The sequence below is a fragment of the Saccharothrix sp. 6-C genome (assembly GCF_016695385.1).
Classification (GTDB): domain Bacteria; phylum Actinomycetota; class Actinomycetes; order Mycobacteriales; family Pseudonocardiaceae; genus Actinosynnema; species Actinosynnema texasense.
The window spans coordinates 4124939-4182609 of sequence record NZ_CP064192.1; the positions used below are offsets into that span (position 1 = coordinate 4124939).

At 74.6% G+C, this 57671-nt stretch carries 27 protein-coding genes and 1 pseudogene (2 of these 28 running past the window's edge); 14 read left to right on the top strand and 14 right to left on the bottom strand.

Annotated elements, in window-relative coordinates:
* On the bottom strand, positions 1-8478 hold the beginning of the coding sequence (locus tag IOD16_RS41015; RefSeq protein ID WP_268957723.1) for a type I polyketide synthase. The gene continues 13821 nt to the left of window position 1, outside the view; the window shows 8478 of its 22299 coding nt (coding positions 1-8478); it begins with the start codon at positions 8476-8478; the stop codon falls past the left edge of the window.
* Positions 8479-8971: 493 nt separating this feature from the next.
* On the opposite strand from IOD16_RS41015, the gene IOD16_RS17630 reads away from it, so the two are divergent.
* The 3 genes from IOD16_RS17630 to IOD16_RS17640 all read left to right on the top strand — a co-directional run bounded on the left by IOD16_RS17630 (position 8972) and on the right by IOD16_RS17640 (position 11033).
* Positions 8972-9883 carry a hypothetical protein gene (locus IOD16_RS17630; protein ID WP_123741727.1) on the top strand — a complete coding sequence of 304 codons (912 nt, stop codon included), beginning with the start codon at positions 8972-8974 and terminating at the stop codon, positions 9881-9883.
* A 13-nt stretch (positions 9884-9896) separates the two neighbouring features.
* Positions 9897-10361, top strand: a complete 465-nt coding sequence (locus tag IOD16_RS17635) for a hypothetical protein (RefSeq protein WP_236595059.1) — start codon at positions 9897-9899, stop codon at positions 10359-10361.
* A gap of 123 nt (positions 10362-10484) precedes the next feature.
* A complete protein-coding gene (locus IOD16_RS17640) occupies positions 10485-11033 on the top strand; it encodes a carboxymuconolactone decarboxylase family protein (RefSeq protein ID WP_201440913.1) in 549 nt (182 codons plus the stop codon).
* Here IOD16_RS17640 and IOD16_RS17645 read toward each other — a convergent pair.
* Positions 11015-12418, bottom strand: a complete 1404-nt coding sequence (locus IOD16_RS17645; RefSeq protein WP_236595060.1) for an amino acid permease — start codon at positions 12416-12418, stop codon at positions 11015-11017. The genes IOD16_RS17640 and IOD16_RS17645 overlap by 19 nt on opposite strands.
* 112 nt (positions 12419-12530) lie before the next feature.
* Positions 12531-13652 (bottom strand): NAD(P)/FAD-dependent oxidoreductase, encoded by a 1122-nt coding sequence (locus IOD16_RS17650; protein WP_201440914.1) that lies wholly within the window; start codon positions 13650-13652, stop codon positions 12531-12533.
* A gap of 526 nt (positions 13653-14178) precedes the next feature.
* Between IOD16_RS17650 and IOD16_RS17655 the strand changes: the two genes are divergently transcribed.
* The 3 genes from IOD16_RS17655 to IOD16_RS17665 all read left to right on the top strand — a co-directional run bounded on the left by IOD16_RS17655 (position 14179) and on the right by IOD16_RS17665 (position 17717).
* Positions 14179-15381 carry a glycoside hydrolase family 3 N-terminal domain-containing protein gene (locus IOD16_RS17655; protein ID WP_236595061.1) on the top strand — a complete coding sequence of 401 codons (1203 nt, stop codon included), beginning with the start codon at positions 14179-14181 and terminating at the stop codon, positions 15379-15381.
* A gap of 68 nt (positions 15382-15449) precedes the next feature.
* Positions 15450-16211 carry an SGNH/GDSL hydrolase family protein gene (locus tag IOD16_RS17660; protein WP_201440915.1) on the top strand — a complete coding sequence of 254 codons (762 nt, stop codon included), beginning with the start codon at positions 15450-15452 and terminating at the stop codon, positions 16209-16211.
* Between the two features lie 345 nt (positions 16212-16556).
* Positions 16557-17717 carry a hypothetical protein gene (locus IOD16_RS17665; RefSeq protein ID WP_236595062.1) on the top strand — a complete coding sequence of 387 codons (1161 nt, stop codon included), beginning with the start codon at positions 16557-16559 and terminating at the stop codon, positions 17715-17717.
* Here the strand turns inward: IOD16_RS17665 and IOD16_RS17670 are convergent.
* From IOD16_RS17670 to IOD16_RS17705, 8 genes are all read right to left on the bottom strand, one after another.
* Entirely contained in the window at positions 17714-18652 is a 939-nt protein-coding gene (locus IOD16_RS17670; RefSeq protein WP_201440916.1) for a S1 family peptidase, read from the bottom strand. The two genes, IOD16_RS17665 and IOD16_RS17670, sit on opposite strands and share 4 nt — an antisense overlap.
* A gap of 16 nt (positions 18653-18668) precedes the next feature.
* Complete coding sequence (locus IOD16_RS17675; protein ID WP_201440917.1) at positions 18669-19988, bottom strand: hypothetical protein; 1320 nt, start codon at positions 19986-19988, stop codon at positions 18669-18671.
* Positions 19985-25153: a peptidoglycan-binding protein gene (locus IOD16_RS17680; RefSeq protein WP_201440918.1), complete on the bottom strand. Its 5169-nt coding sequence runs from the start codon at positions 25151-25153 to the stop codon at positions 19985-19987. Before IOD16_RS17680 ends, IOD16_RS17675 begins: the two co-directional genes overlap by 4 nt.
* Positions 25150-27117: a CHAT domain-containing protein gene (locus tag IOD16_RS17685; RefSeq protein WP_201440919.1), complete on the bottom strand. Its 1968-nt coding sequence runs from the start codon at positions 27115-27117 to the stop codon at positions 25150-25152. Before IOD16_RS17685 ends, IOD16_RS17680 begins: the two co-directional genes overlap by 4 nt.
* Before the next feature lie 159 nt (positions 27118-27276).
* On the bottom strand, positions 27277-27639 hold the full coding sequence (locus IOD16_RS17690; protein WP_201440920.1) for a hypothetical protein: 363 nt from the start codon (positions 27637-27639) through the stop codon (positions 27277-27279).
* 135 nt (positions 27640-27774) lie between these two features.
* On the bottom strand, positions 27775-29040 hold the full coding sequence (locus IOD16_RS17695; RefSeq protein ID WP_201440921.1) for an SLC13 family permease: 1266 nt from the start codon (positions 29038-29040) through the stop codon (positions 27775-27777).
* A 44-nt stretch (positions 29041-29084) separates the two neighbouring features.
* The gene (locus tag IOD16_RS17700) at positions 29085-29705 is read right to left on the bottom strand and encodes a GyrI-like domain-containing protein (RefSeq protein ID WP_201440922.1); all 621 of its coding nucleotides are present in this window, start codon (positions 29703-29705) and stop codon (positions 29085-29087) included.
* Entirely contained in the window at positions 29702-30265 is a 564-nt protein-coding gene (locus tag IOD16_RS17705; protein WP_236595063.1) for a PadR family transcriptional regulator, read from the bottom strand. Before IOD16_RS17705 ends, IOD16_RS17700 begins: the two co-directional genes overlap by 4 nt.
* 110 nt (positions 30266-30375) lie before the next feature.
* Between IOD16_RS17705 and IOD16_RS17710 the strand changes: the two genes are divergently transcribed.
* The 8 genes from IOD16_RS17710 to IOD16_RS17745 all read left to right on the top strand — a co-directional run bounded on the left by IOD16_RS17710 (position 30376) and on the right by IOD16_RS17745 (position 38745).
* Positions 30376-31173: a hypothetical protein gene (locus IOD16_RS17710; RefSeq protein WP_201440923.1), complete on the top strand. Its 798-nt coding sequence runs from the start codon at positions 30376-30378 to the stop codon at positions 31171-31173.
* Between the two features lie 96 nt (positions 31174-31269).
* Positions 31270-31731: an SRPBCC family protein gene (locus IOD16_RS17715; protein ID WP_201440924.1), complete on the top strand. Its 462-nt coding sequence runs from the start codon at positions 31270-31272 to the stop codon at positions 31729-31731.
* Between the two features lie 267 nt (positions 31732-31998).
* Positions 31999-32832 (top strand): vWA domain-containing protein, encoded by an 834-nt coding sequence (locus tag IOD16_RS17720; RefSeq protein ID WP_123741742.1) that lies wholly within the window; start codon positions 31999-32001, stop codon positions 32830-32832.
* 8 nt (positions 32833-32840) lie between these two features.
* Positions 32841-33626: a protein phosphatase 2C domain-containing protein gene (locus tag IOD16_RS17725; protein ID WP_123741743.1), complete on the top strand. Its 786-nt coding sequence runs from the start codon at positions 32841-32843 to the stop codon at positions 33624-33626.
* Positions 33589-35733 (top strand): hypothetical protein, encoded by a 2145-nt coding sequence (locus tag IOD16_RS17730; protein ID WP_201440925.1) that lies wholly within the window; start codon positions 33589-33591, stop codon positions 35731-35733. The genes IOD16_RS17725 and IOD16_RS17730 overlap by 38 nt, the downstream gene beginning before the upstream one ends.
* Positions 35734-35915: 182 nt before the next feature.
* A complete protein-coding gene (locus tag IOD16_RS17735; RefSeq protein WP_236595064.1) occupies positions 35916-37577 on the top strand; it encodes a glucuronyl esterase domain-containing protein in 1662 nt (553 codons plus the stop codon).
* 161 nt (positions 37578-37738) lie between these two features.
* Complete coding sequence (msrA, locus tag IOD16_RS17740; protein ID WP_123741744.1) at positions 37739-38242, top strand: peptide-methionine (S)-S-oxide reductase MsrA; 504 nt, start codon at positions 37739-37741, stop codon at positions 38240-38242.
* The gene (locus tag IOD16_RS17745; RefSeq protein WP_236595066.1) at positions 38239-38745 is read left to right on the top strand and encodes an MOSC domain-containing protein; all 507 of its coding nucleotides are present in this window, start codon (positions 38239-38241) and stop codon (positions 38743-38745) included. The genes msrA and IOD16_RS17745 overlap by 4 nt, the downstream gene beginning before the upstream one ends.
* Before the next feature lie 38 nt (positions 38746-38783).
* Here the strand turns inward: IOD16_RS17745 and IOD16_RS17750 are convergent.
* From IOD16_RS17750 to IOD16_RS17775, 3 genes and pseudogenes are all read right to left on the bottom strand, one after another.
* Positions 38784-44705: pseudogene (locus IOD16_RS17750) on the bottom strand (thioester reductase domain-containing protein); the annotation flags it as partial.
* 33 nt (positions 44706-44738) lie between these two features.
* Positions 44739-53693, bottom strand: coding sequence for a type I polyketide synthase (locus IOD16_RS40385; protein WP_236595067.1), 8955 nt, complete (start codon positions 53691-53693; stop codon positions 44739-44741).
* Between the two features lie 8 nt (positions 53694-53701).
* Positions 53702-57671, bottom strand: the 3' end of a protein-coding gene (locus IOD16_RS17775; RefSeq protein ID WP_201440927.1) for an SDR family NAD(P)-dependent oxidoreductase. Its footprint extends 8477 nt past the window's final position; 3970 of the gene's 12447 nt are visible here — the last part of the coding sequence; its start codon lies beyond the right edge, outside the window; its stop codon occupies positions 53702-53704.

A 57671-nucleotide genomic window follows, 5' to 3' on the forward strand; every position in this document is an offset into this window, starting at 1 on the left:
ACGACCCTCCGCCAACGCACCCAAAGCCGCCGGGTCCAACACCACCGCGCGGTGGTCGAAACGCGCCCGACCGGCCAGGGCCCGACCGATCTCGGCGTGCTCGCCGGGACGTTCGGCCACGAAGTCGCGCAGCCGCCGGGCCTGGTCGCGCAACGCCTCCGGGGTCTTGGCCGACACCAGCCAGAGCGGGTCGCCCTCCTCCGGTCGCGCCACCTCGGGCGCCTGCTCGATGATCGTGTGCGCGTTCGTGCCGCTGATGCCGAACGCCGACACGGCCGCCCGCCGGGGGCGGTCGGTGTCCGGCCACGCGACCGGTTCGGTGAGCAGCCGGACGTTCCCGGCGGCCCAGTCGACGTGCGGTGTCGGCTCGTCCACGTGCAGCGTCTTGGGCAGCACGCCGTGCCGCAACGCCATCACCATCTTGATCAGCCCGGCGGCGCCGGCGGCGGCCTGCGTGTGACCGATGTTCGACTTCACCGACCCCAACCACAACGGCTCCGAACGCCCGACGCCGTACGTGGCCAGCAACGCCTGCGCCTCGATCGGGTCACCCAACGTGGTGCCGGTCCCGTGCGCCTCCACGGCGTCCACATCGGACGGCTCCAGCCCGGCGTTCGCCAGGGCTTGGCGGATCACCCGCTCCTGCGACGGACCGTTCGGCGCGGTCAGGCCGTTCGACGCGCCGTCCTGGTTGACGGCGGTGCCCCGCACGACGGCCAGCACGTGGTGGCCGTTGCGGCGGGCGTCGGACAGGCGCTCCAGCAGCAGCAGGCCCGAGCCCTCGGCCCACCCGGCGCCGTCGGCCGCCGCGGCGAAGGACTTGCTGCGGCCGTCCGGCGCGCTCGCGCCCTGCCGGGACATCTCGGTGAACAGCGACGGCGAGGCGTTGACCGTGACCCCGCCGGCCAGCGCGAGGTCGCACTCGCCGGACCGCAGCGCCTGCGCCGCCAGGTGCAGCGCGACCAGGGACGACGAACACCCGGTGTCCAGCGACAGCGCCGGCCCGACCAGGCCGAGCAGGTAGGACAGCCGGCCGGAGCCGATGCTGGTCGCCGTGCCGGTGACCTGGTAGCCCTCCAGGTCGTCCGGGATGGGCCCGGTGGCGTACCCGGTGGACCAGATGCCGGTGAACACGCCCGTCTGGCTGCCCTGCAACGACGTCGGGTCGATCCCCGCGTGCTCGAACGCCTCCCACGCCGTCTCCAACAACACCCGCTGCTGCGGGTCCATCGCCAACGCCTCACGCGGCGAGATCCCGAAGAACGCCGCGTCGAACCCGGCCGCGTCGGCCAGGAACCCCCCGTGCCGGGTGGACGACGTCCGCGGCCGGGCGGACGTGGGGTCGAACAGCCCGTCCAGGTCCCAGCCCCGGTCGTCGGGGAACCCGCCGATGGCGTCCACTCCCCCGGACACCAGTCGCCACAGGTCGTCCGGCGACTCGACGCCACCGGGGAACCGGCAGCCCATGCCGACGATGGCGATCGGTTCGTCGGTCGCCACCGCGGACGTGGCGGCGGTGGCCGCGCGCTCACCGCGCAGGTGTGCGGCGAGCCGCTCGGGCGTGGGGTGGTCGAAGACCAGCGTGGACGGCAGCCGGCGGCCCAGGGCGGTGCTGAGGCGGTTGCGCAGCTCCACGGCGGTCAGCGAGTCGAAGCCGAGCTCCTTGAACGCCCGGCCGGTGTCGACGGCCTCCGGCGAGGCGTGGCCCAGCACGGCCGCCGTGTGGGTGGCGACCACGGCGAGCACGTCCACGTCGGACGGCGCCGCGGCGGGCTCGGCCCGTTCCTCCCGGACCTGCGCCTCGGGCAGGTCGGCGAGCAGCCTGCTCGGCCGCAGGCGGGTGTAGGCGGGGGCGAACTCCGCCCAGTCGACGGGGGTGACGACGGCGTGCGGCACGTCCTGGTCGAGCACGTCGCGCAACGCGGCCAGCGCCCGCCCGGACGGCATCTCGCCGAGGCCGAGCAGCCGCCGCTGCCGGCGCACCGACTCCAGCGCGGCCATGCCGCCCTCGGCCCAGATGCCCCACGCCACCGACGTGGTCGCCCGGCCCTCGGCGCGGTGCCGGGCGGCGAGCGCGTCGAGGAACGTGTTGCCCGCCGCGTAGGCCGCGCCGTGCCCGTCGCCCCAGACGCCGGCCGTCGACGAGAACAGCACGAGCGCGTCGAGGTCGGGCAGCAGGTCGGCGAGGTGGGTCGCGCCCGCGACCTTGGCGGTGACCACGTCGGCGAACCCGGCCACGTCGTCGTCGGCCAGCCGGCCGGACCTGATCACGCCCGCCGTGTGGAACACGGACCTGACGTCGCCGACCTCGGCCAGCAGCGCCGCCAGCGCGTCCCGGTCCGCCACGTCGCACGCGGCCACGGTGACCCGCGTGCCGGAGGAGGCCAGCTCCTCCCGCAGCTCGGCCGCGCCGGGCGCGTCCGGTCCGCCGCGGCTGACCAGCACCAGGTGCTCGGCGCCCTGCCCGACGAGCCAGCGGGCCACCTGGGCGCCGAGCGCACCCGTGCCACCCGTGATCAGGGTCGTCCCCTCGGGCCGCCACGTCCGGACCGGCGGGGTGGGCCTGGCCCGGCGCAGCCTGCGGGCGAAGACGCCACCGGCGCGGATCGACACCTGGTCCTCCGGGCCGCCGACCGCGGCGAGGAGACGTCGCACGCCCGCCGCGTCCGGCGTGGCCGGCACGTCGACGAGCCCGCCCCACCGGTCGGGGAACTCCAACGCGGCCGACGTGCCCAGTCCCCACACCAGCGCCTGTCGCGGGCGGTCGCCGAACGCGCCGCTGGTCACGCACCACAGCGGGGCTTCGAGGTCCCGCACGGCGGCCAACGTCCGCGCCAGGCCGACGGGCACGGCCGGGTGGTCCGGGTGCGGCGAGTCGTCCAGCGCCAGGAACGACAGCACGCCGTCGACCCGTTCCGCCGTGTCGACCACCTCGACACCGCTGTCCCGCAACGCCTCGACCGCCGCGTCGGCCCACGGGTGCCCGCCGTCGGGCCGCAGCACCAGCCACCGCCCGGCCGGCGCGGACGTGGGCGTCACGGGTGTCCACGTGACCTCGTACCGCCACGGGTCCGCGGTCGGCGCGGTGGACGTGAGCCAGTACGGCTCGTGCTGGAAGGCGTAGGTCGGCAGGTCCGCGGCCCCGGCCGGCGGCAGCGCGGGCGTCCAGTCGACGTCCACGCCGGCGACGAACAGCCGTCCGGCGGCCGTGAGGAACTCCCCGGTGCCGCCCTGGTCACGGCGCAGGGTGCCGGCGGCGACCTCGACGTCCAGTGCGGGCACCAGCACCGGGTGGGGGCTGACCTCGATGAACACGTCGTGCCCGGCGTCGGTCAACGCCTCGACCGCTCGGTCGAACCGCACGGTCTCACGCAGGTTCCGATACCAGTAAGCGGCGTCCACGGCGTCCACCAAGCCGTCGGTCACCGTGGAGTGGAAGGGGATCCGCGCCGGCCGCGGGCTGAGGTCCGCCAGGTCGGCCAGCAGCCGCTCCCGGACCGCCTCCACCTGCGCCGAGTGCGCCGCGTAGTCCACCGGGATCCGCCGCGCGTTGACGCCCTCACGCTCGCACAGCGCCAACAGCTCGTCCAACGCACCCGGTTCACCGGACACCACCACGGTGGACGCCGAGTTGACCGCGGCGACCGTCAACCGATCACCCCACCGGGACAACAGCTCCGAGTCCGGCGGCAACGACACCGACACCATGCCGCCCAAGCCGGAGATCGCCACCAAAGCCTTGCTGCGCAACGCGACCACCCGCGCCGCGTCTTCCAAGGAGAGTGCCCCGGCCACGTAGGCCGCCGCGATCTCACCCTGCGAATGCCCGACCACGGCGTCCGGCTCCACGCCGAACGACCGCCACAGCGCCGCCAACGACACCATCATCGCGAACAGCGCCGGCTGCACCACGTCCACCCGGTCCAGCGCACCGCCGTTCAGAACCTCGACCAACGACCAGTCGACGTGCGGGGCCAACGCCCGCTCACACGCGTCGACCGCATCCCGGAAGACCGGCTCCGACGCGTACAGCTCACGACCCATCCCGACCCACTGCGCACCCTGACCCGGGAACACGAACACCAGACCGCCGGTGGTGGTCGGCGGGCCGGCCGGTGGCGGGGTGGCGAGCAGTCCGGCCCGGTCCGCGCCGACGAGCACCGCGCGGTGGCGGAACCGGGCCCGGGTGGCCAGCTCACCGGCGATCGCGGCGACCGGCACGTCCGGGTGGGTGAGCGCGTACTCGCGCAGCCGTGCGACCTGGGCGTGCAGCGCCGCCTCGGTCTTCGCGCTCACCAGCCACGGCACCGTCCGGCCGTCGTCGACCGGCGGCGCGCCGGCGTCCGGGGACTGCTGGAGCACCAGGTGGGCGTTCGTGCCGCTGATGCCGAACGCGGAGACGGCCGCGCGCCGGGGACGATCGGTGGCGGGCCAGGCGGCGGCCTCGGTCAGCAGCCGGATGTCCCCGGCCGTCCAGTCCACGTGCGGCGTGGGCTCGTCCACGTGCAGCGTCTTGGGCAGCACGCCGTGCCGCAACGCCATGACCATCTTGATCACGCCCGCGATACCCGCGGCGGCCTGCGTGTGGCCGATGTTCGACTTCACCGAGCCCAACCACAACGGCTCCGCGCGATCCTGACCGTAGGTGGCCAACAACGCCTGAGCCTCGATCGGATCACCCAGGGTGGTGCCGGTGCCGTGCGCCTCCACGGCGTCCACATCGGACGGCTCCAGCCCGGCGTTCGCCAACGCCTGCCGGATCACCCGCTCCTGCGACGGACCGTTCGGCGCGGTCAACCCGTTCGACGCGCCGTCCTGGTTCACCGCCGAACCCTTGACCACCGCCAGCACCCGGTGCCCGAGCCGACGCGCGTCCGACAGCCGCTCCAGCAGCACCAGACCCGCGCCCTCGCCCCAGCTCGTGCCGTCGGCGGCGGAGGAGAACGGCTTGCTGCGGCCGTCGGGCGCGAGCCCGCGCTGCCGGGAGAACTCGGTGAAGATGACCGGTGTCGCCATCACCGTGACGCCACCGGCGAGAGCCAGGTCGCACTCACCGGACCGCAGCGCCTGGGCCGCCAGGTGGATCGCCACCAGCGACGACGAGCACGCCGTGTCCACCGACAGCGCCGGGCCGCGCAGACCCAGGTGGTAGGCGACCCGGCCGGACGTCACGCTCGTCGCCGTGCCGGTGACCAGGTAGCCCTCGACGTCCTCGGGCACCGGCGTGCCGACCGCGTACCCCGAGGACCAGATGCCGGTGAACACCCCGGTCCGGCTCCCGTGCAGCGAGGTCGGGTCGATCCCCGCGTGCTCGAACGTCTCCCAGGCCGTCTCCAGCACCAACCGCTGCTGCGGGTCCATCGCCACCGCCTCACGCGGCGAGATCCCGAAGAACGACGCGTCGAACCCACCCACGTCCGCCAGGAACCCGCCCTTGGCCACGGCGCTCGTGCCGCCGCTGCGCAGCTCCGGGTCGTGCAGCCGGCCCAGGTCCCAGCCGCGGTCATCCGGGAAGTCGCCGATCGCGTCCGCCTCGGCGGTCACCAGGCGCCACAGGTCCTCCGGCGACGCCACGCCGCCGGGGAACCGGCACCCCATGCCGACGATGACGACCGGGTCGTCCTCGTCCTCCACCGCCGCCGCCACGACCTCCGGCACGTCCACGACGCCGTCACGCAGGTGCGCCACCAGCTCGGCGGGCGTCGGGTGGTCGTAGATCAGCCCGGAGGCCAGCCGCAGGCCGAGCGCGTGGTTGATGCGGTCGCGCAGGGCGACACCCATGACCGAGTCGAAACCCAGGTCCTTGAACGTCAGCGTCGGGTCGATCTCGTCGGCGTCGGCGTGCCCGAGCACGGCCGCGATGGCGGCCCTCACCTGGTCGGCGGGATCGGCGGTCGGCTCGGCGGGCGCGTCAGGCGCGTCGGGCGTGACGTCGCCCAGCCAGTGCGACCGGCGCTGGAACGCGTACGCGGGCAGGTCGACCGGCCGGACGCGCGCCGGGAACGCGGGCGTGAAGTCGACGTGCCCGCCGGCGACGAACACCCGGCCCAGCGCGGCCAGGAACTCGTCCCGGCCGCCCTGGTCGCGGCGCAGGGTGCCGGTCGCCAGTGCGACCTCCAGCGTCGGCGCCAGCACCGGGTGCGGGCTGACCTCGACGAACGCGCCGTGGCCGTCGGCGGCGAGCGCGGCGGTGGCCAGGTCGAACCGGACCGGCTCGCGCAGGTTGCGGTACCAGTAGTCGGCGTCGAGGCCGGCGGTGTCGAGCAGGCCGCCGGTCACCGCCGAGTAGAACGGCACGTCGCCCGGCCGGGGGCGCACGTCGGCCAGGTCGGCGAGCAGCCGTCGCCGAATGGCGGACACCTGCGCCGAATGGGCGGCGTAATCCACCGGAATGGCGCGCGCCCGGATGCCGGCCGCCTCGCACGCCGCCGACAACTCGGCCAGCGCGGCGGGTTCACCGGACACGACGACCGCGCCGGGAGCATTTACCACGGCTACTGTCAATCGCCCGTTCCAGCGCGCGACGAATTGCTCGGCCTCGTCGACCGGCAGTGTGACGGAAATCATTCCGCCCTGTCCAGCCAATGAGACGAGGGCTCGGCTGCGCAATGCCACCACGCGCGCCGCGTCGGCCAACGACAATGCGCCCGCCACGTGTGCGGCGGCGATTTCGCCTTGGGAATGGCCGACCACCGCGTCCGGTTCGACGCCGTGGGACCGCCACAACGCGGCCAACGAGACCATCACCGCGAACAGCGCCGGCTGGACCACGTCCACGCGGTCCAGCGCGTCGCCGTGCAGCACGTCGACCAGCGACCAGTCGGTGTGGGGCGCGAGCGCGGCGGCGCAGGCGTCGACGCTGTCGCGGAACACCGGCTCGCTCGCGTAGAGGTCGCGCCCCATGCCGACCCACTGCGCGCCCTGGCCGGGGAAGACGAACGCGGTCCGCCCCGGGTCGGCGGCCCGGCCGGTGACCAGGTCCGGCGCCGGCCGGCCCTCGGCGAGCGCGGTCAGCGACGCTCCGCCGAGGAGCACGGCCCGGTGGGTGAAGTGCGTGCGCGTGGTCGCCAACGCGTGGCCGACCTCGGCGCTTGTCAGCCCGGGGTGGGCGGTCAGGTGCTCGTGCAGCCGCTCGGCCTGCGCCCGCAGGGCCTGCTCGGTCTTGCCCGACAGCACCCACGGCACCACGCCGGACCTCGGCTCGGACCCCGGCTCGGGCCTCGGATCGGACCCGACCGGCTCCCGGTCCGGCGGCTCGGCGACGACCACGTGCGCGTTCGTGCCGCCCATGCCGAACGCCGACACGCCCGCGATCAACGGCCGGTCGGCGCGCGGCCAGGGGGTGAGCTCGGTCTGCACCCGCAGCTTCAGCTCGTCGAACGGGATGGCCGGGTTGGGCGTGACGTGGTTGAGGCTGGCCGGCAGGGCGCGGTGGCGGATGCTCAGCACCGTCTTGAGCAGGCCGACGATGCCCGCCGCGCCCTCCAGGTGGCCGACGTTGGTCTTCGCCGAGCCGACCAGCAGCTCGGTGGCGCGCCCGGCGTGCGCGGCGCCGAGGCCGGCGGCTTCGACCGGGTCGCCGACCGGGGTGCCGGTGCCGTGCAGCTCGACGTACTGCACGTCGTCCGGCCGGACGTCGGCGCTGGTCAGGGCGTCGCTGATGACCTGGGCCTGAGCGTCGGCGCTGGGCACGGTGAGGCTGCGGGTGGGGCCGTCGTTGTTCACCGCGCTGCCGAGGATCACCGCGTGCACCGGGTCGCCGTCCGCGAGCGCCCGGGCCAGCGGCTTGAGCACGACCACGCCGCCGCCCTCGCCGCGGGCGAACCCGTTGGCGCGGGCGTCGAAGGTGTGGCTGCGGCCGTCGGGTGACAGCCCGCCGAACTCGACGCCGCTGGTCTCGCGGCCGGCGGCGAGGTTGAGGTTCACCCCTCCGGCCAGGGCGAGCGCCGTCTCGCCGCGCCGCAGGCTCTCGACCGCCAGGTGCACCGCGACCAGCGCCGACGACTGCGCCGCGTCCACGGTCAGGCTCGGCCCGCGCACGCCGAGGAAGTGCGACACGCGGTTGGCGATGACGCCCCGGTTCGTGCCGGTCATCGTGTGCGGGGTGACGTGCGCCGGGTAGCTCAGGGTGGTGTAGTCGTCCCAGGTCGCGCCGATGAACACGCCCGTGCGGCCGCCGGTGAGCGTGCCGGGGACGATCCGCGCGTCCTCCAGCGCCTCCCACGCCAGCTCCAGCGCCAGCCGCTGCTGCGGGTCCATCGCCGCGGCCTCGCGGGGCGAGACGCCGAAGAACGCCGCGTCGAAGGCGTCGACCTCGTCCAGGAAGCCCGCGGGCAGGTCACCGGCCCGGCCGGGCGGCGGCGCGGTGATCGCGTCCAGGCCGTCGCGCAGCAACCGCCAGAACGCGGCCGCGTCGGGCGCGCCCGGCAACCGGCAGGACATTCCGACGATCGCGATCCGGTCGTCCGCACGAGACATTTCCCCACCCATCGGGTCACCCTGTTCCGCTCGCGAGAAATCGGGACGGTTCCCGGACGAAAGCAATGCGGCCCGCGCCACCGCAGTGTCGAGCAGTTGTTCCCCCGGCGGTGGAGAAAGGACGACCCGAACGTACCTCGGTTCCGCACGGCCCGGCTACCGGCGTATCGCGTTTCCGTCGAGCAGGCATCGGGATTCCGATCGTGCCACTGGCACCGGCGACGTGATTCGGCTTCAATGCCGCCGCGCTTGGCGACAAGGTGCGCGGCGCGTCCATCCGGCTATCCGCGGTACGGGCATTCGCGATGACCCAATGGTGCCGCCGGGTGTTTCCCGCGTGCCGAACGGCCCTGTCCTCCCGCCGGGGGTGGCGCCGGTCACGTGGTGCGGGATCCCGGCGCAGGACAGCAGCATGGAAGTTGTCGGACCCGCGGGCGGCCAAGGACATTGAGTCGACCGAAGCGCGCTTCGACCCTCAGTGAGGTGAACGCCCATGACCCAGGTCCGGCCCGTCATCGGGACCGAACGCACCACGCGACCAGGACGGCTCATCGTCGGCAGCGTCATCGCCGGCGTGCTGCTGTCCGTGCTGTGGTCCTACGAGTTCGTCGACCACGTGATCGGCGCGAACGTGGCCAACACCCTGCTCGGCGAGGACGCCGCGACCGCGTCGATCGCGGGCACCGCCGCCGGACTGGTGTTCGCGTTCGTCTCCGGTCTCGCCGGCACGTTCACCGCGTGCAACATCGCCATGGCGGCGTCGATCGGACCGATGAGCGAAGCCGGTGGGTCAGCCCAGGGCACGCTGCGATCACTGCTGCGCCCGTTGGGCTTCTTCACCGCCGGCATGGTCGGCGTGTCGGCGGTCTACGGCGCGGTGGGCGTGCTGATCGGGCCGAGCCTGCCGCAGCTGTCGAGCGCGATGGTCGGCGACATGCCGGTGCGGCTCGTGCAGTCGGCGGTCGTGTTCGGGGTCGTCGGCCTGGCGATGGCCTACCTCGGGCTCGCCGCCCTCGGCGTGCTGCCCGACGTGTTCCGCGGCCGGCCGGTCGCCCGCGTGGTGGTGCTCGGCGCGCTGGTCGGCGCGTTCCTCATCGGCCGGCCTTACCCGATGTTCATCAAGCTGTTCCGCTCCGCCGTCGACTCCGGCAACCCGCTCTTCGGCGCGGGCACGTTCGTGCTCCAGTCCATCGGCAACGTCCTGCTCGTCACCGTCGTGTTCGCGGCGCTGGCCCTGGGCACCAAGGGCCGGTTCCTGCGGTGGTTCGGCTCCAACAGCCGCCGTTCGGCCGTGGTCAGCGCGGCACTGCTCATCTCCCTCGGTGTGTTCCTGCTCGTGTACTGGGACGTCCGCGTCCCGTCGATCTTCGGGATCGGCTGGTTCCCGACCATGCCCTACAACTGACAAGGAGCTGATCGTGTCCGCGACAATCGCTGTCCCGACGACCACGAGGTCGCAGTCCCCCATCCGGAACGGGGCGTTGGCCGGACTCGCCGGCGGCCTCGTGTTCGGGCTGTTGATGGCCGGGGTGGGCTCCCTGTCCATGGTCGGCATGCTGATCGGCGTCGAGAACGCCGTCGTCGGCTTCATCGTCCACATGGTGATCTCCGCGATCGCCGGCGCCGGCTTCGGCCTCCTGACCCGCAACATGACCCTGGTGCCGCCCGTCTACGCCCTGAGCATGATCTACGGCGCGGTCTGGTGGGTCCTCGGCGCGCTGATCATCATGCCGCTGTGGTTGAGCGTGACCGCCGACCCGATGATGAGCGACATGGTGTTCGTGGTCGGCGGCGCCCAGTGGGTCAGCCTGTTCGGCCACGTGGTCGGCTTCGGCATGACCACCGGCGCCGTGCTGCTCGTGCTGCGCGGCCAAGCCAAGTAAGGCCACCGCGCCCGGTCCCGTCGCACCCACGGCGGCGGGCCGGGCCGACCTACTGCGGGAACACGCAGTGCGGCCGTTCACCGACCACCCCCCGAGCGGTCGGTGAACGGCTAGCGTGCTCCCATGGCGCACATCGACCTCGGCATGGACGAGTCACTGTTCCCCGGCATCCGGGGCCTCATGCGGTTCCGGCCCGAGACGGCCGCACCCCTCAACGCGTTGGCCGAGGCCTTGTTGCGGGCGCCGAACTCGCTGCCCGCCGGCGAGCGCGAGCTGATCGCGGCCCACGTGTCGAGGTTGAACGCGTGCCGGTTCTGCGGCGACTCGCACTCGGCGTTCGCCGCCGAGCAGCTCGACGGGGGCATGGCCCTGGTGGATCAGGTGCGGGACGACCTCGACACCGCGCCGGTGTCGGAGAAGCTGCGGGCGCTGCTGCGGATCGCGGGCGCGGTGCGGGAGTCGGGCCTGAAGGTCACCATCGACCTGGTCGACGCGGCCCGGGCGCACGGCGCCACCGACGTCGAGATCCACGACACCGTGCTGATCGCGGCCGCGTTCTGCATGTTCAACCGGTACGTCGACGGCCTGGGCACGCTCGCGCTGGACGACCCGGAGGGGTACCGCGAGTCCGCCCGGCGGATCGTCGAGCACGGCTACATCGACTCGGTGTAGTCCTCCGCCGACCGGTCGCGGGCCGCCCGGCGCAGCCGCACCAGCGGGTAGGACAGCAGCACGAGCGCCACGAACGGCACGCCGACCTGCCACGCCGGGCCGAACGCCTCGGTGAACGCCGTGGCCACCACCACCAGCACCACGTACAGCAGGCTCAGCACCGACGTCACCGGCGCGCCCGGCAACCGGACCGGCGCCGGTGGCAGTCCCCGGCGGGCGCGCCGGAACGCCAAGTGGCTCACGAAGATCAGCATCCACGCCACCATGCCGCTGATCAGGGCGATGCCGAGCAGCACCGGGAACGCGGCGTCGGGCGACCAGGCGGCGGCCACCGCGGCGGCGGCCAGGCCGACCGCCGACGCCAGGACCGCGTTCACCGGGCTGCCCCGGTCGGTCACGGTGGCGAGGGCCTTCGGCGCGTACCGGTCCAGCGCCAGGGAGTGCACGGTCCTCGAAGCCAGGTAGAGCGTGGCGTTCGCGGCCGACAGCGCGGCCGTGAGGATGACCAGGTTCATCAGGCCGGCCGCGGCCGGGATGCCGACGGAGGTGAACAGCGCCACGAACGGGCTCTCCGCCACCCCCTCGACCGCGGCCGCCTCGGTCCACGGCACGATCGCCACGATGATCCCGGTGGCCAGCACGTAGAACAACGCCAGCCGCAGCACCACCCGCCGGGCGGCGCGCGGGATGTCCCGGCCGGGGCTGCGCGACTCGGCGGCCGTCATCGCCACCGACTCCACACCGCCGTAGCTGAACGTCGCCACGCTGACCGCCAGCAGCACGCCCACCAGGCCGTTGGGCATGAACCCGCCGTGGTCGGTCCACGCCGCCAGCCCGACCGCGTCCTGCCCCGGCAGCCCGAACACGACGCACAGCAGGCCGACCACCAGGAAGACGACCAGCGCCGTCACCTTGACCATCGCGAACCAGTACTCGACCTCGCCGAACAGGCGCACGGCCGCGAAGTTGACCGCCAGGATCGCCAGGGAGAACAGGCACACCGCGGCCCACAGCGGCACCTGCGGCCACCAGTACCGGACGTAGAGCCCGGCCGCGACCACCTCGCCGCCGACCGCGATCACCTGGGTCGCCCAGTAGCACCACCGCTGGACGTACCCGACCAGCGGTCCGGCGTACCGCGCGCCGACCGCGCCGAACCCGCCCGCCTCCGGGTGCACCACGACCATCTCGGCGACCGCGTAGGCCACCGCGACCGCCGCCAGCGCCCCGACCAGGTAGACCACCACGACGGCCGGCCCGGCCAGGGAGATGGCGAGGCCGGAGCCGAGGAACAGCCCGGTCCCGATGGCGCCGCCGAGCGAGATCATGCCGATCTGGCGGCTCGTCAACTGCCGGAGCAGCCCGCCGTTCGCGTGGTCCGCCAAGAGGTCCTCCGCCGGTCGCACGGTCCGCGGGCAGCGCGACAGTGCCACTCCCCCGGCGCGGGCGCCATCACCCGGCGCGTCGCCGATACGGCTGGCCGAAGCCGGCCGGTCCTCAGTGGACGGCGGCGGACCGTTCGAACCGGAACGGGGCCAGGGCGTCGTCCCGGTCCTCGCCCAGCGCCTCGGCGGCCACCAGGTCGCCGGCGTGCAGGCTCAGGGTCGCGCCGCTGTGCGAGACGGCGAAGTGGAAGTTCGGCAGCCCGAGGACCCGGCCCAGCACCGGCAGCCCGTCCTCGGGGATGGGTCGCTCGCCCACCCGCACGCTCTCCGCGGACGCCGCGCCGATGCCCGGGTACAGCGCGCGGCCCGCCTCGACCACCTCCCGCACGGCCGACCGGTCCACGCTGACCTCGCCGGTCTCGGACACGCGGGCCGCGCCGTCGACCTCCGGGGTGTGCAGCAGCAGCCGGCCGCCGCCGTCGGGGCGCAGGTGGACGTGCGGCGCGTGGATCACCCGCGCGACCGCCGCGGCGACCGGCGAGGTGCGGACGAGCACGCCGCGGGTGTTGCGCATCGGCAACGCCAAGCCGGCCAGTTCCGCGATCCGCGCCGCTTGCGGCCCGGCGCAGTTCACCACCGCGTCGGCGGGCAGCCGCCGGCCAGAGGCGAGCCGGACCGCGCGCACCGCGCCCGCCGACACCTCCAGGCCCGTCACCGCGTCGCCGGGCACGACCTCCGCGCCGGCCGAGGCCGCCGTCGACAGCAGGTGGCCGATCAGGCGGACCGGCTCGACCCAGCCCTCGCGCGGGAAGTAGGCGATCCCCTCTTCGGGCAGGGCGGCCGGGTCCAGGTCCGGTTCGAGGTCCGACGCCTCGGCCCGGCCGAGCCACCGCGCCTCGTAGCCGTAGTCGAGGACCGCCGCGACCTTCCGGGCCAGCGCCTCCCGGTCCGCGTCGGTGGCGGCCCACTCCAGGTTGCCGGTCTCGTGGTACCAGCCGCCGTGCGGCACGTCGGCCGCCAGCCGCCGGTGCGCTGCCATGCCCTCGACGCTGAAGTCGTGGTAGGAGCGCGGCTGCTTGCCGCAGGAGTTCGTCCACGAGAACGTCGCGCCGGACGTGCCGCCGCCGGGCGAGCCCGCGTCCACCACGGTGACCCGGGCGCCTCGGCGCGTCAGCGAGGCGGCCACCGCCGCGCCGTAGAGACCCGCGCCGATGACGACCGCGTTCGCGACCATGCCGACCTCCTCCTCCCGCGATCAGCGCGGAGCGTTCTCCTTGGGGCACTTCAGGTATAGCACGCGGTCAGGACGCTTTCGGGTGGTCGCGCGGGCGACCCGGAAACTTCCGGCCGGGCCGTTTCCCGATTCGGCCGCGACCATTCTCCCGCGCGGAATCGGGAAACGGTCCCGGCTGGTCGCCGGTGAATGCCGCGCGCACCGGCGACCGGCCGGGGCCGTCGACCCTCGACCCGCGTCAGGCAGTGACCTGATCAGCGCAAAGGCCGCTCACGAGGGCTCGGGCGACCGCGCCGTGCGACCGGGTGGTCACCGGGCGCGCGGGCCGATTCGCATTTCAACATCAACGCGAAAAGCGCAGGCACGACCACCTGCCGGAACGCGTCGGTTCACGCGCGATCGGCGCAACCGATATCATGGCCGTGATGCCTCGTGACGCGGAATGTGGATGTGACCTCGGCGAGGACTTGGGAGTGAGAGCTGTGCACGCGGGAAATCGCCGGTCGGACGACGGGGGTGACCGCCGGTGAGGCGCACCGGCGGCCGTGGGGCGGGGACGTCGGCGCTGCTGGCGTTCGTGGCGCTCGGCGCGCTGGTCGCCGGGTCGTTCGCCGTGGTGACCTCCGTGCGCGGCGACCGGACGGCCCAGCCCGCGGCTCTGTCGACGGCGTCCTCGACCGTGCCCTCGACCACGCCGCCACCGTCCTCCACGACGGTCGAGCCGCCTCCGCCGGTGGTGGACCCGTGCGCGGAGAAGATCGCCGCGCTGCCGCTGCGGGCCCGGCTCGCGCAGCTGCTCGTCATCGGGGTCGACCCCCGCGGGCCCGCCGACGCCCTCTCGGTGGTGCGGAACGAGCAGGTGGGCGGGATCTTCATCGGCGGTGACGACGTCGGCCTGCTCAGCGCCGGCGCGCTGGCCCCGGTGCACGCCGCGGCGGCCCTGCCGCTGACCGTCGCCGTGGACGACGAGGGCGGGCGGGTCCAGCGGCTCGACGCGCTGGACGGCTCCATGCCCAGCGCCCGGCGGATGGCGGCCGACCTGTCGCCGGACCAGGTTCGCGCGGTGGCCGAGGAGCGGGGGCGCGCGCTGCGTGAACGCGGCGTCACCACCGACCTGGCGCCCGTGCTGGACACCAGCGGCCAACCCGACCGCACCGTCATCGGCGACCGCTCGTTCAGCCCCGACCCGGACACCGCGCTCGGCTACGCCCTGGCGTTCGCGGAGGGACTGCACAACGCCGGCGTCACGCCGGTCGTCAAGCACTTCCCGGGGCACGGCAACACGACCGGCGACTCGCACCTCGGCGCGGTCACCTCACCCCCGCTGGACGCGCTGCGCGACACCGACCTCGTCCCCTACCGGCACCTGCCGCGGTTCGGCGACGTGGTCGTGATGCTGGGCCACATCGACGTGCCCGGCCTGACCGGCGGCGTGCCCGCCACCCTCAGCCCCGAGGCCTACGCGCTGCTGCGCGGCGAGTTCGGCTTCACCGGCCCCGCGATGACCGACGACCTGGGCGCGATGCGCGCGGTGACGGACCGGGTCGGCCTCCCCGACGCGGTCACGCAGGCGCTCGCGGCCGGCGCGGACATCGCCCTGTGGTCGTCGGGCGGCCGGGTGGGCGAGGTGCTCGACCACCTGGAAGGCGCGGTCGCCTCGGGCGTCCTGCCGCCGGCGCGGGTGGACGAGGCGGTCCACCGGGTGCTGTCGGCCAAGCAGGTGTGCTGAGTCACGCGAGGGACGGCGCCGGCGCCTCCTATGCTGGTCGTGACGTTTCCAGCAGGGAGGCACCGGCAGTGCGATACGTGGCCATCGGCGACAGCTTCACCGAAGGGGTCGGCGACGAGCGCCCCGACGGCACGCCGAGGGGGTGGGCAGACCTGGTGGCGGAGGGGCTGGCCGTCGGGCTGGGCGAGACCGTCCACTACGCCAACCTGGCCGTGCGGGGCCGCCTGCTGGAGCCGATCGCCACCACCCAGCTCGACGTGGCGCTGGCCCTGTCGCCCGCGCCGACGCTGCTCACCCTCAACGGCGGCGGCAACGACATGATGCGGCCCGGGGTCGACCTGGCGCGGCTGGTCCGGCTGACCGAGCAGGCGGTGCGCCGGTGCGTGGCGGCCGGCGTGCGGCTGGTGCTGCTCAGCGGGGCCGACCCGTCGCAGCGGCTGCCGTTCGGCCGCACCGTCCACCGCCGGGGCGAGCTGCTGACGGCCGCGATCGCCAAGGTCGCCGAGCGGCACGACGTGCTGCTCGTGGACGCGTTCAACGACGTCGAGGTCCGCCGCGCCGAGTACTGGTCGCCGGACCGGCTGCACCTCAACGCCGCCGGCCACCGGCGGGTGGCGTCGCTGGTGCTCAAGGCGCTCGGGCACACCACGGAGGCGCACGCGGTCGACCCGGGCCCGGTCGCGCGCCGCAGCCTCGTCGCCGAGACCCGCTACTACCGTGAGCACGTCCTGCCGTGGGTGAACCGCCGGATCCGGGGCATCTCGTCCGGTGACGACGCGACGGGCAAGCACCCCGACTGGGTGCCCGTCGAAGCCAGGCCGCGGGTCTGACACCCGCGGTGCGGCACCTCGATCCGGCGATCATCCACCAGGGCACGCCGTGGCTCGCGACACCGGACGCGGTGGTGCGGGTGCCGGCCTGCTGACCGACGAACGGGTGCCGGCCGGCTGCGCGTCGAGCTGGTCGCGTTCCTGACCGACGTGGTGGCCGAGGTCGCCGCCCTGCTCGCCGAGGACCTGGTGATCCGCGACGCCGCGGCACGCCTGTCGGAGGGCCGCGAGCCGGCCGACCTGTGCCGGCGGGTGCTCGCCGCGGGCTGAGGCCGTTGCGCCGGGGTGTCGACTGCCGCCATGATGACGGTTCGTCAGTACTCGACCAACAATGGTGGTGGTCTGGTGAACAAGTACCGAACGGTGATCGCCGGGGTCGCGGCGGCGCTGGTCGCGAGCATCCTCCCGGCCGTGCCCGCGCAGGCGGCGACGACGTTGCCCGCGGCGAACTTCCGCCTGAAGGCCACCTCCTACTCGGGGCTGATCGACGACTTGGACGCCGCGCTGCCCAACGTCAGCGTGCCGACCGTCGTCGGCGACGGCAACCGCGCCGCGACGTCCTGCTCCCCCGCCGCGGCCAACCGCGTGGCCGCGTTCTGCTGGAACACCGGTGACGACGACGTCGCCTACTGGGTGCCGCAGGGCATCACGACGACCGCGGACGCCTACGGCGAGGCGACCTACGAGGGTTCGACCGCGGTCCTGGTCAGCTGGTACGACAACGGCGCGGACGGGATCGACCGGGGCATCCGGGTCTCGTTCGTCGACTACGCCACGCCGTCCGCCCCGACCTACCGCCACGTGCTGCTGGTCGAGCCGTACACCACCAGCGCGGGCCAGGCGTCGTTCCGGCCGGTCAACCTGCACGCCGGCGGCATGTTCTGGTACGGCCACCACCTCTACGTCGCCGCCACGAGCAGCGGTTTCCGCGTGTTCGACCTGAGGCACCTCTGGCAGACCAGCACCACCGACGGCTCGGCGATCGGCCGCCAAAGCGACGGCAGCTACCAGGCCTACGGCTACAAGTACGTGCTGCCGCAGGCCTTCGCCTACAACCAGTCGACCACCAACGGGCACGAGGCCATCCGGTTCTCGTTCGCCTCGCTGGACCGCACGAGCACGCCGGACAGCGTGGTCGTCGGCGAGTACGCCAACCCGGGCGCGGGCAGCCGGCTGTTCCGCTTCCCCATCGACTACACCACCCGGATGCTCACCACCGCGTCCGACGGCTACGCCCGCGCCGCCGAGGCCTACGACGTGTCGGTGCAGAGCATGCAGGGCGCGACCGCGGTCGACGGCAAGTTCTACCTCTCCACCAGCGACGGCAGCGGCAACGCGGGCGACCTGGCCACGTTCACGCCGGGCGGCTCGGTCGTGATGCACTACGACGTGCTACCGATCGGGCCGGAGGACTTCTCGTACTGGCCCGCCAAGGGACAGCTCTGGTCGCTGACCGAGTACGCCGGCAACCGCTCGGTCTTCGCCGTCCGCGCCTCCGCGTACTAGGGCCGGGAGGCTCCCGGCACGGTCCACAGCCACTGCTCGTAGGACGCCACGCGGGTGTAGATGCCGCCGTCGCCGCACGGGCGCAGCGACGAGGCGGTGGCCCGGGAGGTGGCGCCGGCGAGGAACCACCGATCGCCCGACTGGACGTAGGCGGGGCCGCCGCTGTCGCCGTTGCAGCTGTCCCGGTCGAGGAACGGGGCGCCGGCCACGAACTCGGTGGCCGCGTCCGCGCCGTGCCGGGGGTCGTCGCCCGCGATCGGCACGTCGACCACCCGCCTGCGCCCGTAGCCGCCGCTGCTGTGCACGTCGGTGTTGCCGTAGCCGGCGAGCCGCACGAACCGGGCGGCGGCGACCTGCTCGGGCGTCGCGATCGGGCGGGGTGTGACCGAGGCCGGGCGCGCGAGCACCAGGACCGCGATGTCGCCGGTGGGCCTCGGCGGGCGGTAGGACGGGTGCGCGAGCGCGGTCTCGACCTCGATCACCTCGCCGTCCTCGGGGAACTCCACGTCCTTGCCGACGAACACGCGGGCCGCGCACCCGCCCTCCACGCAGTGCCCGGCGGTGACGACGACGTTCGGCGAGACGAGCGTGCCCGAGCAGCACCACGCGTCGGCCCGGCCGATGGCGACGCACTCCGGGAAGTCGGCCGTGGGCACGCCGCCGATGATGCGGGCGTGGTCGCCGACCACGGCGCGCATGTTGGCCAGGTACACCGGGTCGGTGTAGAGGCTGTCGGACGGCGCTTGCACCGCGACGGCCGACCTGGTCAGGGGCGACACGCCCCGGCGCAGCAGCGAGCGGGCCATCCGGTAGCCCTCGGCGGCGTCGCCGGTGAGGAAGCCGTCGACCTGGTTGGCGAAGGCGTGGTAGACGAGCACGAACCGCTGCTCGTCGTCGCCCGCGATCATCCGGGCGAGCTGTGCCACGGCGGCCATGGGGTCCTGTGGTCGGTCAGTCGTGGTGGTCATGGTGGGCCTCTCGGATCATCGAGTCGATCAGGTCGTAGAGCTCCGCGCCGGCGGCCCGGTCGTCCACCGCCGGACCCGCCTCGCCGTCGTCGGCGCGTGAGCCGTCCCCGACGGCCTTCGCGACCTTGTCGAGGATCAGGTCCTGCGCGTTGACGCGGCCGGGCGGCGGCGGGGCGAACAGGGCGGGTTCGCGGTCGAACGCCAGCCGTGCCGCCGCGATCAGGCACCGGACGTCGCTGGTCTCCGGCCGCTGGTGGTCGGCCAGGCCGTCGGCGGCGGTGCCGGCGTTGCGCTGCTGCGCCGCGGTGAACGCGATCACCTCGCGCAGCGGGCGGTCCCCGAGGCCGGGGTACGGCCCGTCCAGCAGCGCCTCGACCATCGGGGCGATGTCGTCCTCGAACGGCCCGCACGCCGGCCGTGCCGCCGGGAAACCGGTCTCCGCCAAGGCTTGTGCGGTCACCGCGAGCCGCACGGCCGCGGGCGGGTGGACCAGCACCGGCCCGTCGAGCTCGGCCGCCGCCCGGGTGTCGTCCACGACGAGCAGGTCGGCCAGCGCGGACGCGAACGCCGGTCCGCCGGCGAGCACCCCGTACAGGTCGGCGAAGACCTCCGGCAGCCACGTGTCCCAGGCGTCGCGCCGGGCTTCGGGCATGGTCCGCGACACCGGCCGGGTCAGCGCGCGGACCGTGCCGAGCAGCCCGAAGTCGCGGTCCACCGCGTGCCCGACCTCGTGCCCGACCACCACCGCGTCCGGCAGGTGCACGAGCTGGTACCAGGGCAGGCCGATGACCGGGATCGGCAGCCGCGTGACCACGCCGAGGAAGTCGGCGGTGTCCAGGGCGTCCGGCACGTCCTCGACCGCGAACGGCGTCTCCCGCAGGTGCGTGAACGGGCTGAACTCGCCGCTGAGGTGCACCAGCGGCGCCTCGCGGTCGCGACCGGCCGCCGCGGGCTCGTAGCACCGCCAGGCGAACTCGTCCACGGCGGTCAGGAACGGCCGGTACCACTCGACGTAGCGCAGGTTCAGCTTCGAGCGGTAGAAGTCCCACAGCCGGTGCACCTCGAGCATCCGCAGCTGGAGCCGGCGGCACTCCCGCAGGACGTCGTCGCCGGCGGCGGCGTCCAGCTCCGCGCCGATCCTCTCGACCACGCCGCCGAGCCGGTCGGTGAGCCGGACGACCTGCGTGCGGTGCTTGCGCAGCACCCGGCCGGGATCGGTCTCGGCGCGCCAGCGGGCGAAGTCGGCGTCGATGCCCGCGAGCTTGTGCCGCAGCTCGGCGATCTTGCGCTCGACGGTGGTCACGGCCGCCCTCCCGGTCCGGGCACGAGCCGCAGCCACGGCAGGTGCGTGTGCAGGGCGACGCCCGCCGACGACAGCACCCGGTCCAGGCCGGTGGCCTGCCGCGCCGGCGAGCGCAACCCGCCCGCCACGTCCGCCAGCGACCGGCCGGCCGCGATCGAGCCGATCAGGGCGTCGCACAGCTCGTGCCCGCCGTCGCCGGCCAGGCCGGCGCCCAGCACGCCCGCGCAGCGGCCGAGGGCGAACAGGTCGCCCGCGAACGCGTTGCGCATCAGCAGGTACGAGATCGCGTCCTCCGAGCCCCACGGCCGGTTCACGTCGAGCACCACGAGCGGTCGGAACCCGTCGCGCGGCACGGCGGCGAGCACCCGGTTGAGCGCCGTCACCGGGATCTCCTCGGCGGCAGGCGTGGCGCTGAACGCCTCCGCCGCCCAGCCGCCGGCCAGGAACGTGAGCGCCGCGCCGCCACCGGATTCGCGCAGACCGCCGGCCAGGTGCACCACGGCGGGCGTCCGGCCACCCCGGACCGCGCGGGTCACGGCGGCGGCGAGCCGGTCCAGCGTGGGGTTGTCGACCTGGTCCACGTCGAACCCGTGCCCGCCGTACAGGCGGGCCAGGTCGACGCCCGCGTCCAGGTGCCCGCGGGCGGAGGTGATCTGCGCCGACCCGCTCGGCTGGGCCAGCACCGCCAGCGGCCTGACCGGCTGGGCGAGGTCGCGCTGCAACCGGTCCAGCAGGTCGGGTCCGAGGTCGGCGTCCCGGGTGAGCCGGCGTGCCACCTGGTAGCGCAGCAACGCCTCCCTGGTATGCGGGCCGAGGTCGCCGTCGGCCGCCAGGTCCGCGCCGACCAGCCGGTTGAGGCCGACCTGGACGAACCTGATCTCGTCGCGGTACGCGGCCTCCCGCGAGACCGCCCGGTGGAACGTGGCGACGGAGCGGTCGAGCACGAGCAGCCGCCGCACGTCCGGCCGCAGCGCCAGTTCCCACGGCACCGGGCTCAGCCCGCGGTCCTCGACGTCGCACCGGAGGTCGAACGGGTCGGCCAGCGCCCGCAGCGCGGGACCGGGCAGGAGCAGCGACCCGAGCCCGGCGCACGTCGCCTGCCAGTCGTCCCGCAGCCGTTCGGCGAGCGCCCCCGAGCCGGCCCGGCCGCGGCCGGTGTCGAGGATCGCGTCCACCAGGGCGTTGTCGTGGCGGACGGTCGCCTCCACGTCCGGCGGGACGGACGTCCGCACGACCAGCGCGCCGTCCTCGACGGTGAGGCGCACCCGCCCGCGCGTGCTCCTCAACGTCGTGCCGATCCGCCCGCGCGTGAAGCGGGACGCCACCTCCGCGCGGCGGGTGTCGCCGAGCGCGGCGAACGCCGCGCCGGCCCGGACCAGCTCCGGTTCCGACTCCCGGCCGGCCCGCTCCGCGAGGACGCTGCGGGCGTAGTGCGACCGCGCGTGCCACTGGGTCTCCCGCTCGTCGGCGGTGGCGAGCAGCGACGCCGCCCGGCGCAACGACGCGTCCGCCCGTTCCGGCTCGTCCAGCGCGATCAGGGCCTCCGCGCGCTCCACCAGGAAAGCCGCGCACAGCATCGGGTGGCCGCCGAACTCGTGGAGGAACGCCTCGGTGTCGCCCGGCGGCGGGAGCCCGAGCCGGTCCGCGGCACGCGACCACTCCCGGAGCGCGAACCAGGAGCCCCCGGTGGGCCGCGCCCCGGCCAGCTTCCGCTCCGCTGCCGCGCGGTCGCCGGTCAGCCGGTCCACCTCGGCCGACCTCAGGTCGAGCAGGGACCGGTCCACGGCACGCATCCGGTCCGCCTCCGGCCGCACCAGCGACGCGACCTCGCGCCACGCCTCACGGGCGAGGTCGTCGTGCGGATCGGGCACGCGGCGCAGTTCGCCCAGCACGACCAGGCGCGCGGACGCGGGCGTGATCTCGCGCAGCCGTGCCACCAGTTCGGTGATCAACCACCGGCGCGTGTCCGGCAGGTCGACCGCCAGCCCTGCCACGGCGGCGCGTGCCACCAGGGGCGGTGGGCCCGCCCGCCGCCGGAGCTCGTCGAGCACGGTGGTGACGACGTCGAGCGCCTCGTGCGGCTGGGCGGCCAGCCCCAGCAGCTCCACCCGGGCCAGTTCCGCCTCGCACCAGGCAGCGCTGCCCCGCGCGGCCAGTTCGGCGGCCTCGGCCAGGTGGTGCTCGGCCAGCGTGAGGTTGCCGACCTCCCGCAGCAGCAGCACCGCGGAGTGCGCGTGGCAGCGGGCGACGGCGGCGCGGTCACCCTCGCGGCGCCACCGCGACCGTGCGGCTTCCAGCGCGTGCAGGGCTTTCCCGTAGTGCGCCAGCACGCCCTCGGCGATCCCGACCAGCTCCCGGGCGAGCGCGGAGCCGGGTGAGCCCCGGGCGACGTCCTCGGCCCGGCGCGCGAGGTCGAGCGCGAGCAGCGGCCGGCGAGCGGCCAACGCCACCCGCGCGCCGGCGGCCGGTCCCTCCCAGTCCCCGTCGTGCGCGGTGACCCGCCGGGCGTGGAAGGCCGCCCACTCCAGGCGGTGCGCGCCGAGGCCGAGGTCGACCGCGAGCAGGCCGGCCCGCCGCCGCTGTCCGGTGGTCAACGGCTCGCCGCGCCGGGCCAGGACCACCTCGCTGATCGCTTCCGCCCAGCGCCCGAAGTGCCGGTGCGCCTTGACGATCCGCAGCCGGATCGGCGGTTCCCAGCGGTGGGCGCCGACGCGGACGGCCGCCTCCGCCGCGCGCCGGTACTCGTCGGGGGCCCGGCGGTCGCCGACGACCATCAGCACGTCGCCGAGCAGCACGCGCAGCCTCACCTCGTCCTTCGTGCCCCGGGCCTGCGGCAACGCCCGCGTCAGCTCCGCCTTCGCGCCCGCCGGGTCACCGGACTTCACCGCGAGCGCGGCGCGCACGTAGGCGAGCCGCCAGTCGGGCACGACGGTCGCGCCGGGGCCGTCCGCGTCCCGCACGACGGCGGCGAAGTTCTCCTCCGCCCGGCTCCACAGCTGGTCCGCCGCTTCGACGCCGCCCACCCTGGCCAGCTGCGTGAGCGCTGCGGCCAGCTCGTACCGGGCTTCCACCAGCGTCTCCCGGGTGACGATCGGCGTGTCACCGTCCCAGACGCGCGGGTCGCCGTCGGCGTCGACGTAGTCGGGGCCCAGCACCTCCTCGGCCAGCGCCGCCCGCCGGTGCGCCTCGCCGAGCTCGACCCTGTCCAGGGCGTCGCGCCAGTAGGGCGCGGCGGCGGGCCCCACGAGCTGGAACCGGTGGTAGACCGCTTCCCGGGTCCACCGGTCCCACCGGTCGGGGTCGGCTTCCGCCTTGCGCTCGAAGAAGGTCACCGCCTCCGCGTGCAGCCGGTCGTGCACGCCGTGCCGCCGGAGCAGGCGGCGCATCGGCCCGGCCACCGCGACCGCGAACCGCAGCGAGTCCGGTTCGCCGGGCACCGGCACGACCCACGACGTGGTGCCCGCGAACCCGGCCAGCCGCGCCCACGCCGCGTCGACGTCCGGCTCCACCGCGGTCGGGAACAACGACGCCGACCCACCGCCGGGCAGCACGTCCGCGCCCGGGTCGTCCAGGTCCGGCGCGCCGCGCACGACCGCGCGCAGCAACGGTTCCACCACCGCGCGCACGAAGTCCAGGCTCAACGCGCGCGGCACCATCCCGTACCGCAGCAGCCACCGCAGCCCCGGGTCGGTGATCGGCGCCAGCACCTGGAGCACCAGGGCGGTCAGGTCCGCCTGGTACTCGCGGATCTCCGCCGGGGTGATGTCCGGCCGCTGCTGCACGAGGTCGGCCAGGCGCGCCAGCACGACCGGCTCACCACCCGCCTTCGCCACGATCGCGTGCCGCAGGTCGGCGCGTTCGACGTGGCGCAACCCGGTCAGGTAGCGGGCGGCGTCGTGCGGCGTGAACGGGACCAGGTGCCGGGTCACCCCGGCGGGCAGCACCGGAGCGCCTCCGCCCCCGACCGGGTGGCGGCCGGCCAGCACGAACCGCACCGCCGGGCAGTGGTGGTGCAGCCGGAACAGCTGGCGGAGCAGTCCGTCGAGCTCCTCGCCCGGCCGGTGCGGGTGCACCCGGTCCAGCGCGTCGAGCACCATCACCGCGGGACGGCCCGCCGTCGCCTCGTTGAGGGTCCGGACGAAGTCCCTGGTCACGCTCGCGCCGAGCCGGTCGCGTTCGTCGCACAGCCGCCTGCTCGCGGCGGCCGCCCGGCCCGGGTCGGCGACTTCGCGGCGCGAGAGCAGCCCGGTCCACGCGTAGCGCTCCAGGAACTCGGTGAACGGCGCCGCCGCCAGCTGCCGGTCGAGCTGCGCGGCGGCCTCCACCAGCAGCAGCCACGGGTACCGCGCCACGTTGACGGGGTCGAGCACGTCGAAGTCGCCCAGCGCGCACGGCACGCGCCCCGGCACGAGCACCCGTGAGACCAGCCAGCGCAGCTCCATCGTCTTGCCGCGCCCCGACGGGCCGTGCACCACCACGAGCCGCGGTCCGTCGCCCCGGACGAGCCGCTGGTAGGTGGCCCTGGTCCCGGCCGTCTCCAGGAACGTGGCCGACTGGAGGTACTCGGTCGACCACAGCTTGCGGGTGCGCAGGTACGCGGCCCGGTCGTTGCGCAGGGCGATCAGCCCGGGGCCGATCAGCCCGGCCCGGTCCTCGGCGCCGAGCACGTCGATCAGGCCCTGGCACGACGCCAGGTCGTGCCGGTGGTCGGCCTTGGCGTAAAGCCGCACGAACAGCTCGGCGGCGGCGCGGTGGTCGACCAGCACCAGCTGTTCGAGCAGGTCGACGGGCTTGTGCGCGGACCGGTAGCGCCGCGCCAGCCGGTGCGCCAGCGACCGCAGCCCCGCGGGCACGGTCCGCGGGTCGGTCCCGTCGGGCCACCAGCCGTTCCAGTAGCGCGACCGCGCGCCCTGCCGCAGCCGGTACGCCTCGCGCGTGCCGCCGACCGGCTCGACCTCCGGCTCGGTGACGACCTCGTCGAACGGGGGCGCGTCCTCGACGTCGGCGACGAGCACCTCGTCGTACAGCTCCCGGTCGAACGACCGGACCGCCGCGCACCGCCGCAGCACGTCCCACTGGTCGGCCGGGCGCAGCGACGCCAGGACGTCCTCCAGGGAGTCGCCCCGGGCCAGGCGGCGCAGCAGCTCGGCGTCGACCGGCTTCATCGCATCCGCCTCACGAGGTTCTCCAGGTCGCCGAGCACGGCGGGGCTCCACCTGCCGGTGGCGACGCCCTTGCCGATCGCCTCGATCAGCTGCACGTGCGGGTCGCCGATCGCGCGGCCGACCGCCAGCACGACGTCCTCGGCCAGCGCGGCGAACTCCTCGGCCTCGATGCAGTCCAGGTCGACCCGCGTGCCGCCGCCCAGCTCCGGCCAGTGCGTGGCGAACTGCTCGTTGGTCATCACGACCACGAGGCTCAGGTTGGGCAGCTCGCCGTCGGCGATGTGCCGGATCAGGTGGTCGTACAGCTGCTGCCGGAACGCCGAGTCCAGCACGTTCCCGACGTGGTCGAAGACCAGCAGCAACGGCTCGGGTCGGGCCGCGCGGCCCAGGCACGCCCGGAACGACTCGAACGTCGCCGCGACGTGGTGCGAGGTGCCGCCCGTCAGCCGCGGCCACCGCGCCGGTTCCGGCGTCGGCGCCGGCGGGTCCGGTGGCAGCCTGCCCTCGGCGAGGTGGAGCACGTCGTGGTTGAACCGGTCGAACGCCGACGCCACGCCGTCGGGCGGGTTGGGCAGGTCCTCCGCCACGTCCCGGATCGCGTACAGCACCTCCAGGAAGTCGAACCTGGCCGGCCGGTCGCCGAGGACCTCGACCGGGTTGGGCCGGTCGAAGCTGACGTACTTCACCCGCCGCCCGCGCACCGCGCACCGCCGCCGCAGCCAGTTCAACAACCGCGTCTTGCCCACCTGCGACTCGCCGACCACGAGCAGCAGCGGTTCCAGCGGCTCGCCGGCGTCCGGGTCGACGCCCTTGAGGAGCTGGTGGCGCTCGTGGACGCGGTTGACGAACGCGCCGACCTCCTTCTCGAACTGCTGCTCGATGCGCACCGCGCGGGCACCGGTCGCGGCGAGGTCCGGGAGCACGTCGTCCGGGCGCACGCGCGCCGTCAGGCTCGGCAGGATCCAGTCCCGGGCGCCGTCGGAGACGCCGGTGTCGGCGTACACGGCCTCGCGTGCCGTCGTCACGGCCCGGTCGACCGGCTCGTTGGCCAGCAGGCTCCGGTACAGCGAGCCGCCGAACAGCGCCGCCGCCGTGCCCCGGATGTCGCCCTGCATGCCGACGACGGCGGCGGCCCCGCTGTCGAGGAACACGTCGGTCAGCGCGACCGCGTCCGCCGTCTCGCCGGAGCGGCAGGCGTTCAGGATCGCGAGGCGCGGCGCGGGACGGCTCAGCAGGTCGCCGATGTAGGTGGGGGTCAGCAACCAGGCCTCGCGGCCGGGCGGGACGATCCGCAACGCGGGCTGCCCGGTGCTCGCCTTGCGCGTGCCGTGCCCGATGAAGTGCAGCACGTGCGGCATGACGCGCCGGTAGGACGACTTGAGGTCCGACTCGGTCGGCCGGGACAGGAACTCCGCCTCGATCCGGCCCGGTGCGCCGCCGACGACCCTCTTGATCTCCCGGACCTCGTCGCGGGAGCCGATGTCGTCGTCGTCATCGCCGCGCACCACCAGCACCCGGATCGGCAGCGCGTCGGCCACCGGCTCGGCGGACGGCACGCGCCGGTGCACCCGGGTGAACGGGTGGTCGGGCTGGACGAACAGGGCGTGCGCGGACCTGGCCGACTCCCACGGCAGGCCGCGCAGCGCCGGCGGCAGGCACAGGAACGTGCGCCGCACCTCCGGCCGCGACCAGTGCGCGCGCACGTCCGGCGGCAGGAGCAGCCGGCCCAGGTGCAGGCCGAGGTCGGCGAACGCCTGCGACTCCGGGTTCGCGTGGAGGAAGCCGACGACCGCGTCCACCCCGGTGACGGCCGGTGGCACGGGCAGCGACCCGGCGTCCAGGTCGGCCGCGACGGTGCCCGAGGCGGTCGGCTGGGCCGGCCACGCGCCACCGTCACCGAGGTAGAGGTCTACCCGGTAGTCGGCTCCCTGGCCGGGCTGCGTGATCTCGATCAACGCGTCCACAGGGGTTCCCCACTCGCTCCGGACCCGACGTCCTCCCCGCCGGCGGTCTACCCCTGGAGTCGACCCTGGACCGAGTGGGGTTACGAGCTATCACCCGATTGCGCTAACGCATACCACTGTCAGGCCCATCGGGCAGGGGAACGCGCACGCGACGCCGCGTCAGCGCTGCCCGGCCAGCAGGATCGCGCCGAGCACCACGAAGCAGACGAAGAAGGTCGGCAGCGAGGCCAGCACCAGCCACCCGAACGCGAGCCGCTTGTGCCCGAAGAAGCGCCGGACCAGCCAGGCCGACACGAGGGTGGGCAGGACCAGCCGGCCGAGCACCACCCCGACCCCGTACCCGGACGGGGGCGCGCCCGCGATCACGACGGCCGCGACGAGCACGACCCCCACCCACACCAGCGACGCGAGCAGGCTCCGGCCGAACGACGTGCCGGCGGGAGCCGCGGGAGCCGGTTCGCGGGCGGGATCGACGGCGGGCTCGGGCGGGGGCGGCGAGGCCGCGTCGCGGTCGAACTCCACGGTTCACCCCTAGGTGCGGTCCGGCTGGTCGTGCCGTTCGGCGAACCGGTGTGACCAGCGCAGACGGCGACGGGAAGGGTACCCCCGCCGGTGCCCGGCCGACGTCGCGACCGCGGCGCCGCCGTGCCGGCGGTGTCAGCCGACCAGCAGGAGCGCGCCGATCGAGGCCGCCGTCGCGACGACCGCCAGGCCGGCGCTGGTCCACACGAAGCGGGCCATCGGCACCCTCACCCCGTTGGCGACGCACCGCTCGTACCACAGCAGCGTGGCCAGCGACGCCCACGGCGTGATGATCGGACCGACGTTCGTGCCGATGAGCAGCGCGAGGAGCTGCCCGTGGTTGCCGGTCGGCACCACCGACTCGCCCGCGACGTACGCGGGCAGGTTGTTGACCAGGTTCGACAGGGCCGCGCCGGTGCCCGCCGCGCGGATCGCGCCGAGCGCGCCGTCCTCCGTGCCGATCAGCGCGCCGACGATCCCGGCCAGGCCGTGCCGGTTGACGGTCTCCACGACCAGGAACAGCCCGACGACGAACACCAGCAGCCGCCACGGGATCAGCCCGGGGCGCAGCGCCGGACGCCGGCGCAGCGCGAAGGCGAGCACCAGCAGCCCCGCCGACACCGCGGAGGCCAGGCCGATCGGCACGCCCGCCACGATCCCCGCGACGAACAGCAGGCAGGCGATCGCCGCGACCCGGAACAGGACGGGGTCGGCGGGCAGGTGCCGCGCGGGCAGGAGGTAGGACGCGTCACCGCCCCGCTTGCCGCGCCGCCAGTAGAACACCCACAGGAACACGCCGGTCGCGACGATCGCGGCCAGCTGCGGCGCCCACATCCGGGCCGCGAACTGCGCGGGGGCCAACGCCACCCGGTCCGCGGCCAGCAGGTTGGTGAGGTTGGAGACCGGCAGCAGCAGGCTCGCCGTGTTCGCGAGCCACACCGTGGTCATCGCCAGGGGCAGCGGCTCGATGCGCAACGTGGCCGCCAGCGCCAGCAGCACCGGGGTGAGCAGCACGGCGGTGGTGTCGAGGTTGAGCCCCATGGTGGTGACCGCGGCCAGCGCCACGCACAGCAGGAACAGCAGCGGGTAGCGGCCGCGGGCCAGGATCGACAGCCGGGTGGCCAGGACGGCGAACACCTCGGCCTCGGCGGTCAGCTCGGCCAGCACGATCACCGAGCCGAGGAACAGCAGCAGCGGCACCACCCGGCCGACCGCGGCTCCCGCCTGGTCGACGGGCAGGGCGCCCGCGAGGACGCAGACGACGCCGACGACGAGCAGGCCGAGGGCGACCAGGTCGAGCGGGTGCGGCCGCGCCGGAGGCCGTGGACGGCGCCTCTTCGGCTGGTCCGCGCCGGTCGGGGGCGTGTCGGCGCGTCCGGCTCCGAGCCGCTCGTCGGACATGGGGCAATGCTGTCACAGCCGCGGTCGCCCCCCCCGTCCCGCGCTCAGCGAGGACGGACGGGTTGGCGCAGGACCGTCCTGAGCTTGGCGGGTTCGGTCCTGCGGGGGTCGCCGACGTAGACCTCGTGGTGCAGGCCGGTCATCACCAGGTCGTTCGCCTGGAGCCACTCGTGGTGGAGCCTGGCCAACACCGGTCCTTCGTCGTCGTAGGGCCCGATGTGCAGGACCTGGGCGCTGGTTCCCTCGTGCAGGACCTCGCGGCGGACGTCGGCGATGGCGGGCAGCGCCTTCTTGGCCGCGGCGACGCCCCGGGCCTCCGCGATCACGTCCTCGGTGATCCAGTCGGGTTGGCTGATGAGCATCCGCCAGTGCCACGCGTCCTTGGCGCGAGCGGTGAAGACGCTCGGTTCGTCGGCCCACCACAGGCCTTCCAGCGGCGCGACCACGAGATCACGGCCCTCGCGCCTGCTCGCGAACTTGATCGCGTAGGCGACCGAGTAGAGCGCTTGGACGGCGGCGGCGTACTCGGCGCCGGTGTTGGGGTCGCCGCGACCGTCGACGGCGATGAACTGCTGCTCGGGCACGTCGACGAGCGCCCAGTCGGTGTTCCTGGGCGCGTAGAGCCGCTTGAGCTCCCGCTTGACGTCGTAGCGGTCCGGGCTCATCGTCCGCCGTCCTCCTGGTCCGGTGCACCGGTCGGTTCGGCCCGGTAGGCGGACAGCCAGCGCTGTTCGGCCTCGAGTTGGGCCAAGGAGTACTCGAAGACCGCGCGGGCGAAGCGGGGCGCGTGCGGTTGGGCGGCGACGGCCGCGCGGAGTTCCGCGATCTTCCCGGCCACCGCGGCGGCGCGCCGGGCGAGCGCGGCGCGGAACCGGTCCGGCGGGATCACGGGCTGGTTCGCCAGGCCGACGAGGACCGGCGGGTACACCGGCCGCAGCTCGGCCACCGCCGCTTCGGCCGACCGCGCGCACGCCCGGCGCCCGTCCTCGGTCGGGCCGTAGACCTTGCGGGACCTGCCCCGCCCGGAGGCCGGCGGGCCGACCTCCGCCACGAGGCCGCGGTCGCGCAGCTTCGCCAGCAGGTAGTAGATGGAGCTGAACCCGATCTCGGTCCACTCCCGCATCCCGCGGGCGGTGATCACCTCTGCCAGCTCGTAGCCGTGCCGGGGTCGTTCCACCAGCAGGCCCAGGAGGGTCAGTTCGGCGGGGGTCAGGTCCTCGGGCACCCGACTATCCTAGTACTAGGACAACATGACCGGGCGGTCGCGTTCACCGAGCACCACCGGCAGCGTCGGCGACAGACTGGACGCGCAGCTCGTGAGGAGGGGGTGGTCCGGTGAAGACCCGAACGACCGCGGTGCTCGCCGTGTGCGTCGCCGCCGGTCTCGTCGCGAGCCTGCTGGTCTTCCGGCGCTCCGCCTCCGACGCGCCGCCGCCCGCCCCGGACGCGCCGGCGGCCGGGGCGGGTGTGCGGGTCGGCGTCGCGATCAGCGACCACGGCGCCGAGCAGGGATGGTTCCTGATGGCGTCACAGGACGTGGCCCGCCGGACCCCGCCCGAGGACGTCGCGGACTGCCGGGCCCTGCACGCCTGGGCGTTGCGCGAGGGCGCGCTCCCCGTCGGCGACACCGCCCACACCGTCACCTTCTCGGCGGAGCACCGCACCACGATCGAGAGCACCTACGTGCGGGTCGTGCCGGACCCGACGCCCTACCCCGCCGGGCAGCCGCCCGCGGTCCGGCTCCGGTGCCTGCCCCGCCCCGGCGCCACGCCGCCGTTCCCCGAGCCGGGCGAGGCGCGCTTCCGCGTCAACGGCGGCTCCCGGCCGCTGACGTTCGAGGAACGGCGCCAGGTCGAGCCCGGCGTCGACGCCCGGTTCGACGTCGTGGTCGACCTGACCGGCACGACCGGCCCGTTCGCCTACCGGGTCGAGATCGGCATCGCGGAGGGCGGCGGGTTCCGCATGGTCCCGGTCAACGGCGGCGACGACGTGCTCTTCGCGACCGAGGACGGCGGCGGCATGGGGTACTGGCCCGCGACGACCACGTGGACGATGGGCCCCACCCGCACCAGGACCGACTGCCCGGCGGCCACCGACCCGGCCCCGGACCTGCGGGCCGAGTGCGCCGGCTGAGCCGGGTGACCGCGTTCCGCCCCGGCGCGGGTAACACGGCGTCGCCGTCCGACGACTTGGTGCACTGGGCACGCCCGCCACGAACCAGGAGGCACCATGGCACTGTCGCCGAAGTACGCCGTCTACCACTCCGCCGTCCTCGACGCCGACCCCGACCGGGTGTGGGCCGAGGTCCGGGACATGATGGCGCTGCTCGACATCGTCTTCGGCGAGGGCATCGAGAAGGCCCGCTGGACGCACGGCGGCTCGGCGGAGAAGGTGCCGTCGCCGTTCGAGTTCACCCTCCTGCCCCACCACGACCTGGCCCGCGAGGAGGTCGTGGGCCGCTCGGAGACCGACCGCTCGCTCACCTACCGCTCGGTCGACCAGGTGCTGTTCATCGTCGACTACCTGGCGACCTACCGGGTCCGGCCGGTCACGAACGAGCCCGGCCGCAGCTTCGTCGACTGGGAGCGGGAGTTCCGGGTGGTCCCCGACGCGCCCGCCGGCTTCCTGGACGACCTCGAAGCCCTCTTCGCCCAGGAGATCGCGAGCGTGAAGGCGCACTTCGCCCCCTGACGCGGCAGTGACGGTGGCCAGGGCGCGGCTGGTGGCGCCCACGTCCTGACACCTGGCCACGCTGAACCCGGACGGCTGTCGCTGTCCAGCGTGGGCACCGACAACCCGTACGACCGGGTGGAGATTCCGGGGCCGCGCGGTCCGGTTCGTCGTCGGCGCGCAATGCGGCCGGGGAGCTGAGCGGTGACGCCGGGACGGCCCGATCCCGGCTGCCGCTAGCCTTTCGGGTGATCCACGTGCCGTCCGTGGGAGAGGTGGACACCCTTCGTGACCTACGCAGCCGAGATCAGCCGCGCCAACCCGTCCTGCTTCGTGTTCCTGGTCGACCAGTCGTCGTCGATGAGCGACTCGATCGGCGGCGGGCAGCAGCGCAAGGCCGACGTGGTCGCCGACGCCATCAACCGGCTGCTCGCCGAGCTCAGCGTGAAGTGCGCGAAGGAGGAAGGCGTCCGCGACTACTTTCACGTGGCCGTCATCGGCTACGGGCACGCGGTCGGCTCCGCGTTCACCGGCCCGCTCGCGGGGCGCGACCTCGTGCCGCTCAGCCAGGTAGCGGAGAAGCCCGCGCGGGTGGAGAAGCGGACCAAGAAGGTGCCCGACGGCGCGGGCGGACTGGTCGAGACGACGACCCGCTTCCCCGTCTGGGTCGACCCGGTCGCCAACGGCGCCACGCCGATGTGCCGGGCGCTGGCCGCGGCCGAGTCGCTGGTGTCGGACTGGGTGTCGCGGCACCCGGACGGCTTCCCGCCGATCGTGCTCAACCTGACCGACGGCGAGTCCACCGACGGCGACCCGGCCGGCGCCGCGTGGGGCGTGCAGACCCACGTCACCGCCGACGGCGCCGCGCTGCTGTTCAACCTGCACGTCTCCGCCGCCAACGCCGTGCCGGTGACGTTCCCCGACACCGACGTGGCGCTCCCGGACGCCTACGCGCGCACCCTGTTCGGCATGTCCAGCCTGCTGCCACCGCACATGCGCTTCTACGCGCTCCAGCAGGGCGTGCCGGCCGGCGACCTGGCGCGCGGGTTCGTCTACAACGCCGACATCACCTCCCTGGTGCAGTTCCTGGACATCGGGACACGTGCCACGGACCTGCGCTGAGCGGCGGCATGGTCACCTCTTCCCTCCGCGTGCCCAAGCAGGGCCACACACCGCGGGAGTGCGAGGACGCCGCCCACGTCGTGGCGGTCCCGGACGGATCCGTGCTCGCGGCCGTGGCCGACGGCGCGTCGGAGAGCCTGCTCGCGGGCGAGTGGGCCGACCTGCTGACGCGGACCGTCACCGACGCCGCGCGGGACGACGACCGCGTGCTGCGGGACGCGGACCGCTTCGCCGCCGCGCTGGTGCGCGCCGGGCAGGCGTGGGGCGGGTGGCTCGCGGAGTACGTGGCCAAGCGGGAAGCCGAGGACCGCCCGATCGCGTGGTACGAGCAGCCGAAGCTGGACCGGGGTCCGCACGCCACCGTGCTCGCCGCCCGGTTCGACGCCGACCCGTCCGGGGTGACCAGGTGGGAGGTCGCGGCGCTGGGCGACAGCTGCCTGTTCCACACCCGCGACGACGAGCTGCTGCGCGCGTTCCCGATCGAGTCGGCGGCGGCGTTCGACAACACGCCGGGCCTGGTCAACGCGTTCAACCGCGATCAGGAGCTGCTGGCACGGCACGTGCGGGCGGTGTCGGGCACCGCGTCGGGCGGCGACGGGTTCTTCCTCTGCACGGACGCGCTCGCCGCCTGGTTCCTGGGTGCGGCGCAACGGGGTGAGCGACCGTGGCGGGCACTGGCGGAGTTCACCCGAACCGGCGATCTCGACGGGTTCACGGTCTGGCTGGCGCACGCGCGGGCGGAGGGGCTGATGCGCAATGACGACGTCACCGTCGTTCACGTCGACCTCGGGTGACGAGCCCGTGCGGGCGTGGCCGTCCGGCGCGACCTACGTCGAGGCGTTGCAGGACACCGCGCTGTGCTTCCGGGGCACCGACCTCGCCGGGGCCGACGTGCGGGTCGACGCGTTGGGCCGCCCGCGCGCGATCTCCGGCAACTTCGCCGGCGTCTTCTCGGTGACGGTCGCCGACGGCACCCGTTACGCGATCAAGTGCTTCACCCGCGAAGCGCCGGAACAGGCCGCCCGCTACCGCGCCGTCGGCGACCACCTGGCGCGCCTGGACGACGACTGGACCGTCGGCTTCGAGTACCTCGGCCGGGGCATCCTCGTGGAGGGCGTCTGGCACCCGGTGCTGCGGATGGAGTGGGTGGAGGCGGTCAACCTCCTGCGCTGGCTCGACGAGCACGTGGACGACTCCGCCGCCGTGTCCCGCGTCGCCGAGCGGTTCGCGGACCTGGTCGACCGGCTCGCGGCGGCGGGCGTCGGGCACGGCGACCTCCAGCACGGCAACCTGCTGATCACCGCCGACGGCGCGGTGAAGCTGGTCGACTACGACGGCGTGTACGTGCCCGCGCTCGCCGGGCTGCCCGCCGCCGAGACCGGGCACCGCAACTACCAGTCGCCGGACCGCACCGCGGCCGAGTTCGGCCCGGACGTCGACCGGTTCTCGTCCTGGGTGGTCTACCTGTCGCTGGTGGCCCTGGCGACCGACCCCTCGCTGTGGCGGCAGCTGCGCGACGAGGACGCCGAGCACCTGCTGCTCGCCGAGTCGGATTTCCTCGACCCGACGGGCTCGTTCCGGCTGGCCACGCTGACCGGTCACCCCGACGCGCGGTTACGCAAGCTCGCCGAGCGCTTCGAGGACATCCTGCTCCACCACCGCGCCGCTCCCCCACCGCTCGAACGGCTCGACCCCGTGGAGCTATCCGGTGGAGAGGTTTTCCACGGCGTGGAGCCAGCGGGCCCCGGCCTGCCCTCCTGGCTGGCGGAACGCGTCGACCCGCACGTGCCCGCGCCGCCGCCCCTGGTGCGGTTCGGCCGTCGCACGCCCGCCCTGGCCGTGTTGACGTGGGCGCTGGCGGTGCTGCTGCCGTTCGGCGTGCCGGCGGCGATCCTCGTGGACGAGGCGGTGGCGGTCGCGGACCTGTCCGCCGTGCTGACCTGGGCGGCGGCCACTGCGGCCGGCTACCGACGTCAGCCCGAAGCCGTCTCGGCCCGCGCCGCCCGCGCCGAGCGGAAGCGGCTCGCCGACGCCCGCTCGGCCGCCGCCGCCCGGGCCGCCCAGGTCGACCAGGACGCCCGCGAGCTCGCCGAGGCGACCGCGAAGGCCAAGGCGGAGCAGGACCGGCGGCGGCGGGACCTGCAACAGCGGCACGACCAGCGGCTGCGCGCGCACCAGCGGGCCGTGAAGGTGCACCTGGACCAGATCGACCGCGACCGGCAGGGCTCGGTGGCCCGGATGCACCTGGAGGAGCAGCGGCTGCTGGTCCGGCGGCAGAAGGCGCACCTGCGCGCGGAACTGGCGAAGTTCCGCCTCGCGACCGCCGGCGTCGAAGGTGTCGGGCCGACGCAGATCGCCAACCTCGAAGCCGTCGGCATCCGCACCGCGGCCGATTTCGTCGGCGTCCGCTACGAGGTGGACGGCCCCGACCGGGTGGCGATCTTCGTCCTGGTCGACGGGCGTTCGGTGAGCGCCGCGCGGGTCGGCGAGGTGTCGGCCGTGCTCATCGACCAGTGGCGGGAACGCCGCACCGCCGAGGTCGAAGCCGCTCGACCCGCCGCGTTGACCCCGGTGGAGCAGCGGGCGATCAGGATCCGGTTCGCCGCGGAGCGGGCCGCGCTCGACGACGAGCACAAACAAGTGCTGGTCGAGGCCGAGGCGAAGTTCGGCGAGCTGCGGGCCGAGCTGCGGGCCGAGCAGGTCGCCCTCGCCGACGAGATGAAGACCGCCAACACGGCCGCCGCGCACACCCGCGTGGACCACGACCGGGCGGTGGCCGAAGCCGCCGTGCGGCTCGAACGCGCCGAGCGGGCCGCCGCCGAGGGCGTCACGCGCGCCGACGCGTTCCGGCCCGTCACCTACCGCGGCTACCTCCGCTTCCTCCTGACCGGTCGGAACTGACCGCCGCGCCGTCGCGCCCCCGTTCGACGCCCGATCCGCCGCGCCAAGTGAGACCGCGACCTGAACTGGTACGCCCGGATTCATTGACACGTTTCGAGGGTCTGCTCGAAACTTTAGACGCTTCGCACCGGTCGTCGTGCGGTGTCGCCGTCTCCACCACCCTGTCTCAAAGGAGAGCCCTGGTGATCATCAGTTCAAGCCGCCTGGAAGTCCGTTCGGCGGTGATCATGTTCGCGATAGCGGCGTTGGCGCTGGCCGGCACGTTGACCGCGGTGGCGAGGTCCACGGCCGCCGACGCCGCGGCGAGCGACGTCGTGGTGTCGGCCGGTGTGGAGGACGACGGCGCGGACTGCCCGGTCAGCCTCCCGGGCTCGTACCCGTCCACCTCGCGCCTGCCGGACCCGTTCACGAAGCTCGACGGTCAGCGGATCACGTCGCAGTCGGAGTGGCGTTGCCGTCGTGCGGAGATCCGCGAGATGGCGGAGCGGCACGTGTTCGGCGACAAGCCGGCGAAGCCCGCGTCGGTGACGGGGACGGTGTCGAGCAGCAGCATCTCGGTGAACGTGTCGCACAACGGTCGCACTGCGAGTTTCTCGGCCAGTGTGCAACTGCCCAGCGGCACGGGTCCGTTCCCCGCGGTGATCGTGTACGGCGGGTTCGGCGGTGACACGGCCACGATCCGGGCGGCGGGTGCGGCGATCATCAGTTTCGACCCGTACTCGGTGGGTCGGGAAGGCACGCCGCGCAACAACAAGCAGGGCGCGTTCTACACCCTGTACGGCAACACCAGCCCGACCGGTCTGCTGATGGCGTGGGCGTGGGGGGTGTCACGGATCATCGATGTGATCGAGTCCTCCGGCGGCAACGTCCTGCGCGCCGACGTCGGCGTGACCGGGTGCTCGCGGTTCGGCAAGGGCGCGTTCGCCGCCGGCGTGTTCGACCAGCGGGTGGCGTTGACGATGCCGATCGAGTCGGGGACGGCGGGTGTGCCGATCTACCGGGGTGTCAACGCCGAGGGCGGTCAGACCCTGTCCAGCGCCTACGGCGAGCAGCCGTGGTTCGGTGACGCGTTCAGCTCCTACACCGGCAACCCGAATGCCGCCCCCGTCGACACCCACTCGCTGGTGGCGATGGTGGCCCCGCGTGGGTTGTTCATCATGGACAACCCCCACATCGCCAACCTGGGTCCCCGTTCGGCGAGCGTGGCGGCGTTGGGCGGTGCGGAGGTGTACAAGGCGTTGGGTGCGGGCGCGAACATCACCTATCACTCCAACGTGACCGACGGCAACCACTGCGCCAACCGGTCGGAGTGGCGCACCCACATCACCCAGACGGTGCAGAAGTACCTGACCAGGACCGGCAGCCACACCGGCGTGATCACGATGCACAGCAAGGCCACCGGCAACCTGTCCCAGTGGCGCGACTGGACCACCCCCACCCTCGGCAGCGGTCCCACCAGCACCACCACGACCACCACTACCGGCGACACGACCACCAGCACCACCACGACCACCACCACCACGACGACGACCACGACGACGTCGCAGCAGCCAGGTGGCTGCACGGCGACGGTGTCGCTGAACCAGTGGACCGGCGGTTTCGTGGCCACGGTGAAGGTCACCGCCGGTTCCTCGCCGGTCAGCGGCTGGACCGTCGCCATGACGCTGCCGTCGGGCGCCACCGTCACCAACGCGTGGAACGTCAACCGCAGCGGCAACACCGGCGCGGTGAACTTCACCAACGTCGGCTTCAACGGCAACCTCGCCGCGGGCCAGTCGACCGAGTTCGGCTACCAGGCCACCGGCAGCGGCAGCGGCATGACGCCGACCTGCGCGGCCAGGTAGTCACCCGGGGTCACCGGGCCCGGCGCGGAGGTCGCGAGCCTCCGCGCCGGGCCCTGCCCGTCCGCGTGGAGCCACGCGTCACAGCCACCCCGGGATGACAGCGGGGTGTGGGAGCGTTCACGCTGGTGGAGATATTTTCGGACTGAGGAGTGGAGCGCCACATGGCTACCGTGACCGAGAAGGCCGTCCTCGCGGGCGGGTGTTTCTGGGGCATGCAGGACCTGTTCCGCCGCCACCCGGGCGTCGTCTCCACGCGCGTCGGCTACAGCGGCGGCGACGTCCCGAACGCGACCTACCGCAACCACGGCAGCCACGCCGAGGCGATCGAAATCGTCTTCGACCCGGCCCAGCTGAGCTACCGCCAGGTCCTGGAGTTCTTCTTCCAGATCCACGACCCGACGACGCGCGACCGCCAGGGCAACGACATCGGCGCGAGCTACCGCTCGGCGATCTTCTACACCGACGACGAGCAGAAGCGGGTCGCGGAGGCGACGATCGCCGACGTGGACGCGTCCGGCAAGTGGCCGGCCCGGGTCGTCACCGAGGTGGCGCAGGCCGGCGACTTCTGGGAGGCCGAGCCGGAGCACCAGGACTACCTCGAGCGCTACCCGAACGGGTACACCTGCCACTACGTGCGACCTGAGTGGCAGCTCGGCGAGCGGTGAGCACGGCCGTCGAGGTCGTGGCGCTGCACGTGTCGCCCGTGCACGCCTACGAGGGCCGGCCGGGTGACGGGCCCCGCCCCGACCCCGAGCCGGTCTCGCGCGAGCACGTCGTGGTCCGGGCGGGCCTGGGCCTGGTGGGCGACCGCTACTTCAACCAGCCCGCCCACCGCGCGGCGGCCGTCACGTTCTTCGCCGTCGAGTCGCTGGAGCACATCGCCGACCGGCTCGGCCTGCCCGGCCCGCCGAACCCGCTGGTGGTGCGGCGCAACGTCGTGCTGCGCGGGTTCGACGTGGACCGGCTGGCGCGGCACGACGTGTTCACCCTCGACTCGGGCGACGGCCCGGTGCGGTTCGAGGCGCACCGGGCCGCCAACCCGTGCGGCTGGATGGACGCCGTGATCGCGCCGGGCGCCTTCAAGGCGCTGCGCGGCCGCGGCGGCAGGCGGTGCGTCCCGCTCGACGACGGCCTGCTCCGCCTCGGCCCGGCGACGCTGACCACCTGACCACCTGACCACCTGAGCGCCGGGGTCGCCGGCGCCCGTCACGCCCCGGCGACCAGCGTCAGCTCCCGGCTCGCCGGGTAGTAGCCGGTCTCGGTGAAGAACCGGATGTAGGTGTCCACCAGGTCGCCGGTGACCGGCGGGCAGGTGATGCCCGTGCCTTCCAGCGCCCGTTCCGTCGCCGACACGTCCACGTCCGGGTAGAAGCCCGCGTTGTCGGTGACCATCAGCTCGAACGCGTCCAGCAGCGGGATCAGGGAGTTGTCGCGGTCGGCCAGCACGGATCGCCGCCAGTGCGCCCACTCCCGTTCCTCCAGGCGGTAGCCGTGGGCGCGCAGCCGGGCCACGATCTCCCGCCAGCTCACCCGGCCCGGGTTATAGAGGTGGAACGTGCCGCCGGACTCGCGGGACAGCGCCACCACTGCGGCCGTCGCGTAGTCCACCGGCACCATCGGCACCGTGCCGTCGAGGCCTGCGGGCACCGCGCCCGCCTGGATCAGGCCCTTGGTGGCCAGCCACACGAAGTCCCTGGTCTGGCAGGCGCCGTTGACCTGGTCTCCGGACACCAGGTCCACCCGGTACACCCGCACCGGCAGGCCCCGTTCGGCCGCTTGGGCGACCAGGTGCTCGGCCACCCACTTGCTGCGCAGATAGCCGCTGGGCAGCGCGTCCGGCGGGCCCGTCGGGTCGTCCACGCCCAGCGGCACCCCCGGCGCACGCGCCCCGGCGAACACGCCGGTGGTGGACAGGTGGTGCACCGGCACGGTCCGGTGGCGGGCGGCCAGGCGCAGCACCTCCTGCGTGCCGTGCACGTTCGGCGCGCGCAGCTCGGTGTAGGGCCGCAGCCAGTTCACCGTCGCGCCCGCGTGGTAGACGGCGTCGACCTGGCGGGCCAGCCGGTCGTAGGTCTCCTCCGGCAGGCCGAGCCGCGGCCGGGACAGGTCGCCGGGCACGATCCGCAGTCGGGTCGCGTCCACCTCGTCCCACAACCGGTACCAGCGGAGGTTGTCCTCGACCTTGCGCAGCCCCTCGGCCTCGTCGGCGGCGCGCACCAGGCAGTGCACGGTCGCCGTGGACGCCCGCAGCAGGTCGCGCAGCAGGAACGCCCCGACGAACCCGGTCGCGCCGGTGAGCAGCAGGTGGTCCGGCGCGTCACTCGTGCGCACCACCTCCGCCGCCGGCCGGATGTCGTCGGCCAGCACCTCGTCGTAGTCGACGTCCGCGGCGCCGGCCGCCCCCGCCAGGAACGCCGCCAGCGCACCGGGCGTCGAGTGGTCGAACACGACCGTCGCGGGCAGGGTCAGGCCGGTGGCGGCGGCGACCCGGTTGCGCAGCTCGACCGACAGCAGCGAGTCGAAGCCCAGGTCCGGGAACGGCTTGTCCTCCACCTCGCCGGACAGGCCGAGGACGGCCGCCACCTCGCGCCGCACCACCACGCCGACCGCCGCCCGCCGCTCGTCCTCCGACAGCTCGGCGAGCTTCGGCACGGGCGCTCCCGTGCGCGCGACCGGCCGGACCGGCGGCAACAGGGTCCGCAGCAGCGGCGGCGCCTGCTCGGAGCGGGCGCGCAGGGCGGCCAGGTCCAGCGGCGCGCCCACCACCGCCGGGACGCCCGACGCCACGGCGGCGTCCAACATCGCCAGGCCCTGCTCGGACTCCACCGGCCGGAAGCCGGCCCGGGCGATCCGGGCCCGGTCCAGCTCGCTCAGGCCGCTGGTGATGCCGCTGGACTCGGCCCACAAACCCCAGGCGACGGACGTCGCGGGCAGGCCGAGCGCGGCGCGGTGGGCGGCCAGGCCGTCGAGGTAGGCGTTCGCGGCGGCGTAGTTGCCCTGACCGGCGCCGCCGATGACCCCGGCGATGGACGAGAACAGCACGAACGCGGTCAGGTCGTGGCCGCGGGTCAGCTCGTGCAGGTGCCGGGCGGCGTCGGCCTTGGGACGCAGCACGGCGGCGAGCCGGTCCGGGGTGAGGTCGCCGATCAGGGCGTCGTCCACGACGCCCGCCGCGTGCACCACGCCGGTCAGCCGGGTGTCGCCGAGGGCGGCTTCGAGCTGGTCGCGGTCGGCGGCGTCGCACGCGACGATCCGGGCGGACGCGCCCAGGGCGGTCAGCTCGTCCCGCAGTGCCGCCGCGCCGGGTGAGTCCGGGCCGCGACGGCTGGTCAGCAGCAGGTCCCGCACGCCGCGGCGGGCCAGGTGGCGGGCGACCACCGCGCCCAGCGTGCCGGTGCCGCCGGTGATCAGGACGGTGCCGTCGGTGGGCCACGTGGCCCGCCCGACCCGCGCGCGCCGCAGCTTCGGCACGTGCACGACTCCGCGCCGCACCGCGGCTTGCGGCACGCCGGCCGCGACGACCGCCGGGATCGCCGCCTCCGACGCCGGGTCGTCGTCGGTGTCCACGAGCACGAGCCGGCCCGGTTGCTCCGACTGCGCCGACCGGGCGAGGCCCCACAGCGCCGCGCCGTCCACGTCGGTGACGTCCAGCACCGCGCCGCGGGTCACCGCGACGAACGGGTCTTCGCCCCGGAGGTCGGCCAACGCGCGCGAGGCGCGGGTGTGCAGGTCGCCGTCGGGTACCCACCGCACCACGCGCGGCACGACGTCCGACGCCGGCAGCTCGACCGGCTCCCACTCCACCTCCAGCAGGGCGTCCTGTGGACGCAGCAGGGCGTCCGCGACGGCTTCGGCGGTGGTGGGGCGCAGGCTCACCGACCCGACCGTGGCCACCGGTCCCCCGCTCGGATCGGCGAGCAGCACCCGGTCGCCGTCCACGCGCGCCCGCACGTCCTGCGCGCCGACGGCGTGCAGCTCCACGTCGCGCCAGCGCACGGCGTCGCCGTCACCGACCAGGCGCAGCGCCGCGTCGAGCAGCGACGGGTGCAGGCGGAAGCCGTCGGGTGCCACGGGGTCGAGTGCGGTCCACTCGCCCACGTCCGGCCAGGTGGTCCGTGTAGCCGGGGCGAGGGTGCCCGCGGCGTTCAACGACCAGTCGCCGTCCAGTCGGGTGTGGACGGTCAGCTGCCCGTTCGCGACCCGCACCTGGATCAGCACGCCGTCGCGGTCCGGCACGACGACCGGTGCGAGGACGTCCATCGAGGCCAGTCGCGGCAGGCCCGCTTCGTCGCCGGCGCGGATCGCCAGTTCCACCAGCGCCGACGACGGCAGCACCACCGAACCGTGCACGCGGTGCCGTTGCAGCCAGGGGTGGCTGCGCACGGACACCTTGCCGGTGAACACGACCTCGTCCGCGCCCGCCACCACGACGGCCGCGCCCAGCAGCGGGTGGCCGGCGTGCGCCACGCCGAGCTCGGCGACGTCGGCCGCCTCCTGGTGCTCGACCCAGAACCGCTGCCGCTGGAACGGGTAGGTCGGCAGCTCCACGTGCCGTGCTCCCGTGTCGGCGAAGAACGCGCGCCAGTCCACCGCCGCGCCGAGGCCGTGCAACTCGCCCAACGCGGCGACCAGGCCGTCGCGCTGCAACGCCACCGCGGCGGCGTCGGTGTTCTCGCGCACCATCGGGGTCAGCGCGGCGGCCGGGCCGACCTCCACGAACGTGGTCACGCCCTGCTCGTCCAGCGCCCGGACGCAGTCGGCGAACCGCACCGCCTCACGCACGTGCCGGACCCAGTAGTCGGGCGAGGTCAGCTCGGCGTCGGCCGTGCCGGTCACGTTGGACACGACGGGGATCACCGGCGCGTGATAGGTGATCTTCGCGGCGACCCGGCCGAACTCCTCCAGCGCCGGTTCCATCCGGTACGAGTGGAACGCGTGGCTCACCGCGAGCCGCTTGGTCCGGCGGCCGCGAGCCCGCATCTCGGCCTCGACCGCCAGCACGGCCTCCTCGTCGCCGGACACCACGACGGACGCCGGGCCGTTCACCGCGGCCAGGCCCACCCGCGGCGTCAGCAGCGGCTCGACCTCGGCGACGGGTGCGGCCACCGCGACCATCGCCCCGCCCTCCGGCAGCTCTCCGATCAGCCGGGCGCGTGCGGCGACCAGCGTGCACGCGTCCTCCAGGGAGAAGACGCCGGCGACGTGCGCGGCGGTCAGCTCGCCGAGCGAGTGGCCCGCCACGAAGTCCGGCTCGACCTGCCAGGACTCCAGCAGCCGGAACAGCGCCACCTCGAACGCGAACAGCGCGGGCTGCGTGTACCGGGTCTGGTGCAGCAGGTCGGAGTCGGAGAACACCACGTCCTTCAGCGGCGCGGGCAGGTGCGGGTCGAGCAGCGCGCACGCCCCGTCGAACGCCTGCCGGAAGACCGGGAAGCGTTCGTGCAGGTCGCGACCCATGTCGGGGCGTTGCGCGCCTTGGCCGGTGAACAGGAACGCGGTCCGGCCCCGCTGCGGGACCGGCGCACCTCCGTCGAACGCCGCCAGCGCGGCCAGCAGCCCGTCCCGATCACGGGCGACGACCGCGCCGCGGTGCGCCAAGGCCGTGCGCCCGGTGGCGAGGGTGCGGGCGACGTCGAGCGGTGCGACGTCCGGTCTGGCGGCGAGGAAGTCGTGGAGTCGCCGCGCCTGCGCGTGCAGCGACTCGGCGGACCGCGCCGACAGCAGGAACGGCAGCTCGCCGTCCACCTCCGCGGACTCGACGGCCTCCTCCGGCACGTGTTCCAGCACCACGTGCGCGTTGGTGCCGCTGACGCCGAACGACGACACCGCCGCCCGCCGGGGGCGGTCGGTCTCCGGCCACGGCCGGGCCTCGCGCAGCAGTTCCACCGAGCCGGACGACCAGTCGACCACGGGTGTCGGCTCGTCCACGTGCAGGGTGCGCGGCGCGACGCCGTGCCGCATCGCCTGCACCACCTTGATCACGCCGCCGACGCCGGCCGCGGCCACGCTGTGCCCGATGTTGGACTTCAGCGAGCCCAGCAGCAGCGGCGTCGACCGGCCCTGGCCGTAGGTGGCCAGCAGCGCCTGGGCCTCGATCGGGTCGCCGAGCCGCGTGCCGGTCCCGTGCGCCTCCACCAGGTCGACGTCCGAGGTGGACAGCCGAGCGTCTGCCAGCGCGGCGCGGATGACGCGTTCCTGCGACGGTCCGTTCGGCGCGGTCAGGCCGTTGGACGCGCCGTCCTGGTTGACCGCGCTGCCCCGGATCACCGCCAGCACGGGGTGGCCGTTGCGGCGGGCGTCGGACAGCTTCTCCAGCAGGAGCAGGCCGACGCCCTCCGACCAGCCGGTGCCGTCGGCCGACGCGGCGAACGACTTGCACCGGCCGTCGGCGGCGAGACCGCGTTGGCGCGAGAAGTCGACGTACCCCGTCGGCGAGCCGTACACCGTGCAGCCGCCCGCCACGGCCAACGTCGACTCGCCCGCCCGCAGCGACCGGACCGCCAGGTGCAGCGCCACCAACGACGACGAGCAGGCCGTGTCCACCGTGACGGCAGGTCCCTCGAAGCCGAACGTGTAGGCGATCCGCCCGGACGCCACGCTGCCCAGCTTGCCGGTCATGAGGAAGCCCTCCAGCTCCTCCGGCCCGGCCAAGCCCAGGTAGCTCTGCTCGCCCAAGCCCGCGAACACGCCCGTGCGGCTGCCGCGCAGCGCGGCCGTGTCGATGCCGGCGCGTTCGAACAGCTCCCACGCGGTCTCCAGCAGCACGCGCTGCTGCGGGTCCATGCCCGTGGCCTCGCGCGGCGAGATGCCGAAGAACGCGGCGTCGAACTCGGTGGCGTGGTCGACGAAACCGCCTTCCCGGGTGTAGGTCCGGCCGGGCACCCCGGGCTCCGGGTCGTAGAGCCGGTCCACGTCCCAGCCGCGGTCGGCGGGCCACGGCGTGATGCCGTCACGGCCCTCGGCGACCAGGCGCCACAGGTCGTCCGGCGAGGTGACGCCGCCGGGGTACCGGCACGCCATCGCCACGATCGCCACCGGCTCGGGCGTCTCCAGCTCGGCGATCCGCTGCCGGGCCTGCTGGAGGTCCGCCGTCACCCACTTCAGGTACTCGACCAGCCGCTCCTCGTTGGACACTGCGTTCTCCTCGATGTCGTGGGTGGATCAGCGGGCGGCGCGGCCGAGCTGGTTGTCGATGAAGTCGAACAGCTCCGCGGTGGAGTCGAAGTCGGTGCGGACGTCGGCCGGCTCCGGCTCGGTCCAGCGGGACAGGATGGTCCGCAGCCGCACGGTGACCTGCTCCCGCTGCTCGTGGCCGACCTCCGCCAGCGTCGCCTCCAGCCGGTCCAGGTCGGCCAGCACCGGCGTGCCCCCGTCGGGCGCGAGGCGGTCCAGGAGGACGCCGGTGAGCGCGGCGGGCGTCGGGTGGTCGAACACCAGGGTCGCCTCCAACGCGACACCGGTCTCGGCGGTGAGCCGGTTGCGCAGGTCCACCGCGGTCAGCGAGTCGAACCCGAGGTCGTTGAACGGCTTCTCCAGGTCCACCCGGCGCGGGTCGCCGTGCCCGAGGACGGCCGCGACCTGGGCACGGACGACCTCCTCCACGATCCGGCCGCGCTCGCCGTCGACGGCGGACGCCACCCGTTCCGCCAGCGGCACCCGCGGCGCGCGGACCAGGTCGCGCAGCAACGCGGTGCGCGGCAGCTCGGACACCGGCACGGCGACCACGACGGGCCGACCGGTGACGACCACGTCCGGTCCGCCGATGACCGCCGTGCCCGGCAACCCCTGCGCGGCGCGCTCGTGCGCCAGGGCCTCCATGAAGGCCACACCGGCCGCGTAGTGGGCGTGACCGGCCGCGCCGAAGCCCTCCGCGGCGGCTGCGAAGACCAGCTCGCCGGGCGTCTCCCGGTGCAGCCGCCAGGCCTTCTCGGCGGTCTCCCGCAGGACGTCGGCCAGCACGTCGTCGGTGAGGGCGGCGAGGGTGCTGGGGGCGGGCGGCGCGGGCCGGTGCACGACCGCGTCCTCAGGCACGGGCCGGGCCTCGGCCGCCACCCGCGCCAACCGGGGCGCGAACGCCCGTCCGTCGCGGAAGACGACCTGCGGCTCGCCGGACGCCACGACGGCGGCGAGGTCGCCCGTGCCGCCGACCAGCACGATCCGATCCGGCGCCTCCACCTGCGCGGCCCGCACCAGGCCCCACACCGCCGCCACCCCGGGGTCCGCCGGGTCGGGGGTGAGCACGACCGCCCGCCCGGTGCCCGTCGCACGTTCGCGCAGCGCGGCGAGCACGTGCCGGGTCGCGGTGTGCGCGGTGGCCACCGGGTCCGGGCCGGCTTCGACCCGGATCACGTCCGGTTCGGCGCCGTCGGCCTCCGGCAGGTCGACCGGCGCCCAGGTCACCTCGTACAGCGGCACACCGTTCAAGGCCCGGAACTCGACCGAGTCGACGCGGGCGACTTCGTTGCCGTGCTCGTCGCGGAACACGGAGTCGTCCACGCGCACGGCCGTGCCGGCGGCCGTGGCCCGCAGGCCACGCCACGCGGCGGCTTCCAGGTCGTCACGCGCGAGCAGCGTCAGGTCCACCTCGGCGTCGACCGCCGGGCCGGCCGTGAGCGTCCCCCTGGCCTGCTCGACCCACCCGTCCTGCCACGCGTGCACGCTCACCGGCCGGGTGTCCCCCTCCCGCTCGCCCACCTTCAGCTGGACGCGGCCCACACCGGGCAGCGCCGCGATGTCGAGGTCCACCACCGGGAACCCGACCTCGCGGGCCGCGTGCCACACCAGGGCGGCGACGCCCGCGCCGGTCAGGGGTTCGGTCAGCGTGCCGGTGAACAGCACCTCGTCACGGTCCGCCACGTGCACCGGCTCGTCCAGCACGGGGTGCCCGCTCGTGGTGCGCGGCTTGGCGGACAGCCAGTACCGCTCCCGCTGGAACGGGTAGGTGGGCAGCACGGTCCGCCGGCCGGGGAACGCCGACCAGTCCACCGCCACACCCCTGGCGTGCAGCTGGGCGAACAGCTCCACCGCCGTGCGCTGCTCGGACCGGTCGCGCCGCAGCGCGGGCAGCGCGGTGTGCCCCTCGGGCAGCACGGCCGCGAGCAGGCCGGTCAGGATCGCGTCCGGCCCGATCTCGACGAACGTCGTCACGCCCCGGTGGAGCAGGGTGCGCGCGGCGTCGTGGAACCGCACCGGCTCGCGGACGTGCCGCACCCAGTACGACGGGTCGGTCCAGTCGGCGTCGTCACCGACGGTCGACACGACGGGGATCTCCGGCCGGCGGTAGGTCAGCTCCCGCGCCACCGCCCGGAAGTCCTCCAGCACCGGGTCCATCAGCGGCGAGTGGAACGCGTGGCTCACCGTGAGCCGGGTGTGCTTGAACGCCTTCGCGCAGGCCAGGACCGCGTCCTCGACCCCGGACAGCACCACCGAGCGGGGCCCGTTCACGGCGGCGACCGCCACGCCCCCGGGCAGCTCCAGCTCGTCCTCGGCCGCCTGCACGGCGACCATCGCGCCGCCGCGCGGCAGCGCCTGCATCAGCCGGCCGCGCGCGGCGACCAGCTTCGCCGCGTCCGCCAGGGACAGCACCCCGGAAACGTGCGCGGCGGCGATCTCGCCGATCGAGTGCCCGGCGACGAAGTCGGGCCGCACGCCCCACGACTCCAGCAGCCGGAACAGCGCCACCTCCACCGCGAACAACGCGGGCTGCGCGGTCCCCGTCTCGTCGAGGCCGTCGCCGGAGGAGATCGCCTCGCGCACCGGCAGGTGCTCGCACACCTCGTCGAACGCGCGGGCGAACACCGGGAACGCGCGGGCCAGCTCCAACCCCATGCCGACCCGCTGCGCGCCCTGCCCGGTGAACACGAACGCCGTCCGCCCGTCGCGCACGCGGGGCAGCGCCACGGCGTCGCGCAGGTCGGCGGGAGACTCGGCGGCGACGACCGCCCGGTGCTCCAGCAGCGCACGGCCCGTGCCGAGCGTGCGGGCGAGGTCGGCCGGCGGCACGTCGACTTCGGCCAGCCGTGCCAGCTGGTCGGTCAACGCCTGCGGGGTGCGGGCGGACACCACCAAGGGCACCAAGCCGTCGGCCCGGTCGACCTCGGCTTCCGCCGGTGCTTGTTCGAGCACGACGTGCGCGTTGGTGCCGCTGATGCCGAACGACGACACCGCGGCCCGGCGCGGCCGGTCGGCGGCCCACTCGCGCGCCTCGGTCAGCAGCTCCACCGAACCGGACGACCAGTCGACGTGAGGTGTCGGCTCGTCCACGTGCAGCGTGCGCGGCAGCACGCCGTGCCGCATCGCCTCGACCACCTTGATGATCCCACCGACGCCGGCGGCGGCCTGGGTGTGGCCGAGGTTGGACTTCAACGACCCCAGCGCCAGCGGCCGGTCGCGCTCGCCGTACACCGCCAGCAGCGCCTCGGCCTCGATCGGGTCGCCCAACGTCGTGCCGGTGCCGTGCGCTTCCACGAGGTCGACGTCGGACGGCTCGAGGCCCGCGGCGGCGAGCGCGGCGCGGATGACGCGTTGCTGCGCCGGACCGTTCGGGGCGGTGAGGCCGTTGGACGCCCCGTCGGAGTTGATCGCCGTCCCGCGCACCACGGCCAGCACCGGGTGCCCGTTGCGCCGGGCGTCGGACAGGCGCTCCACCAGCAGCACACCGACGCCCTCGGCCCAGCCGGTGCCATCGGCCGACGCGGCGAACGGCTTGCAGCGGCCGTCCGGCGCCAGGCCGCGCTGCCGCGAGAACTCCACGAACGCGGTCGGTGTGGCCATCACGGTCGCGCCGCCGGCCAGCGCCAGGTCGCACTCGCCGCGGCGCAGCGCGCCCACCGCCAGGTGCAGCGCCACCAGGGACGACGAGCACGCCGTGTCGACGGTGATCGCCGGACCCTCCAGGCCGAGCGCGTACGCGACGCGGCCGGAAGCGACGCTGCCGGACGTGCCGCCGACCAGGTAGCCCTCCAGTTCGGGCGGCAACGCCCCGCCGGTGCCGTAGTCGTGGTACATCAGGCCGGTGAACACACCGGTCTTCGTGCCGCGCGCCGAGTCCGGGTCGACGCCCGCGCGTTCCAGGGCCTCCCAGGAGGTCTCCAGCAGCAGGCGCTGCTGCGGGTCGGTCGCCAGCGCCTCGCGCGGCGACATGCCGAAGAACTCGGGGTCGAACAGGTCGGCGTCGTGCAGGAACCCGCCCTGCCGGGTGTAGGTCGTGCCGGGGTGATGCGGGTCCGGGTGGTAGAGGCGGTCGAGGTCCCAGCCGCGGTTGACGGGGAACTCCCCGATGGCGTCCCGGCCTCGCGCGACCAGGTCCCACAGGTCTTCGGGCGTGCGCACGCCTCCCGGGTAGCGGCACGCCATGCCGACGATCGCGATCGGCTCGTCGGCCGCCGTCGCCGCCTCCGCGGCGGGCTTGACCGCACCCGCCAGGTGCTCGGCCAGCGCGGCGGGCGTCGGATGGTCGAACACCAGCGTCGTGGGCAGCCGCCGTCCGACGGCCTCGGCGAGCCGGTTGCGCAGCTCGACCGCGGTGAGCGAGTCGAAGCCCATCTCGCTGAACGCCCGCTTCGCGTCGACGCCGGCCGGGTCCGAGTGCCCGAGGACGGCCGCCACGTGCGACCGCACCAGGTCCGTGAGCGCCCGCACGTCGCCGGCGCCCGACGTACCCGCCGGCACCGTCTTCGGCTTGCCCGCGGCGCGGCGCCTCGGCGCCAGCTCCCGCAACGCCGGGTGCGGGTCGTCGCGCAACGCGCCGCGGTCCAGCCCGGTCACCGCGAGCACCGGTTCGCCGGTGGTCAGCGCCGCGTCGAACGCCGCCAGCGCCGCGTCCACCGGGATCGGCTTGAGCCCGAGCCGGCGGATCCGCTTGCGGTCCACTTCGGACAGCCCGCCGGACAGCGCGCTGTCGGACTCCCACAGGCCCCAGGCCAGGGATGTCGCGGGCAGTCCGAGCCCGTGCCGGTGGCGGGCCAGCGCGTCGAGGAACGTGTTGCCCGCCGCGTAGTTGGCCTGGCCCGCGGTGCCCAGCACGCCCGCGATGGACGAGTACAGCACGAAGGCCTCGACGTCGCCGGCCAGCTCGTGCAGGTTCCAGGCGGCGTCGACCTTGGGCCGCAGCACGCGGTCCACCTGGTCGGGGGTCAGGGAGTCGAGGGTGCCGTCCGCCACCACGCCCGCCGCGTGCACGACCGCCGTGACCGGGTGTTCGGCCAGCACGGCGGCCAGGGCGTCGCGGTCGGCCGCGTCGCACGCCACCGACACGACCTCCGCGCCTTCGACCTCCGGGGCCCTGCCGCTGCGGCTGAGGAGCACGAGCTTGCGGGCGCCGTGCCGGGTGACCAGGTGTCGGGCGATGGCGCCGCCCAGCGCGCCGCTCGCGCCCGTGACTAGGACCGCGTCCCAGTCCGGGCCGTCGACGACGGCGCGCGGGGCCGGGGTGAGGACCGGTTCCAGGGCCTGCCCGTCACGCAGCAGCACGAACCGGCCGGGGTGTTCGGCCGCCGCGCTGCGGACGAGCCCGGCGACGGCCGCGTGCGCGAGGTCGTCGGTGGTGTCGACGCCCAGGACGCCGGCCGGTCCGGCCGCCCAGTCGCGGAGCTCGCCGAGCACCTGGTGCGTGACGCGGCGGACCTGCTCCGGCACCGGGCCGGGCGGGGTCTCGACGGTGAGCACCCGGTCGACGCGGGCCGGGGTGGTCCGCGGGGTCGGGGTGAACAGCAGGTCCGCGCCGGTGACCGGGCCGGTGAGCGGGCGCAGGACGAGGTCGGCGACGGAGACGACCGGCGTGCCCGTGCTGTCGGTGACCAGCAGGGCCACCGAGTCCGGGCCGTTCGGGGTGATCCGGACGCGCAGCGAGGTGCCCGCGGCGCCGTGGAACCGAACGCCGGACCACGAGAACGGCAGCCGCGCCGGGCCGTCCTCGACCAGGCCGGGCAGCAACGGGTGCAGGGCCGCGTCGAACAGCGCCGGGTGCACGGTGAAGCCGGTGGGCGGCACGTCCGCGGTGACCTCGGCGAAGATCTCGTCGTCGGCCCGCCACACCTTGCGCAGGCCCTGGAACGTCGGCCCGTAGCCGTACCCGTGCCGGTCCAGGCCGTCGTAGGACACCACGACCTCGGGTGCGGCGGGCGGCCACTCGGCGAGGTGGTCCGCGGGGTGGTCGGCCGGGTCGGGGGTGCCGGTGGCGTGCCGGGTCCACGGCCCGTCGTCCCGGCGGGAGTGGACCTCCACGGTGGTGGCGGAGCGGACCACCTGGACGGTCACCGCGCCGGTGTCGGGGATGACCAGCGGTGCGGTGACGGTCAGCTCGGCGACATCGCCCGCCAGCTCGACCAGCGCCGTGCCGGGCAGGACGGCCGTGCCGTGCACGCGGTGCTCGCCCAGCCACGGGTGGGTGGCCAGGGAGAGCTTGCCGGTGAGCACGCTGGAGCCGTCCGGCAGTTCGACCGACGCACCGAGCAGCGGGTGCCCGGACGACGTGAGGCCGGCCGCGGACACGTCACCGCTCGCCGACGGGGTGAGCCAGTAGCGCTTGCGCTGGAACGCGTAGGTGGGCAGCGGCACCTTGTCCGCGCCGGGGAAGACGGCCGCCCAGTCCGGGTCGACGCCGCGCAGGTGCAGCCTGGCCAGCGCGTCCGCGACCGTGAGCGGTTCGGGCCGGCCGGCCCGCAGCAGCGGCACGGCCTCGACGTCGTCGAACGCGGCGGCGGTGAGCCCGCTCAAGACGGCGTCCGGGCCGATCTCCACCACCGTGCGCATGTCGCGGTTGCGCAGGACGACGAGGGCGTCGTGGAAGCGGACCGTGGCGCGGACCTGCCGCACCCAGTACTCGGGATCGGTCCAGTCGGAGCCTTCGGCCACGGTCGACACCACGGGGATGCGCGGCCGGTGGTAGGTCAGGGTCCGGGCGACCGCGCGGAACTCGTCCAGCATCGGGTCCATCAACGGCGAGTGGAACGCGTGGCTGACCGCGAGCCGCTTGCCGCGCAACCCCTCGGCGGCCCGGAGGACGGCGTCCTCCGGGCCGGACAGGACCAGCGAGCGCGGCCCGTTGACGGCGGCGACCGCCACGCCCTCGGGCAGGTCCAGCTCGTCCTCCGCGGCCCGGACCGCGACCATCGCGCCGCCGGGCGGCAACGCCTGCATGAGCCGGCCGCGCGCGGCGACGAGTCGGGCGGCGTCGGCCGACGACAGCACACCGGCCACGTGCGCGGCGGCCAGCTCGCCGATCGAGTGGCCGACCAGGAAGTCCGGGCGCACACCCCACGACTCCAGCAGCCGGAACAACGCCACCTCGACCGCGAACAGGGCGGGCTGCGCGTTGCCGGTGAGGTCCAGGTCCGCGCCGGACTCGATGACGTCGCGGACGGGCAGGTGCTCGCACATCTCGTCGAACGCGCGCGCGAACACCGGGTACGCCTCGGCCAGCTCCGATCCCATGCGGACCCGCTGCGCGCCCTGCCCGGTGAACGCGAACGCCACCTTGCCGCGTGGCGGGAGCACGGCGGCCGGGAAGTCGTTCAGGTCGGTGCCCGCCGCCCGGTACGGCATGGGCGTGCGGGTGGCCAGCGTGAACGCCGCGTCCCGACCGGACGCGCCGGCCTCGGCGAGGCGCTTCGCCTGCGCCGCCACCGCTTCCGGGCTGCGGCCGGACAGCACGAACGGCACCGGCAGCGCCGGGTCGTGCACGGGCGCCTCGTCCCGAGGCGTCTCCCGCTCGGCTGCCCCGTTCTCGGGCAGGACGTGCGCGTCGGCTTCTTCGATCACCACGTGCGCGTTGGTGCCGCCGAACCCGAACGACGACACACCCGCTCGACGCGGCCGGTCCCCGCGCGGCCACTCCCGCGCCTCGGCCAGCAGCTCGACCTTGCCCGCCGACCAGTCGACGTGGCTCGACGGCTCGGCGGCGTGCAGCGTGCGGGGCATGACGCCGTGCCGCATCGCCTGCGCCACCTTGATGATCCCGCCCACGCCGGCCGCCGCCTGGGCGTGCCCGATGTTCGACTTCAGCGACCCCAGCCACACCGGCTGCTCGCGGTCACGGCCGTAGGTGGCGAGCACCGCCCGCGCCTCGATCGGGTCGCCCAACGTCGTCCCGGTGCCGTGCGCCTCCACCAGGTCCACGTCCGAGGGCGACAGGCCGGCCGCGGACAGCGCGCCGCGGATCACGCGTTCCTGCGCCGGCCCGTTCGGCGCGGTCAGACCGTTGGACGCGCCGTCGGAGTTCACCGCGCTGCCCCGGATGACCGCGAGCACCTGGTGGCCGTTGCGGCGCGCGTCGGACAGCCGTTCCAGGAGCAGCACGCCGACGCCCTCGGCCCAGGCGGTTCCGTCGGCGTGGTCGGAGAACGACCTGCAGCGGCCGTCCGCGGCGAGCCCGCGCAGCCGGGAGAACTCGATGAACGCGGTCGGCGTCGACATCACCGTGGCGCCGCCGGCCACCGCCAGCGAGCACTCGCCCCGGCGCAGCGCGTTCGCCGCCAGGTGCACCGCGACCAGCGACGACGAGCACGCGGTGTCCACGGTGACGGTCGGGCCCTCCAACCCGAACGTGTAGGCCAGCCGACCGGACGCGATGCTGCCCGCGCTGCCGCTGAACAGGTAGCCCTCCACGTCGTCGGGCGGCAGGTTCGGGCGCGAGCCGTAGTCGTTGTACATCACGCCGACGAACACGCCGGTCTTGCTGCCGCGCAACGACTCCGGGTCGATGCCCGCGCCCTCCACCGTCTCCCAGGTGGTCTCCAGCAGCAGCCGCTGCTGCGGGTCCACGGCCAGCGCCTCGCGCGGCGACAGGCCGAAGAACCCGGCGTCGAACCGGTCGGCGTCGTGCAGGAAACCGCCGTGGCCGGTGGTGGACCGGCCGACCCGGTCCGGGTCGGGGTCGTGCAGGTCGGCGGGCCAGCCCCGGTTGGCGGGGAACGGCGTGATCGCGTCCCGCTCCTCGGCCACCAGCCGCCACAGCTCGTCGGGCGTGCTGACGCCACCGGGGTAGCGGCAGCCCATGCCGACGATCGCGACGGGCTCCTGGTCGCGGTCCTCGACCTCCTTCAGCCGCCTGCGGGCGTCCCGCGCGTCGGCGATGGCCCGCTTGAGGTAGTCGCGGAGCTTGCTCTCGTCAGCCACGTCGTCTCCTAGTCCAGCTCGTCGACCAGCGCGAACAACGCGTCGTCGTCAGCGGAGTCGAGGTCGGGGTCCAGTGCGGGGCCCGCGCCGAGCAGGGCGCGCAGCCGGTCCAGCGCGGTGTCGTCGAACTCGCCCGCGCGCACCGCCGCTTCCAGGCGGTCCACCAGGGATTCCTCTGCCGCGGTCGTCAGCGACCGCAGGTGCTCGGCCAGCGCGTCCGGGCTCGGGTGGTCGAACACCACCGTCGTCGGCAGGGTCAGCCCGGTGGCCGCGCCGAGCCGGTTGCGCAGCTCGACGGCGGTCAGCGAGTCGAAGCCCAGCTCGGTGAACGCCCGCCGGGGATCGATCGCGTCCGGGTCGTCGTGCCCCAGCACGGCCGCCACCTGGGTCCGCACGACCGCCGACAGGTCCAGGTCGGCCGTGGCGGGAACGGCCGGAGCCGGGGCGGCCTCGCGGACCCGGACCACGTCCCGCAGCACGGCGGGCAGATCGTCCCGACCCCGCAGCGCCGCTTGGTCGAACCGGGTCACGGCCAGCACCGGCGCGCCGTGCGCCAAGGCGGCGTCGAACAGCTCCATCGCCTCGTCCGCGCCCAGCGGCGACAAACCGGACCGAGCCAACCGCCGGAGGTCCACTTCGGACAGACCGCCGGACAGCTCGCTCTCGGTCTCCCACAGGCCCCAGGCCAGGGACGTCGCGGGCAGGCCCAGCGCGTGCCGGTGCTCGGCCAGCGCGTCCAGGTAGCTGTTGCCCGCCGCGTAATTGGCCTGACCGGCGGTGCCCAGCAGCCCGGCGACCGACGAGTAGAGCACGAACGCCGACACGTCACCGGCCAGCTCGTGCAGGTGCCAGGCGGCGTCGACCTTGGGGCGCAGCACCCGGTCCACCTGCTCGGCGGTGAGCCCGGCGAGCGTGCCGTCGTCCACCACGCCCGCCGTGTGCACGACGGCCGTCGGCCGGTACCGCTCCACCACAGCGGCCAGCGCGTCACGGTCGGCCGCGTCGCACGCCACCAGGTGCACCTTCGCGTCCAGCTCGGCGACCAGCCGGTCCGCGCCCGGCGCGTCCGGTCCACGCCGGCTCAGCAGCACGAGTTCCGCCACGCCGTGCGCCGTGACCAGGTGCCGGGCCAGGACCGCGCCCAACGCGCCGGTCGCACCGGTGATCAGCACCGGTCCGCCGCCCCAGTCCACCGGGCGGTCGGCCGACGGGGTGCGGGCCAGCCGGGGCACCAGCACCTCACCGCCGCGCACCGCGACCTCGGGTTCGCCCAGCCGCAAGGCGACGTCCAGCAAAGCGTCGTCCTCCGCGGTGACCAGCACGAACCGGCCGGGCTGCTCGGCCTGCGCACTGCGCACCAGGCCGCGCACGGCCGCGTGCTCCAGCCCGTCCCGCACCACGACCGCGAGCGGCCGGTCGGCCCGGCGCAGCACGTCGAGCGTGTGCTGGACCGCTTCACGCGCGGCCAGCTCCGGCACCCGGTGCACGGTCAGGCCGTGTGGCGGCAGGTCGTCGGGCACGGTCGCCGACCGCCAGGTCAGCGCGTGCAGCCCGTCGCGGGGCACCCGGCCGCCCAACGGCCGCAGCGCCAACTCGTCGACGGTCAGCACCGGCCGTCCCGCCGCGTCGGCCAACACCAGCGACACCGACGAACCGCGTCGGCTCAACCGCGCGCGGACGGCGGGCGCGGTGGAGTGCGCCGTCACTCCGCTCCACGCGAAGGGCAGCACCGCGGGCGCGTCGTCGTCCGCCACTCCGGGCAGCAGGGCGTGCAGGGCGGCGTCGAGCACCGCCGGGTGCACCAGGAAACCGCCGCCCTCCTGCGGGACCAGTTCGGCGAGCAGGTCGTCACCGTCGCGCCACAACGCCTTCAGCCCCCGGAACGCCGGCCCGTACCCGTAGCCGTGCACGGCCAGCCGCTCGTAGACGCCCGTGAGGTCGATCGGCGAGGCGTCGGCCGGCCAGGAGAAAGCGCCGGCCGCGGGCGACTCCTCGGTCACCACGCCGGTGGCGTGCTGCTCCCACGGCGAGTCGGCATCCGGCCGCGAGTGGATCGTGACCGGACGACGACCGGATTCAGGCGCGCCGACCGCGACCTGGAGCTGAGCGCTGCCGAGCACCAGCGGCGTCGACAACGTCAGCTCGGCCAGGTGGGGGTGGCCCGTGTACGCGCCGGCGGCGAGCGCCAGTTCGGCGAACGCGGCCCCCGGCAGCAGCACGTCGTCCCGCACCCGGTGGTCGGCGAGCCAACCGCTGCCCGAAACGCGGCCGGTGAGCACCACCGCGTCGCCACCGCTGAGCTCGACCGCCGCGCCGAGCAGCGGGTGCCCGGGGTCGGACAGTCCCAGCGCGCCCGCCGACCGGGTCGTGCGTGAGGCCTCGAGCCAGAACCGGCGGCCCTGGAACCGGTACGTCGGCAGGGGCACCGGCCGGGCGTCGCCGAAGTCCCACGTCACCGGGATGCCGCGGGTGTGCAGGACGCCCAGCGCCGACAACGCGTGTGCCGGCTCGGGCCGGCCGGCCCGCAGCACCGTCACCGCCGAGCCCGGCTCGCGCTCCAGGCACTGCCGGGTCAACGCGGTCAGCACCCCGTCCGGCCCGAGCTCCACGAACTCCGTGACGCCGAGCCGTTCCAGGGTGCGCACGCCGTCCAGGAAGCGCACCGCCTCCCGGATGTGGCGCACCCAGTACTCCGGCGACCGCAACTGCTCGACGGTCGCGACCTCGCCGGTGATGTCGGAGACCACGGTGATCGACGGCTCGCGGAACACCACGTCGGCCAAGTCGGCGCGGAACGCGTCCAGCACGTCGTCCATGTGCGGCGAGTGGAACGCGTGGCTCACCGGCAGCCTGCGGGTGCGGCGCCCCTTGGCCGACCACTCCGCGACCGCCCGGGCCACCGCCGCCTCGTCACCGGACACGACGGTCGAGCGGGGCGCGTTCAGCGCGGCCACCGCCAGGACGCCGTGCAGTGACGCGCGCACCTCGTCCTCGGTCGCCTCGATCGCGGCCATCGCCCCGTCGTCGCGCGCGGACTGCATGGCCCGGCCGCGCGCGGCGACCAGCGCGCAGGCGTCGGCGAGGTCCAGGACGCCGGCGACGTGCGCGGCGGCCACCTCGCCGACCGAGTGGCCGAACAGGTAGTCCGGGCGCACGCCGTGGTGCTCGACGAACCGGTACAGCGCGACCTCGACCGCGAACAGCGCGGCCTGGGTGAACGCGGTCTGCCCGAGCAGCGCCGAGTCGGCCGAGTCGGGCTCGGCGAACAGCACCGACTTGAGCGGGCGGTCCAGCACCGGGTCCAGGTGCTCGCAGGCGTCGTCCAACGCCTGCCGGAACACCGGCGAGGTCTCGTACAGCTCCCGTCCCATGCCGACCCGCTGACTGCCCTGACCGGTGAACAGGAACGCGGTCCGGCCGCGCCCCTCGCCGTCGCCGATCGCGAGGTCGCCGAGCAGCGCGTCAGGGCCGAAGACCACCGCGCGGCGGTCGAGCAGCGCTCGGCGGGACAGGGTGAGGCCGACGTCGGCCGGGTTCAGCTCGGGGTGCTCGGCCAGGTGGGCGTGCAGGGCCGCGGCCTGGGCGCGCAACGCCTCGTCGTCCCGGGCCGACAACACCCACGGCACCGCCTCGGGCGTGACCCGGTCCGCCGGCGCGGGCTCCGGACCCTGTTCGAGCACGACGTGCGCGTTGGTGCCGCTGATGCCGAACGACGACACCGCGGCCCGGCGCGGGCGCCCCGCACGCCACTCGCGGGGCTCGGTCAGCAGCTCCACCGCGCCGGAGGACCAGTCGACGTGCGGCGACGGCTCGCCGACGTGCAGGGTGCGCGGCATCACGCCGTGCCGCATCGCCTGCACGACCTTGATGATCCCGCCGACGCCGGCCGCCGCCTGCGCGTGGCCGATGTTCGACTTCAGCGACCCCAGCCACAGCGGCTCCTCGCGGTCCTGGCCGTAGGTGGCCAGCAGCGCCTGC

Coding starts and splice junctions, on each gene's coding strand:
- IOD16_RS17630 (WP_123741727.1), top strand. CDS start 8,972: ATGACCCAGGTCCGGCCCGTCATCGGGACCGAACGCACCACGCGACCA.
- IOD16_RS17640 (WP_201440913.1), top strand. CDS start 10,485: ATGGCGCACATCGACCTCGGCATGGACGAGTCACTGTTCCCCGGCATC.
- IOD16_RS17650 (WP_201440914.1), bottom strand. CDS start 13,652: ATGGTCGCGAACGCGGTCGTCATCGGCGCGGGTCTCTACGGCGCGGCG.
- IOD16_RS17670 (WP_201440916.1), bottom strand. CDS start 18,652: ATGGCCGCCGTGGCACAGCTCGCCCGGATGATCGCGGGCGACGACGAG.
- IOD16_RS17680 (WP_201440918.1), bottom strand. CDS start 25,153: ATGAAGCCGGTCGACGCCGAGCTGCTGCGCCGCCTGGCCCGGGGCGAC.
- IOD16_RS17695 (WP_201440921.1), bottom strand. CDS start 29,040: ATGTCCGACGAGCGGCTCGGAGCCGGACGCGCCGACACGCCCCCGACC.
- IOD16_RS17700 (WP_201440922.1), bottom strand. CDS start 29,705: ATGAGCCCGGACCGCTACGACGTCAAGCGGGAGCTCAAGCGGCTCTAC.
- IOD16_RS17715 (WP_201440924.1), top strand. CDS start 31,270: ATGGCACTGTCGCCGAAGTACGCCGTCTACCACTCCGCCGTCCTCGAC.
- IOD16_RS17725 (WP_123741743.1), top strand. CDS start 32,841: ATGGTCACCTCTTCCCTCCGCGTGCCCAAGCAGGGCCACACACCGCGG.
- IOD16_RS17730 (WP_201440925.1), top strand. CDS start 33,589: ATGACGACGTCACCGTCGTTCACGTCGACCTCGGGTGACGAGCCCGTG.
- msrA (WP_123741744.1), top strand. CDS start 37,739: ATGGCTACCGTGACCGAGAAGGCCGTCCTCGCGGGCGGGTGTTTCTGG.